Genomic DNA, 46,817 nt, shown 5'->3' on the forward strand with positions numbered 1-46,817 from the left:
TGTCGGCTCAGACGACGCGGATTATCGCGGCGGTGATATCGATGCTAAGAGCTACGGCGCATACGGTACTTACCGTTATCAGTTCCCTAATACTGGCTTATATGCCAAAGGTAAACTAGGGGTCGCTAAAACTGAGATAGAAGGTGACTTCACCCGCAATATCGGCAACACTGAAGTCAGAACTGAGACTTATTCAGAAAGTGATACCAGTCTTGCTGGTGGTGTAGGCCTTGGTTATTCAGTGAATCCTAATTTCAGCGTCGAAGCTGAATACGACAAGCTAGGTAGCGATGCTGATCTTATGACGGTTGGTGCACAGCTAAAGTTCTAAATGATTGCTAGTTAATTATAGAATAAGAAACGATCGCTTCGGCGGTCGTTTTTTTGTACGAAAAAAGCTACGGTTAAAGTCATTAAAAAAGAATGCATTAAAAATAATCTTCTGCTAGAATCTCGAATTCAACAATAGTTCAGCTAACTTATGTGCTCTGCTATGTCCACTCAGGCTACATTTTAGTTTTATTTAATAGGAAGACAGATGAATACTTTACAAAAAGCTTTGATCGCATTATCAGTTGGTTCTCTAATGAGTATTAGTGCGCAAGCAGCAGTTAACTACGCTGGGCAGCCATACGCTGGTGTAAAAGTGGGTCAGTATAGTCCAGATGATGTAGAAGATGATGCAGTATCATACGGTGTCTATGGTGGCTATAAATTCACTCCAGAATTTGGTGTGGAAGCTGAATATTTGACGACTAATGATGCAGATGCGTTTGATGATACTTTTGAAAAGTCAGAATATAGTGCTGATGTATATGGCCTATATGCGACTTATGATTACAATTTTCCAAATACCGGTTTATACGCCAAAGGCCGCCTAGGTGTTGCGAAAAATGAAATTGATGTAGACTATACAGATAAAGTTATTGCTAGCAACAGTGAGAGCTTTAGCGTTTCTGATACAGGTGTCGCTGGTAGCTTAGGATTGGGCTATAACCTCACTCCTATGGCTTCTGTAGAAGCTATGTATAACATCTATCCTGAAGTGGATGATCTCGAGGTAAGTGGCGTTACTTTAGGTGCTCATGTAAAATTCTAAGTTAGCCTGACTGCAAAGAGATTAATAAAAAAACGATCACGGATGTGGTCGTTTTTTTTGGTTGAGGCATTTACAAATACTCATTAGGCTTTTGCCTCCACTCGGCAAAGTCAGCAGTATATTAATGATTTTTAAGGCATTATCGCTCTAAAAATGTGCTACATTGAAAGCTAGAATGACAAAGACAGGGAATATATCAATGATTGAGATGCTCTGGATGATTGAACCGTGGCATTGGCTGGTATTAGGCTTTGTGCTACTGATTGTCGAGATGTTTGTTCCGACGTTTGCCAGCCTTTGGTTTGGTGCTGCTGCTATTATCGTCGCGGCACTGTCTTGGCTATTACCTATCTCGCTCGCCATCCAAATTGTTATTTGGCTGGTACTTTCTGCGGTGTTTCTATTGGCATGGTTTAAGTTTATTAAGCCTCTGTCAGTGGATCGTACCAAGGCAGGGTTAGGCGGCAGCGTCATTATCGGTGAGACTGGTATGATTATCGTACCACCGCAGCCTGAAAGAGCGGGCATGGTACGGTTTAGTGTGCCTATCGTTGGTGCCGCTGAGTGGATGTGCCGCACGCAAGGAGAACAAGTGGCGGTCGGTGATCGGGTAATCGTGACCGATATCGTTGGTAATGAATTGGTCGTCAGTAGTATGAAATCGCAGGCAGCGATAAATAAAAGTGTGCAAATATAATAGGGGTGAAATATGGGAAGTTTCAATATCGTAATGGTGGTCTTGATCGCGCTGGTGGTGTTTACCGTATTTAAAGGTGTTCGGATCGTGCCTCAGGGTTATAAGTGGGTCGTGCAGCGTCTTGGTAAATATAGCCAAACACTAGAACCAGGGTTAAACCTCATTATTCCTTATGTTGATGATGTGTCTTATAAGGTGACGACCAAAGACATCGTGCTCGATATTCCTTCTCAAGAAGTCATCACGAGAGATAACGTCGTTATTATCGCGAACGCCGTCGCTTATATTAATATCGTTCGTCCTGATAAGGCGGTATATGGTATCGAAGATTATGAATACGGTATTCGTAATCTGGTACAAACATCGCTACGTTCAATCATCGGTGAGATGGATCTGGATAGCGCATTATCTAGCCGCGACGAGATCAAGGCCAAACTCAAGCATGCCATCTCAGAAGATATTTCTGATTGGGGTATCACGCTAAAAACAGTAGAAATTCAAGATATCAACCCGTCAGCGACTATGCAGACAGCGATGGAAGAGCAGGCAGCTGCTGAACGTCAACGCCGTGCAACAGTGACGCGTGCTGATGGTCAAAAGCAAGCCGCTATCTTAGAGGCAGATGGGCGTCTGGAAGCCTCACGTCGTGATGCAGAGGCACAAGTAGTGCTTGCCAAAGGGTCAGAAGAGTCTATTCGTTTGATTACCAATGCCATGGGCACTGAAGAGATGCCGATTGTTTACTTACTGGGTGAGCAATATATCAAGGCGATTCGTGAGCTGGCTGAGTCTGATAACGCAAAAATGGTGGTATTACCTGCTGATATCCTCAGTACAGTGAAAGGTATGGTGGGTGATAAACTGAAGGTTTAAGCAATGGTGCTTTGATTACATGTACTTTGATCACATGTACTTTGATCACATAGCTACAACTTATAAAAATAGCCAGTGAGTATGCGAAGCACTGGCTATTTTTTTGACTTAAATTTGATCATACTATTTTTGCTGGTTTTTCAGGCGCGAAAAATGAAACATAAAACACCTTTTCTCAAATAATAAAAATACTGATACAAGGAAAAAACAATGACCAAGCAAAATCCAGATATTAAAATAATCTCAATAGAGAATTTCCCTCAAGGCAGCCCATTACCTTATACCGTGCTTGATGCGACACATATTAATGCCGCCTATCCTGAGCGAAAATTAGACATTCGTGGTGGTGGCTACGGCTCAGACGCAGCGGCACATCCAACCAATGCCAATCAGTTTTATGTACTTACTGATCGAGGTCCCAATGCTGATTTTGATGGGATTGCGGGTAAAGGTAAGCAGTTTTTAGTGCCGAATTATACACCGTCAATCGGGCTATTTGAGTTACATGAGGACGGCAAAATTATCAAGATAAAAGAGATAGTGCTAAGAGACAGCAATGGCAATCCTATCTCTGGGCTACCAAATCCAAAAGCATTGGGCGGGACCAATGAAGTGCCCTATGATATCGATGGTCAGCCGATGACCGTAAATCCTAACCTGCCTTTTGATAAAGTGACGAATCCTATCAAGACTGATATCAATGGTTTAGACCCCGAAGGACTCGCTGCACTTACAGACGGAAGTTTTTGGATTAGTGATGAGTATGGTCCACATCTCGTCCACTATGACGCGGATGGGTTAGAGATTGAGCGTATTAACCCATTTGCTAGTGATGAGCGTAACAATGTGATGATTGATGGCACGCCAATTTTATTACCGATGGAGTTTACCAAGCGCCGCGCCAATCGTGGCATGGAAGCATTAACGATTACGCCAAATCAAACCACGCTGGTAGGCATTATAGAATCGTCAATGGACAATCCTGACAAATCAGGGCGCGGTTCTAGCGTGACACGGGTTATTACCATTAACCTAAAATCTGGCCAGATCGCTCAATACTTATATCGTCTTGATGTAGCGGAGCATGTGGTGTCAGGGTTAGTCGCGCTCAGCGATCATGAATTTTATCTCATTGAACATGATCGCAAATTTCCACTCCAAGATGAGTCGGCAAAAAAATATATTTATAAAATTAACCTCTCTCAGGCAACAGACATAGAAACCATTAGTACTGCCAACCACCTAAAGGCGATTAAACAAGATGAGCATGTTGGTTTAACCATCGAAGGAAAAACACTCGAGCAGCTTATTGCAGCCGATGAAGATAACTGGCAGGTACTTGAAAACATCAATATTATGCCCGTTAAGAAAACCTCAGTCGTCGATGTACTTGCTACTCTAGAGTATCCACATGACAAGCTTGAAGGTCTGTGGCTACGCCAAGATGGCTCACTTGGGTTGTTAAACGATGATGACTTTTCTATCACAGATTCAGCGATGACAGATACTGAGATAGTAGGGCGGGATAATAAAAAACCAAAAAGCACCGTTGAACATAAATATCTCGATAAAGAAAAAACCATCATAGATGCCAATAGGCTGTACATCGTCATGCCTATTGAGTAGTGATAGGTGACGAATGGTAAGCCGTCGCATTTATGATAAAAAAGACCTCGCTTGAGGTCTTTTTTATTGCTAATAATTAACTCAAAAGCCAGTCTATAGTCAGTAAAAAGTAATATCTATACATGATGCACTGCTGATATCAATTTTCCTTGCTTGCTGTGCCTGCGCAGACAGAGGCTACAAAAAACTGATATCAGCAATACCGTCGCGTCTTTAGGATATTTTGACTATAGTCAGATAACTTTAGAAAAGCGATTTTGATGCTTCTTTGCCAAGTACTCATCAAATACCATGGCGACGTTGCGACCGAGTAGGCGACCTTTTGGTAAGACCCGAATTCCAGCGGCATCCATATCGATGAGCTTGTCATCTTGCATCTTGCCCAATTGCTGAATCTCATCAATGAAGTAAGTAATGGCGTCGACACCGAATTTCTGATTCACATCTTTAAAGTCGATATAGTCGTGGCAGAGTAGCTTCATAATCACATATTCACGTAAGCGATCTTTAATCGACGTTTTAATTACTTTTACCGCTGGCATGATAGTAGGGTTGTTTTTCGACGCAGCGATATTGGCCTGATACGCTTGTAAATCAGTATCATTCTGCAAAATATAACGGGTATTGGCATTGGCAATTTGACTGATAGAGGAGACACCAAAGCCTAGCAAGTCGCAGTCACCCATAATGGTGTAACCTTGGAAATTACGATGCAGTTTGCCCTCGCGCTGCGCCACCGCTAGCTCGTCATCAGGCTTGGCAAAGTGATCAATACCAATATATTGATAGCCCGCTTCGGTCAGTGTGTTGATGGTATTGCCGAGCATGGCAAGCTTAGCCGCTGGGTCTGGCAGGTCTGCTTCTTTTATTTGACGCTGGGCTTTAAAGCGTTCTGGCAAGTGCGCGTAGTTAAATACCGACAGACGATCTGGTGACATCTCAATGATGCGGCGTACGGTTTTATCCAAGGTTGCAGGTGTTTGATGCGGCAGACCATAAATCAGGTCAATATTGATAGAACGGAAACCAAGCTCGCGTGCCTCAGTGAGCACATTCTCGATCATTTCTGCTGAATGCACACGATTGACAGCGATTTGTACCGTTTCGTCCAAGTCTTGCACACCTAAGCTGACGCGATTAAAACCAAGATTGCGTAGCGTTTTTAACGTCTCGTCACCCAGCTCACGGGGATCAATCTCAATAGAGTAGTCGCCTTCACCTTCGGGTAAAAATTCAAATTGGGTCTGCAAAAAATCCCACAGTTGACCCATCTCTTCATCACTTAAAAACGTCGGCGTGCCTCCACCTAAATGGAGCTGCTTAACGAGTGGTTTACTGCTGCCCTCTGGTGCAGATAATAAACGGCGCTTGTGGCTAATTTCAGTGATTAAGTACTGCAAATAATCGCCTGAGTCGCTATTTTTTTTGGTGATGATTTTATTGCAGGCACAGTAATAGCAGAGATGACGACAGAATGGGATATGGAAATAGAGCGATAATGGCGCACGGGCTTCGCGATTTTGGAGAATGGTTGTTTCAATGCCATCAGCGATTGGTGAGAACTCTAATGCCGTTGGATAAGAGGTATAGCGTGGCCCTGAACGATTGTATTTATTGATAATCGATTCATCAAATGTAGGTAGCTGCTTGGTCATAATACTGCCGCGCGTACTGGCGTAAGGGTTGTCCGGCTGCATGACAGGGCGTACCGTGGTGGGTTGCTCTCCTGCACGATTATAAGGCTGCTGGGTGTTTGTTTCAGAGTGTTCTGTCATGTGGCATTCCTTTTTGATGCTGTTTGCGCCTATTAAAGCAACCTTATCTACTAATGATAATAGATAACGTATCAGCGTCTTTTAGCGATAGTAGTGACTTGGTTTGCAAAGGATAGTATAGCAAATCCTTGCTTATAATAGGGTGATTGGTAAGTTCTCTTAGCCTATGGATTTACTTTGTTTTAAAAATAGAAAAACCCCCAGAGTCTATCTGAGGGCTTTTGCTTTTATTAAAATAACGAAGAATTTTATTCTCTTAACTCAATTTTAGCACCAACTGCTTGTTTAGATACTTCACCAGCACTAAAAGGCAGACGTATCCAGTCTTTGTCTGCATAACGACGGGTTTGATCACGATGGAAAGGACGTGTGGTATCACCAGCTTGCGAGAAAGCTAACAGCGCTTCCACGACCGGACCTTTGCTATCAAACGTTACCGATTGCATATAAGTTGGACCATTAGTAATTGGACCATAAGTGCCATCGCTGTTTTGACTTGAGCTGGCAACGTTGAAGATGCCCTCACCACCGAAGCCACCATGCATAGGGATTTTTTCACCGTTTTTGTCCGCATCAATAACGAATTGTAAGCTACCTAACGGTGCGTCAAGCGCAATATTTTTACTATTGTAATAGCTAATAGAGTCGCCCAAAGCTTTACGTGTTTTATCATTGATGATTAAGTCACGAGGCGTGTTAACAGGGTCAGCCTTATCGAAGGGAACACTAAATCCTGCATAACTACTAAACCCAAAATTGGTCCAGAATTTTCTAAAGACATGAGCACCTTTACTATCAAGATTGTTACGACGATCCCAGTTACTCAAGACAGTACAAGCTTGAGTGGCATCGATAGTCCCACCGTCAGTCAAAGGTAATGTCGGATTAGCTTGGCAATCTGCCAACACATCATCAAGCACTAATTCAGCGCCATAACTGCGATTTCCGTAGACGACTTGTTGCATATTATCAAGGTTAAAGGTATTTCCGCCTAAACCATCTTTATTACTTAATCGATCAAATATTTGAGTAAAGGCCATACGAGTACGTGGAGATAATGGCGCGGCATCTTCAGAAAGAGGTAATAACCCACGTCTCAATAATGGTGAGAATCCTGTCAACGGCTGTTCTGCATTACTAAACCAATAAGAGTCATTCGAGTTTAGAGCGTAGTCATCACGAATTAAGAATGGTAAGTTTGAACCGCCAAAAATACCTGCTTGTGGTGAGTCGGCATCATTGTCCCATTCACAGGCAGCTTTACTGCCATCTAGTGCGGGCAAGTCAGATGCAATCAGAGCATTCAGGAAAATCCCCGCATTAGTACCACAACTTTCTAGCTTTTCTCTAGTGACATTAGGCACGGTAGAGATATCAGCATAGAGCGCCTTGCCATTACGATCGGTGGCGATGGTATTAACAAAGCCTAGGCCTAAAGTAGTCTGCATTCTATCGACGAGATCTTCAACGCTAGTGGCCATGTTCATACTACGCCACTGATTAAGTGCTCTTGGATTTTCAGAGGCAGCATCACGAATCGTATAAGCCAGATTGTTCGCACCCCACGTTGGCAAAAGACCATTAAGCAAGTTAGCCGCGAGCATAGGCCCATATTGAGACAAATAGATAGGTTGAACCAACGTTTGATTGTCTGGCAATTGAACCGTCACATCGACTTTTTCGATATCACGTTCCTCAACCACACCCGCGCTATTTGTGTATTTGTATTTCAAAGGGTTGCCATCTACTAGATTAAGCTGGTAAAGCGTAAAGCGTTTGGCAGTTGATACGGTATGACTCCAAGCAACGTCTTTATTAAAGCCAATATTGATAAAAGGTTGACCTTGTTGGGCGGCGCCCATTACGTCAAGCTCACCTGGTATCGTTGTATGAAACTCATAAAAACGCTGGACACCGTTCCATGGCTCATGTGGGTTACCATATAGGACACCACTATCTGTTCCTGTCACCTCACTACCAAAGGCATAAGCGTTACTACCGCCATTCAGTACATTGATAGTCGTCATGTCAAACTCTTCATCTGACTCTACTGTAGGCTCGACGCTACTCATTCTAGAGCTACCTTGAATGCCAGTAGTTGCAGGAGGAGCTGCCGCTACAATACGGCTGACAAAGTTAGAGAGCCCACCGCGTAGATTGGCTTTACCATAAACTGTCAGTAGGTCATCAATAGTAATCTCTCGAACCCACTCAGCGTTAGCACAAGCAGGATCAATATTCGCCACACCTTTATCTCGCAGATAACGACTAAAGCCTGCTGCATAGCCTGTGACCGCATCAATAGTTTCAGGATCTTGAGCCGCTAAGAATTCAGCTTTTCTCTCTGGAGAGTTGTACCAAGTATAAAATACATCGCTATCAACATTACCTTCATCGCCTAGATACAGCATGCTCTGACCGCTAGCGACCACAACTTCTTTGGCCAGCGAGCAGAAGTTATCTTCAGCAAACGCATAGCCGACACCGTAGCCCAGCCCTTTATAATCCTTTGCGGTAATATGAGGTATACCAAACTCGGTACGTTGAATGTCAGCTTCATACGTCGATGCAGGGGTAGGGGTATCAGTATCGTCATCGTTAAAGCTATTATCACTATCAGAACAGCCGAATAATGCTAAAGAAACAGCCATTGTGAGTAGGGTGAGCGTGGGCACTCGCCGATTTTTAATCAATATATTCATTGTATTTACCATCCATGGTTAATTTTTACGATTTAAAGCACTGATAATCCTCTTATCTGTCGCGCTCTAAATAGTCAATAAATTGCTATTGTTGCTTTCAGTGTACAAACACTCACCAATCATATACCTAAAAGAAATAACTTTACCAGTAATTTAATAAAATTATTTTTCTTATAAAAATAAAAGGTAGGAGCGCTTTTTATTCTTTGAAATCATAGCTCGGCATTCAAAAAACCCATAGATAATGGTTCGTTAAAATGTTGAGAAAGTGAGGTTTAGCAGTAGCTAAACCATTTTTATTATAAAATACACGACATTTGCGCACTGATACATAATACTTTATGATCAAAAGCTCCCTTTATTAGGAAACGCTGATGTCGTTTGCTCAAGTCTATACCCGTTCAGTCGTCGGTTTGCATGCACCCAAGGTCATTATTGAGGTGCATTTATCGCAAGGCTTGCCAGCATTGACCATCGTCGGTCTACCAGAAGCTGCTGTGCGCGAGAGTAAAGACCGCGTGCGCTCAGCCATTCTGAATTCTGGCTTTCAGTTCCCCAATCGTCGCCTGACGATTAATTTAGCGCCAGCAGATTTGCCAAAAGATGGCGCGCGGCTAGATTTGCCCATTGCCATTGGCATCTTGGCAGCCAGCGATCAGTTAGATCCAGAGGTACTATCAGGGTTTGAGTTTATCGGTGAGTTAGCACTCAATGGGAATTTACGGCAAGTCACTGGTAGCTTGGCAGTAGCACGAGCGATAAAGGCGGAAGTGTTGGCGTCCAAAGTATTACAGACAGCAGATAATGATGAACTAGAATTGACGGAGCAGGGTCAAGAGCCACAAACGCCGCAGTTAATCGTCCCGATCGATAACGGTGCGGAAGCTAGCCGTGTCGAGGGTGTAGAGATATTGGCGGCGGATAGTCTAAAAGCCGTTTGCGATCATTTGCAATCTTTGACCAATCCAAATGCCACTTACGAGCGCTTAGAGATTGTACCGCCCGCTGCGATAGAAAAACACACCGGTTATAAAGTAGACTTGGCTGATGTCAAAGGCCAACATCATGCTAGGCGTGCGCTAGAGATTGCCGCCGCTGGTGGTCATTCGCTGTTATTCACAGGGCCTCCCGGCTCGGGCAAGACATTGATGGCCTCGCGGCTACCGACTATCTTGCCAGATTTGAGTGCTGAGGATGCGTTAGAAGTTGCCAGTACTTATTCGGTGGCAGACAGTGATTATGATTATGGGACAAGGCCATTTCGCCAAGTTCATCATACCATATCAGCCGTGGCTTTGGTCGGTGGCGGCTCACGTCCCAAACCGGGCGAGATTACCCTTGCCAATAAAGGCGTGTTATTCCTTGATGAATTACCAGAGTTTGATCGTACGGTGTTAGAGGTGCTGCGCCAACCATTAGAGGCGAAGCAAATTACCATCAGCCGTGCTAATTCACAAATGACCTTCCCAGCCAACTTTCAACTAGTAGCGGCGATGAACCCGTGTCCGTGTGGCTATGATGGTGACGGCTCGGCAAGATGTCGTTGTCGTCCCGAGCAGATTAAGCGCTATCAAGATAAGCTGTCGGGCCCACTGCTTGATCGCATTGATTTGCATATTACCGTGCCAGCGTTACCGATTGCCGACTTGCAAAATGCTCAAGCTGGTGAAACCTCCGAGCAAGTGCGGATTCGGGTCGCTGCCGCGCACAAGCATCAATTAAAACGGCAAAAAAAGGTCAATAATGAGCTTAGCCCGAGCGAGATTGATAAATATATTCAGCTAGGCGCGGGCGAGCAGCAGCTATTACAGCTTGCTCAGCAACGTCTGAATCTATCGGCACGCGGCTATCATCGAGTCTTGCGCGTTGCACGTACCATCGCAGACCTTGCCGACAGTACCGATATCACGAGTGCCCACGTGTCAGAGGCATTGAGCTATCGAAGTAAGTAGCTGACGTGATGTTCAGCTATTTGTCATTTATCCTTATAAAAGATAATCAACCAAGGCGGCAAAGTCATCAAATGCTTCGGTAGGATTCAGCTCACGAATGTCTTGCCCGTAGTTATAACCATAGGACAGTCCAAGGGTATCCATATTGGCGTTTTGTCCTGCCAAGATATCGTTTCTAGAATCACCAATCATGATTGCTTGTGCTGGGTCAATATTCAACGCCTCACAGACATGTAGTAGCGGCGCAGGGTCTGGTTTCTTAACAGCTAGACTATCACCGCCCAGCACTTCGGCAAACAAGTCCTGCCAGCCAAATGACCGTAATATCTTCGGTACAAAACGAATGGGTTTATTGGTCACCAAGGCGAGCGTATAACCTGCATCTTTCAGCTTCTTTAATCCGTTATCGACATCTGGGTAAGCGACGGTTTTGCTACCGCTGATATTGTTGTAAGCCTCAAAAAACACCTGCTCGGCATGATCAGCTTCCTCGACCGTCAACTCACCTTCTAACACTTCTACCTTACCCACCAATGCGCGCTCGACCAGCATTCTTGAGCCATTGCCGACCCAATTACGTATGCTGTCAATAGGGTAAGTCTCTTTGCCAAGCGTGGTTAGCATCGCATTGGTCGCATCAGCCAAATCTGGCACGCTATCGATCAGTGTGCCATCAAAATCAAAAATTAAAAGTTGCTTATCCATTGTTCCTCACTATTAAAAGTCGTTATATTTATTATGTTTGGTATATCGTGCCATACCTTAGCACAGTAGTGTTTTGAGACCAGTCAATTTAGTGTTCTACTGTTCTTAATATTATGAGCAATAGCAATTTACTCGCTATCTTTGTAACGTTCACGATGCTCTTTTTTCATTTTTAGATAATCTTTGTTCTCACGGCACTCATCCCATTTTTGTTTAAAAATCCGCGCCGATTCTGCTTTGACTGGGTCTTCCTCTTGTCGTGGTAACTCTGCGCGACCATGTGCACCGCTTTGGCCTTTTTTATCATTGGGCACTGGCCCTTTATACTTCTTGCCGCCTTTGTGATTGGCATAGCGACGGGCGCGGGTATAACCCATTTGAATAAATTTGCGCGCCATATCCGCACCGACAAAGTCATCAGCTGCCAGATAATCTAAAAACATTTGATAAATTGCCTCGCTACTTTCAGTCGCAATATCAGGCGTGGCAAAGCGCCAGTGCGGCAGTATCTCAGACTTATAAGGCTCTACCAATAATACGCCTTGCTCACCGCGACCGACGCGATACAGCTCAGGCTGCGCGCGCAAGTCTAGGTTTTTATAATCCAAATCATAATCAAACTCTCTCATCGCTTATCCCTATTAGCATTTATCTGTCTTATTTATCATTATCATTGCTATCGAGTATACTGAGCACTGCCGTCTAAAAAACAGCACAGAAATGTTATGCAACCGTGACAGTAAGCGTTTAGCATAAGAAGCGTAGCGAACAGAATCAATCATTGGGCAGGTCTGAGTAGGTTAAGGTCATGACAGTTAATAAAAATATCCTAAATAAAATCAGCTTAGCTGGCGCGACTGTTACGATGTCGTTAAAAAGTACCTTTATGATATCAGCGCTGCTGCTCATAAGTGTGCTAAGCACTAATGCCGCCCATAGCGCATGGTTTGAGCGTTTGATTCCGCAAGGTGAGACCTATACGGTACGCGAGATAGATCGTGATTTGGCATTCGTCATTGATGGTTTTATCTATGATGCGCGTACTTCTTGTTTCTTAGCAGTGGGTGATCGGGTGGTGTTTTTTGAAGGCCGTCACGGTATTGATTACCGTGCGACCATTTATGACTTGGATTCACGCGAGCGTTGTAATTTATTATTACGTGGTCGGCTATACGAATAAGAGAAACGCATGAATAAAATGAATGCTAAAGAATACGATAAAATTTACACATAAAAAAAGCCCCAAACATTAAATGTCTGGGGCTTTTTAGAATTCTTAAACGAATGGTGGCTCGAGGCAGGTTCGAACTGCCGACACACGGATTTTCAATCCGTTGCTCTACCGACTGAGCTATCGAGCCGTCTTCGTTGAGGCGCTATTAAACTAAATATAGGCGTTACTGTCAAGTAGTTTTTGCATCATAAGCGATAAAAAATTAAAAAAATGACTTATTTATCAAAATATCGCTTTTTAACGCTAAAACTAATCTTTGACACGCAGAAGCTCATACTCGCTCATGATACGGTGAATATCCGCATCAGCAGGGACAAACTCACGCACGCCTTTTTTCACTTCGGCATCATAAACCAGTTTAATAAACTTGGCATCGATAGCACGACCACGATTTTGGGTATGAACAGTAAGATACTGTAAGCGCTTGGCATTGGTCTGCCCATCATCAAAACAGGCAATGGCAGCGATAGGCTTGTCATTGAACATACCGACATATAGGTATTGCCCACGCTTAAAGCCCTGCTCAACGATATTTAATACCTCGAGACCATCAGGCTGCGCGTCATCGCTATCGTACAATGCCTGCAAGCGCTCTGCTAGCTCATTGTCGCGAGCAGGTTTTTTGATAAGTGGGGCATCCAAGCTATTAATGGCGATCGCTTCTAAAGGCATGGCAGTTCCTATAAACAAAGGGTTTTTATAGTATAAAGTAGCAGTATGACACAGCACTATGCCATAGAGAGTAGGCTATAGAATATGATGTCGCACAGTCAGTGCGAGTCATGATTGATAATACTGAATACACTATTTTAGCAGAATGCGGTAATTTTGTGCGTGGTTTACCGCTTGACCGTGGCGGTAAATGTTAGGGTTTGCTATGATGAGGCTATATAATATTTAGTACGTATAAACCCTAATGCCTTGATATCTTTTGTATATATCATTTTCTAATACATTTTTTGCTAGTGCTGATTCAGGTACTAGCAACAATGAAATAGGCGCTTTTTTGCCCTATTTATTGACCGCTTTTCACTGATAAAAAACTGATAGAGAGTAGCCATGACCGCCAATATAACGACGACCGCTGACACACCTGAGCAAACTGCACCAAAAAACCTAAATCTACATGGTCGCCCTGAACGTATCGCGACCGTTGAACGCATCACTGCTGAAACGCAAATCACTTGTACCGTCAACCTTGATGGGACTGGTCAAGGCACTGTGGATACTGGTGTGCCGTTTTTGGACCATATGATTGATCAAATCAAGCGTCACGGTTTGTTTGACTTAGATATTAAATGCAACGGTGATACCTTTATCGATGACCACCATAGCGTCGAAGACACGGGTATCACGCTTGGGCAAGCTTTTAATAAAGCATTGGGCGACAAAAAAGGCATCCGTCGTTACGGGCACTTTTATGCACCGCTAGATGAAGCGTTGACGCGTGCGGTTGTCGATCTATCAGGTCGTCCGGGTTTGCATATGGACATTCCATTTACCCGCTCGCACGTGGGTCGTTTCGATGTTGATTTGTTTAGTGAGTTTTTCTACGGCTTCGTTAACCATTCTTGGATGACGGTGCATTTAGACAATCTAAAAGGCAAAAACAGTCATCACCAAATCGAATCAACTTTCAAAGCCTTTGCTCGTGCGCTACGTATGGCTTGTGAATATGATGAGCGTGCGTTAAATACGCTACCATCGACCAAAGAGGCATTTTAATGGCTAAAGTGACCAAAATTGCACTACTAGATTATGGTATGGGTAATTTACATTCCGCCAGTAAAGCGTTGTCAGTGGTAGGAGCGGAAGTCTCTATCACCAACGATCCCAAAGTGGTGGCGGCAGCAGATAAGATTGTCTTCCCAGGTGTCGGTGCTATGCGTGACTGTATCGCTGGTATGCACGAGGCAGGGATTGATGACGTCATACGCCATGCAGTGTTTAACAAGCCCGTTATGGCCATCTGTGTGGGCATGCAGGCGTTGTTTGAGCAGTCATCTGAAAATGGCGGTACAGACTGTCTTAGTATCTTGAACGGCACGGTAGAAGCATTTAACCCTACGTGGAAAGACAAACAAGGTGCTACGATTAAAGTACCACACATGGGCTGGAATACGATCAGTGGTATGGACTTTGAGCATCCATTGTGGACGGGTATCGAGGACAATGCGCACTTTTACTTTGTGCATAGCTACTACTGTGAGCCTGCCGATAGCGCTCAAGTTGCTGCTGTCTGTGACTATGGTCAGCCGTTTTGTGCTAGCGTCATCCAAGACAATTTATTTGCCACCCAGTTCCATCCAGAAAAGAGCCATACCGCTGGCTTGCAACTGCTCAAGAACTTTGTAGAGTGGAATGTGTAAGTAGTTGATAAACGTGAAGTGAATATTTAATTTAGCAGAAGGTAGGTTATCAATTATATAATCTACCTTTTTTATGCTCAGCCATTACTTTTTAGCTGTCATTATTTCGTGATACGCTCAGCTATTTTCTACTCGCTTATATTTGGAATATCTCAGTGGATTTTACTGCCTTTAAAATGAATGTTGTGGAAACAACTGGCCTTGCCAAAGATGCCTTACATATCTATGTCGGTGTCGGTGTTTATCTGCTGTGTCTGGTTGCGCTGCGTCCTATTATCAAAAGCCAAGGTATTCGATCATTTATCGCTTTGATCGTCGTGACTTGCATTGCGCTGTTGGGTGAGTACTTGGACAATCGAGAGACGATTGAATCGCTAGGCATGGCTGGTTTGAGCCGTGATCAGATTACTGCCAGTATCCGTGATTTGATCAATACCTGCATGCTGTCTTATGTGTTTTATGGGCTTATGACGTGGACGAAAATATTTCATGCGTCCAACCCCTCAACTAAGCTACTAAAGCAACGCTAATATTCCGAAGTAATTTTATTTCAGATATTAATAAAGTGAACTTAAGTAGGATTTTATGGTGTAAAATTCATAATATAAAATATATAGCAGACCATATTATGCCTTCATTTAAAATACCTACTTACATTTTTTCTTCTATCATTCTATGCCTAACGACGTTTAGCTATCATTCAGCAATGGCAAGTCAAAACGGCATCATTGACCTAAATAAACCCATATCGGCAGCACTTTTAGCACAGTACAATCGTGATGGTATCGAGATTGACTACGATGATACGACTGTATTGAAGCAAGTTTACGTGACGGCAAAAGATGGGTTAATCGCGCGTCAGTTACCAAGCGGTGCTGCTCGAAAGGTGAAAAGCTATGCCTTTGGTGAGAAGTTAGACGTCATTGAAGATAGAAAGGATTGGTATGCGGTGCAAGACAGAATTCGTAGAGAATATGATGAGGACAATGACGGCGTTGTAGAGACTGATACTATCAAATGGGAAAAGGTCTTTGTGAAAAAAGCGCAAACAGGCCCTATCAACACAACAGCATTGACTGCTGAAGACTTAAACATAATGTCGTACTTATCAGTAGCTGGAGATAGTGCACACTTTGAAAATGGTGAGGCGCTCAACGACTACCTGCAATTTGAATTGATCGATAAAGCTTTGTTTGAGCGTAAACGTCCACTTGCCGTTAACTTCTTATCTACTGATAAAACGATTAAAAAGAAAAATGGGGTGCTATCGATCCAATTGGCCAAAGATTCTGTAAAGTTTGTAGACAGTGATATAGAAGGTGATACTGAGGATTACCGCTATCTCGGTAAGTTTGACTTTTTAGATCAGCATTTAATTGAGGTGCAGTACTGGGAAGGCCATGGTTATAAAATGGTTGATGCAGTTGAAGGGTATTTGAAGCAAGAATTTTCTGACTATCCTTATATTTCACCAAACAAACAATATATTATTTCTACCTATGCCAATCCCTACGAGCTAAATACCGATCTGGAACTGTACAAAATCGAAGGCAATGACATTACTCCTATTATACTGGCTGGCTTTAAAAATTGGATGCCGTCTACTGAAAAAGAAGACATATTTTGGGCGAGAGACGGATATCTGTATTTAGCGGTCAATCATATTGCTACTTATTGGACAGCGGATGGCAATATTAACGACCAATTTCAGTATGTTAGGATAAAGGTAAATCTATAATTGTTAGGCTAAATACTAGCGAGTAGCATCGTAAATGCGCTCAAAGTTTTTTTCAGTAAACTCAAAACAGAAGTATCCACTATCCTCATCACGATAAGCAGAGATATCTCCCTCTATACAGAATTCGTTAGAATCTTTAGAAAAAATTAGTTTTTTATAATTAACTAAGTATCCAAAAGGATAAGCTATTTGAGTTTCTGGGTTTATAACAACTAAATAACCAAAGTTATCTTCCGGAAATACTAAAACTTTATCTTTATCAAAATTGATAGTCTTGTCAGTATTTTTATAGGATATTTGATTATATTCGTCGCAAAAGTCTTCTACACCATAGTCATAGTTGCATTCCTCATTGCCATGAATCAAAACTTTATAGTTGGCGTCATCGGAATGCACAGAGCTACAACCAGACATTAGAAGTAAGACTATAGCTGACATAAGTCTCATTTAATTATTCCTAAAATAATGTGATGGCTGTAACTGGCGTAGAGACTTTCGAATACTTTTACACTAGATCTAACTATAATTCTCAGCTCACTTGCAAAGCCTACCGACCATCATACAACTCACGCACCACATCCCCAATCACTTTGATACCATCAGTCAGCGTCTGCTCATCCGCCGCGATACTCATACGAATACACTCATGTGCATGCTGATAATCGCTGACATCGACACCGGGGAAGAAATACTGACTCGGCACAATGAGCGTGCCTTTTTCTTTTAAAATCTCGTACAGCTCAACCGTGGTAATCGGCAAATCTTTAAACCACAACCATAAGAAAATCGCGCCTTCAGGCTTATGAATCATCAATGGATAATCACCCAATGCTTCTTTTAACAGCTTCACGGCAAGGGTCGCCTGCTTTTGATAAAACGGCTTAATCTCATTATCGGCTAATTGCTTGATACGATCGTTTTCTACCAATGGCGTCGCAATCGCTGCACCAAAACGCGTAGGCGCTAGATTCACTACGGCATTCATCGCGCTGACCGCTTCAATTACCTTCGCATCGGCAACGATAATACCCGTACGCATACCGGGTAGGCCAATTTTAGATAGGCTAAAGCACAGAATCGTATTGTCATCCCACGTCAAATGCGCGTCTGAATAGATGATGTTAGGGAAGGGCATACCGTAGGCATTATCGATGATAAGGGGTATGTTATAACGTTTGGCAATCTCGGCCAAATGCGACATTTCGTCATCGGTCAGCACGTTGCCAGTCGGATTGGTCGGGCGTGAGCAGCAAATCGCGCCGATACGACCTTCCTTTAGCGCTGGCAAGTTTTCTAATGCGTCAAAATCGACACGATATTTAAAGAAACCTTCCTCGCCATCATGAGTCACTTCATCGATATGTGGCAATACCGCTGCGAAATGCTGACCTTCGACATGCACATCGCTATAGCCGATATACTCAGGGGTCAATGGCAGTAGAATGGATTTGTCGATAGACTCGCTATTCTCATCAGCGAAAGCGCCGCCAAACAGATTAAACAGATAGAAAAAAGCATTCTGTGAGCCATTGGTCAAAGCAATATTTTCTGAGGTAAGGTTCCAATCATAATGGCGGTTAAAGAAGCCAACCAAGGCATCAATAAAGGCCGAATCACCTTGCGGATTAGAGTAATTCGCCATGCTAATAATCGCGCTACTATTGGGTACGCCTGCGTCGTTATCCGTACCAAGCGCTTTATACGTCTCCAAAAACAGCTCATTGACGGCATCAATTTTGGCAGGGTTACCACCGCCCAGCATATTAACTGGCTGATCGCTTTTTAGCGCATCGCCCAGATCATCCATCAATTGTGAGATGCCAGTGGGCTGGGTAAATTTTTGACCGAACTTTGAGAATTTCATAAGGCTACCATGCTGTTTGGGAGGGTGTTATAAGTGGGTATTTAACCGATAAAGTTGGGTTAGTATAGCAAATGAGGGCTGGGTAATCCCCCCAATAAATAAGCAAACTACATGGCTGATATTGGTTTATATTCTGAGACATTTGATTAAGCAAAAAACGCCCTCTAATTGAATAGAAGGCGTTCTGTCTGAAGGGTTTGTTAGCTAACCTTACCGATGATTTAAAGAGCAAAAGTGGAATTTACAATGAGCAAGTCAGATTTATTTGATACCAAAGAAAAACATTCTCTTATTTGCTGAGCCGATATTTTCAAAATCTATATTTAGATTATCGGTAATCAGTTTTTTTCTGACATCTTTAGATGCTTTTATTAAATCTTTGTTGAATTCCTTGCCATTAATAGCTAAATCTTCGCTATAAAAGTTTGTATACCCTGAAATAAGCATTTTGAGATATAAACTAAAATCAACATAATTACCGCATTCGCGTTTAACCTTAGTCATCGATTGAAAACTATTTATTCGTCCTATAGCCTTATAAAAAACTGGCTCAGGAATGCGTCGTTGATAAGATTGTAGTCTAGAGTTATAAACTATATCAAAGCCTAGGTATGTAAACTTGCATTTAGCACCACATATTTCGGTTTTCGGTTTTCCAACTTCCTTTTCAATATCTAAACCAATATTTTTAAGGTTTTCTTGAACGTGATCTTTTAGTTTTTTAGCTCTGTCATAAGAGTTGCTAAAGATTAGAAAGTCATCTGCATAACGTATATACGGTATGCTGTTCTTAATCATTAAATTGTCAAACTCGTATAAATACATTGAAGAGCATAATGATGCTATAGGCATACCTTGACGAACACCTTTGCCTTTGAGTTCTTCTAGATATTTTTCTATGAGTTTTTTATACTTTAGATCGCCATAATCCAACTTAGCATCGCAGTAAACAAAACTTTTAAAAATGGCAATCAGCTCTTTATCTTCATTTAATCCAATAAACTCTTTTTCAAATTTCTTTACAGCAATTTCTCTATTTATATTGTCAAAAAATTTGACAATATCTGCTTTGATAACGTATTTATACTTGCCCCGATACTCTATAACGTCATCTAAAGCTTTGCGAATACCATGTATGGTTTTCTTGTTTGGTGTTCCTTTATCATCAATATATTCTACTTCTTTGTCGTTATAACCTTTATTCAAGGCATGATCATACTTACAAAATACTTTGTATATTTCTTCATAATGGTCTTTTAAGTATTTAATAAATAGCTTTTGAAGGATTCTATCTTGTACTGAGGGAACACAGACCAGACGAGTATTGTCTAACGTCATTACATCGCGTTTAAGACAGTTTGTTTTAGGCAGAATAATAGGGGTTAAATGATCACAGTTATATTTAAGCTTTGATATTCTATTACAAATATCAGTTAAAGCTTGTTCATTAAAGCTATTTAGATAGTCATTAACTGTTATGTATTCAGTATGGTAGGAGTTGTCGGCTTTCGACTTGTTTTTAGCGAGTTGATTAAGAGTGGATTTAAAATTCTTATTTATATAGGATGAGAATTTAACCTTATCTGTCATGACTATCTCCCTTGCTTCTATTCAACAAACCTTTTGCAAAAATTCATATATCAAGTTTTACTAACGAAATAAAGAATTTATGCAAAAGGTCTATTCACTAGATAGTCACGACGAAGGTGGAGTGCTACACGCAATCTATGAGCAAGCTTTCTCAAGCGTTGAACAATGTCGCCACTTAAATATAGCGCACGTTTGACACGGTACGTCATATAGCTGTCATATGGAATGATAAGCTCATATATAACAAGCTTACAATTTGTTAAATTGTTTGCGTTATTTAGAGCTAAATAGATAATAGCATTAATATTTATATTAATGAATTAGAAAACACTTGTTAATTAAAAAGATTCTAGTGTGGTTTAGTCTATACGGCTATAGAAATTTATTAGAGGTTTTTTCACATTAAACCATCGCCCTTACCCTAGCCATAATACCGCGTCCAATCACCAGTCTCACATAGATAATAGCAATGGCAAACAGCAAGGCAACTAACGCAATACCGCCGAGTCCTAAGTTTGCCCACGGCACACTAAATTGTAGATTAAACCATTGAGTGATAGCCGCCCATGCGCCAACGCTAGCGATGACAACGGCAAAGGTCGCCGCGCTAATACCAAGCACACCCAACTCTAAAATATTGAGCATATATAAGTCGCGCTTTTGCATACCCAGCAGTCTAAAGGACGCGCTGTCCTTCATACGATCTTGCGAGGTAGACAGTAGCGAGCTGATCAGCACCATGACCCCAGTGAGTAGGGCAAGCAAGGTGAACACATAGACCAAGCGGCTCATTTGTACTACTAGCTCTTGGATTTGCTTCGCGATAGCAGTGCCATCGATCGTGGTGACAGCAGGGAACTCGCGTACCAGTTTGCCTTGTAGCTCTGGAATGGCACTCTCTGGTACGTGCGCAGTAGCAAACTGAATCTGCGGGGCAGCGGACAGCACGGACGGCTCAAATAAGAAATAGAAATATGGACTTGGGCCACGCTCATAGCGCGTACGAATACTGGTGATTTGCCCGACAATTTCGATCCCTTGAATATTAAAGCGCACCTGATCACCCATACCGACATTGAGCATACTGGCGGCAGTGTCCAAAATAGATAAAGGCTTGATTTGCTCATCTGTCGCATCGATAGGGGTATATAGCGCGTCATCTGTGAGTGATTCAGTGATGTATTCGGTCTCCATGACCGTATCTGCGTAGCTCAAGTTAAAGACACGCGTAGGATCATCAAACCCATCTGCAGGCACGATATCTTTTGCCACCACATCATTGGCCGTCTCCACACGCGCACGAATGACCGGATAATAAGTGACGGGCGCCTCAATGATCGCATCAATATCGTCGTGTTGATCGCTCTGCACATCGAGCAAAAATAAGTTAGGCGCGTCTTCAGGATAGGCATTGATAAACTGCGCATTGATACTGTGATTGAGTGTGGTAATGAGCGTCAGCACCGCCACCGATAGTGATAAGGTGACAAAGAACAACGCTGATTGATTGCCTTTACGCGCAAGGTTATGAATGGCAATACGCTGCATCCAACTGATCTTGGTTTTCGTCGCCACCTTGGCAAGCAACCACAGCCACCCACGAGCCAGTAGCCAAAATATCGCCACAAAGCCAATCAAGCCGCCCAATAGCTGTGCGCCTAATGACAGTGAGCCAACTTCATAAGCAAAGAAGGCATACAGCCCTGCCAGCATCAGCCCATACCATAGTAATGGCACGCGTCGATACCAATGCAGATTTTGCGTCTGCGTGCTCGCACCTTGACTCAGGAGGGTCGCGGGCTTGGTGGTGCTCAGCGTACTCAAACCACGCTGAGTGATCAGTAGTGTCAGGACTAAGGCAATCACAATGGTCTTGATGGCGCTGATTGGATTGATGGCTAGACCAACGTCAGCAGGCAAGATAGCCACCATATAGGGTTGACCGATTTTGAGTAAGCCCAAACTAAGCGTAATCGCTGCGATACAAGCGATAGCGGTCGTGATGATGAGCAATTGATAATAGCTACGTTTGAGTGAACCAAGCGGCTCGCCTAGCGCCAAACGAATGGCATTATTGGACTGCTGCTTACTGACAAATGCACTAATGACACCATACATGGCGACCGCAGATAGTAGTAATACCGCGATGACCAGCAGTTTTAAAAACATCAGGACATTGTCAGAGATACGCGAGACCGAAGTATCTGCAGACTCTGCGTCAGATAGCTCGATATCGGGATAATTGGTTAGTATGTCTGTGAGCTTGTTACGCTGCGTGGTTATCAGTTCTGGATCGCCTGCCATCTCGATACGATAGTTTATTCGGCTGCGTTGACCCAATAGGTTGGTCGCTGCAAGCGAGTCTTGATGCATTAAGACTCGCCCACCGAAACCAAATGTGGTCAGCGGTCTATCAGGTTCTTTTGTCAGTACATCACCGATCGTGAATTGCGCATCGCCAATGGTGATACGGTCGCCGACATCGGCCTGTAGACTACTGAGCACTTCTGGCGCGACGATCACACTGTCGGATGTTAGCTGATCCCATAGCGGCTGTCCTGAGGCAAGCTCCGCTGTACCGTATAAGGGATACGACGGCGAGACGGCTTTGACGCTGGCAAGCAAGGTTTGCTCATCATTGACCAGCATGGCGCTAAACTGATAGTCATACACCGTCTGGGTATCAGCGAGAGTGTCTACTTGCGTCAATACCTCGCTTGGCCAGTCTTGCTTACTGTTTAGGATTAGATCCCCACCAACGAGCGCGCGCTGATTGTCATTGATATAGCGATCGACAGACTGCTGCACGGAATCGAGGGTCAGGTAGGTCGCAAGTGACAAGGTCAAGGTCAGTAGAAACAACACAGGATATACCCAGCGTTGCCACCAGCTACGGCTGAGTGCTTGCGAGCCTAGTGTTTGGGTAAATAGTTGATTAAGGATGCCGCTAGGATAACTGGACTCTTGACGCATACTGGTATCAGTCTTTTTTGTATCAGTCGATTTATTGTCTGTGGGCTTACTATTCATTAAGATACAATCCAGTTATTCATGTAGGTACAATGTGGCCGTCATGCATGGTGATGACGCGATCTGCCATCTCGGCAAGCGCAGGATCATGGGTCACGACCACTAGTGCCGAACCGACTTGCTGTCTTAAGTCTAATAACAGTTGCATAACTTGATCGGCATTTTGCTCATCTAAGTTGCCCGTCGGCTCATCCGCAAACACAATCTTTGGGTGCGATACCAGTGCTCGTGCCACCGCTGTACGTTGCTGCTCACCGCCTGATAATTGATTGGGTAAGCTGTTACGTCTATGACCTAAGTCGACCGCATCTATCAGCTCGTCTACTCTCGCTTGATTTGGACGCCTTGCAATATCGAGTGGAAAGGCGATGTTTTCGGCAACGGTCAGTGTTGGCAGTAGATGAAATGATTGAAAGACAAAACCCATGTCCTGTTGACGAATGACTGCCAGAGCATCTTCGTCAAGACTGCTGAGCATTTGACCTGCCAGCGACACCGTACCGCTATCGGGATAGTCTAATGCTGCGAGTAACCCTAGCAGAGTAGATTTACCCGAGCCTGATTTGCCCATGATGACCACAAACTCGCCAGCATTAACATACATATCTACGTCTTTAATGATGGACAGCTTTTGCTCACCGACTTGCACGGTTTTATTGAGTTTATTAGCGGTGAGTAGGGCTTCTTTTTTAGAATCTGCTTGTGGTATTGACGTGGCAATCGAAGGTGATGATGTCATTACAGTGTCTCGTTAAGTAGTCTCATTTGTCGTATTTTTTGTCATAAGTCAGGTCAATATGAAAAGAGTCAGCGTGACTGATATAAATTTTTTGTCGCCTCTGTCTGCACAGCAAGCAAGAAAAATTTGTACCAGTCACGCCTCATAATGTCGTATATCTATTTTATTTCGTATCGACTATATCGTTTTGAACCGTCTCAGTTGTACTGTCTGCATTGGCTGTTTTTAGTGCTTCCAGTTTAGGCGCTAAGATAGGCAAAATATTGTCATTGACGATAATTTTGTAGCCATCTTTAGTCGGATGAATCGCATCCGCTTGATTGAGCTCAGGATCACCGCCTACACCCTCTAAGAAGAACGGAATAAGCGTCAGGTTCATATCTTTAGCAATACGAGGATAAATGGCTGAAAACGAGGCGACGTAGTCACTGCCTAGGTTGTCATAGATCGACATGCCGCCCAAGATGACGACACTGCCATTGTCTTGTAAGTGCTTAACCGCAGTACGAATGTTGGCTTCAATTGTCGCCACATCGATACCACGTATGGCGTCGTTAGCACCGATGGTCAATATCGTAATATCGGGTTTAGTTTGCGATACCCAGTCCAATCGATTGACTAACCCCGTACTGGTTTCACCGCTCAATCCTGAGTTGATAACTTTGGCGTTATCGTAACCCATCGCTTGCAGACGATCTTCCAACTGAGCAGGGTAGTTGTCATTTTTATCCACCCCAAGACCTTCCGTCAGGGAGTCGCCAAGAGCTAAAATAGTCAGTGAGGACGAATTGACTTGTTGTGCGGCAGCACTAGCACTGGTGGTTTCTTCAACCGCTACAGGCGCATTTATAGTTGCCGTTTCAGTGGTTTGTGGCTCGTTAGTCGTTTCTGTGTCAGGAGATTTTTGACAGCCACTTAGCATCAAGCCTACTGTCAATATGCCGATACTCATCTTGTAAATAGTTGTGCTATAAACAGGTCGTTTAAGTAGGCCGAAGTTGTTATTTTTCATCATAGATACATCTCTTAATCAATCGAACCAGTGTAGCAAAATAAGAGGATAATCAATATTAGCTTAAAGTTACGGCAAGTATAGTCAAGGAATTTTAGAATCGCTACAAGGCGACCGACCGCAGATAGTACACTGAGTACATCTAGGCCGGGTAACACCGTATCGGTTTAAAAGTACTCTGACTATAGATTCATTCTATCTTAAAGTTTCTTGCCATCAACCATCGCTGGGCGACTCACCAGCCAAGCAATCACAACGTTGATAATCATTAAAATGAGCATGATGAATAGCGGTAAATCCCAGCTGCCAGTCGCCTCATGTAGCCAGCCTGTCCCTAATGGGCCAAAAAACGCAATCAAATAACCGACGAATTGCGCCATACCAGACAGCTCACTAGATTGGTTGGTCGTATAAGTACGTAAGGAGAACAGCATCATACTCAACGTAAAAATAGCGGAGCAGCCAATGCCCATCAGGCCTGACCACAGCCAAGCGAGTTCAGTAGATAAATAACTAATGCCTAAAATACCAATGACATTTAAAACCGCTGCAAACACCGCCAGTGCCTGAATAGGGCGACCACGGTTTACTAGCCATGTTAGGCTCAAGATGGCGATCGGTGCCATAAACTGGAATACCGAAGCCATTTGTCCTGCTTGGACTGCGGATAGCCCTTTACTCACCCAAATAGATGGCAAGAAACTGGCAACGGTGTAAAATAATAGTGATTGCAGCCCCATAAAGACCGCAATCTGCCAAGCAAAAGGGGTGCGCCACATGGATATTTCTGAATACTCAGACGTAGGTAGCACAACCGTTTGATGACTAGACGAGCCTAGACGCAAGCGTAAAAATATCCAAATAACGATGGCAAAAATACCCAATAGCGACCATCCACCCAGTGCCCATTGCCAGCCCACTTGCTCAGATAATGGCAGTACCACTCCTGCGACGATGCCCGCCGTTACTGTCATTGTTAGACTAAATAGTCCTGTTATCAATGGAATATGCTTGGGTGTGCGCTGTTTAATAACAGGAGCCGCCAAAGTATTCGCAAAACCGATAGCCAAGGTCAGCAATAATGTACCAATTAAAAACCCAGACCAAGTCGGGATAACGGTACGGACAATCATCCCTACCGTTAATAACCCAATCATCGCAATGAGCGTATTCTCAAGCCCGAAACGCTTACCAATGGATGGCGCGATAAGTGCGCCCATCGCAAAGCTCAGCATGGGCACTGCCCCTAGCCAACCAATCTGCGTCTCAGAAATATTGAGCGCCTCTTGCACCACTGGCGCAATAGAGCCAAGAGCAACGATCGGTGCACGCATATTGGTGGCGAGCAAAATCATGGCGCATAAGACGAGCCAAAAAGTGAAGCGTGAGGAGGGTAGGTTGGATGAAGAGGGTAGATTGGACGAGATAGACATAGCAGCACAACGATGACAATGAAAAAGAACACGTTATAAAACAGCGCCGAAACATCGTCGCTTGTAAAATAACACCAAAGAGCATTTATCCAGACACGTACCTAGACGGCAATCGACAGCATAAATCAGAATGAGAGATCGTTGTATAGTCAGGTCAATATAAAAAAGAGACAGCGTGACTGATATAAATTTTTCGTAGCCTCTGTCTGCGTAGGCACAGCAAGCAAGAAAAATTTGTACCAGTCACGCATCATAATGTCGTGTACCCATTTTATTTAGTATCGACTATAGAGCGTAAAACATACGAGTTTTCTAGACTGACTTTGCTAAATCGGCAGGCAGGTTAATAAGTTGTATGTACGGTTGCTTCGAAACTTTATTTGAGACATTGTTTTGAAGCGTTATTTCGAGTTGCTGCTTTAGAACAGTGATAACAAGGGATGGCGATAATAAAAGATGGCATCGCACAATAAAAATAGCGCCAAGTCGCTTTTAAGGGACTTGACGCTATTATAAGAATAGAGGCGACACAAATACTACCAGCGTATGGTAACAAACATGGCTGTTAGACTGATTTGCCTAATTGAGCCGCTCTGAGCGCGTTCTCTTGGTGCTCTGCGATGATTGAGTCGCATTTATTGGGATCATTGCCACAAAACGAGCAATTTTCATCACCCATCAGTTTAGCAACACCGCCGCAAGATCCTCTAAGCGGCTTTTTTTTGACCATATAACCGATGCCCATAAACAGAAAGAACAGGACGAATACGGTAAAGGTAATAGCAAGCATGGGAAGCAATTGGCTAAGCATAGAGGAGACCTCGTTTTAAAAATGGGGCAGTTATCCATAGGGATAACCTATTAATAGTATAGCAAATTTTTACGCCGCTCGTTGATGCTTATGGTGTGCTTTATAGCATCACACTAGGGCGTGTCCTCATTTTTAAAATGAGGACACGCCCTAGAAATTTACGGTTGTTTATCTGCCCGCAAGTTTTTCATTGCCGATGTCTGTACTATTTGCCAATCATCAATACTGTCCAAAGAATCACTAGGTTTGATACCATCAGCTAATACGACAAACAGTGCGGCTAGATTTTGTTCGTTAGCGACTCTCAGTGCCTTTTTATAAGGCATCGCAGTCAGTGCTGTTGCCCATGCATCTGCCAATGCGACCGAGTCTGCAGCAACCGTGACCGAAGGAGCGCCGCCCACGATAGGCTCGCCAGTGGTGGGGTCGATCGTGTGACTATAGTGCTTACCATCAAAGACTATCGAGTTTCGATAGTTTCCTGAAGTTGCTAGATGCATTTGAGTGGTAGTGTTTATAGGTTGACGAATGGCAGATATCGTTTGGCGTTCGCTGACGGTGCTGCCTTCAATAGGGGCATCAATCGCGATTTGCCACGGTTGCTGCTGGTTATTCACGCCAGAGGTTGCAATTTCGCCGCCGATCTCAACCATATAGTTACGAATCTGATAATCGTCTCTAAGCACATCAGCGATGACATCGACCCCATAACCCTTGGCAACGGCAGAAAAATCTAGACCAACACCATCTTTGCTTTTATAGATCGATTTATCTTTTTTTATGATGCTTTCAAAGTCTACCAATGCTTTTGCTTGGGCAATCTCAAGTGCTGTTGGCGGGCTTTGTAGACGCTCGACAGTCATAGTGCTACCGAATCCCCAGGTATCGACCAATGGCATGACAGTAGGATCAAAAGCACCGCCAGATTGTTCATAAACGATTTGTGAGACATTGAGCACGCGACTAAAATCAGCGTCGATAATAATAGGGATATCTCTACCCAATTGATTAAACTTAGATATCGTTGAATCACTCTGGTAAGTCGACATGCTGTCGTTAATCTGCTGCAAACGCTTATCAATCGCTGCTTGTATGTTAGCTTCATCTGCATCATCGGGCAGTTGATAGCTTATATGATAGCTTGTGCCCATCGTCTCACCACTCAGATAATTATAGTCTGGTGTTTGCTGGCAGGCACTAATACTTAAAGTGCCGACAAGACCAATGATGCCAAATAGGGCAAGATTCATAGTTTTTTTAGAAGATGAGCTGTATTCGGTATTATTCATAATATTTTCGGTATGGCGCAAAAATGAGTAGGGTGTAAAACAAGCCATGCTTATTTTACACCCCTTGAGCTCAAAAATACCAATGAAGGCACTATTCAATGACAATTCGTTCGGTTGAGCAGCTTATTTTACTTGTGACTCACGGATAAGTTTATAAAGTTTTGGCGGTGATACCCGATTGACCCTAGTGGCCAGTTTTTCTTGTTTGCCACCAACGATGATATATTCTTTATTATTACCAAGCGCCTTCACGACCTGTTTAGCAAACTCAGTTGCAATCAGCCCTTTACTGGTCGCCTCATCCATCGTGCCTTGGGCACTACCATCTCCTGTGAGCGCGTTAATAGAAACGTTGGTTTGGATAAATCCTGGAAATATCGTCGCAACTTCTATGCCTTGGTCATGCAATTCAGCACGTAAACTGTTTGCCCACATATGCAAGGCTGCTTTGGCTGCCCCATAAGCGCCGCGATATTGCGTACCGAGTAAGCCTGCCACACTTGATATCATCACTATCTTGCCGCCACCTTGAGCGATCATGTCAGGCAATACCAATCTGGTTAGACGGGTTTGCGCAAAGTAATCTATCTCCATAATTTGCCGTTCGACATCTTCACTGGTCTCCATAATAAGCGAGCGTTGACTGACACCAGCATTATTAATCAGCCAGTCGATTTTTCCTGTCTGTGCGATAGCCGCGTCATAGGCTTCTTTCGCTTGCTCGGCATCACTAATATCAAAAGGCATGATAATGTGTTTTTTGCTGTGCTTGCAAATTTTTTTGACCGCTGCTAATTTTGCCTCATCACGACCACTCAAAATAATTCGAGCACCACGTTTGGCAAAAGCGATGGCTAAGGCTTCGCCAATACCGCTAGAAGCACCGGTTATCCAAATGGTTAGTTCTTTCACTTTGGTTTTCATAAGAATCCTTTCTTAAAGCAATAAATAATCAATCATATAGGAGAGGGCAGGTAATCTGCTATTTAGATTTGTAGTCTTATTATTTAAACTTGGCACTTAATCGAAGCCAAAAAAAGAGCCTCAATTGAGACTCTCTTTTATAGTATTAATTTAATCGTGTTTGTCTAACCAGTCGGCTTAACCACCAAAGTCATCAAGCATGATGTTTTCGTCTTCCACACCAAGGCTATGCAACATGTCGATTACCGCCGCGTTCATCATCGGTGGCCCGCACATGTAATATTCACAGTCTTCTGGGTTTGGATGATCTTTTAGATACTCTTCTAGTAAGACATTATGGATAAAGCCGGTATAGCCATCCCAATTGTCTTCAGGAAGTGGATCAGATAGGGCAACATGCCACTCAAAGTTCGCAAACTCTGCTTCTAGTTGATCATAATCTTCAACATAGAACATCTCACGAATTGAGCGCGCACCGTACCAAAAGCTAATCTTACGATCAGAGTTCAAACGTTTTAGCTGATCAAAGATGTGTGAGCGCATTGGTGCCATACCTGCACCGCCACCGACGAAAATCATCTCAGTTTCGGTATCTTTGGCAAAGAACTCACCATAAGGACCTGAAACCGTCACTTTATCGCCAGGCTTTAAGCTAAATGTCCAAGAAGACATCTTACCTGGTGGGATACCGTCAGGACCACGTGGCGGTGGACTGGCGATACGAATATTAAACTTAATCAGGCCTTTTTCTTCTGGGTAGTTGGCCATTGAGTACGCACGGATAACCGGCTCATCAACTTTTGAGACATAGTTGAAAATGCCAAATTTTTCCCAGTCTTCTCTATATTCTTCAGCCACATCGAAGTCTTTATAATGTACTTCATGCGGTGGCGCTTCTAATTGTACATAACCACCAGCGCGGAAGTTAACTTCTTCGCCTTCTGGAATTTTGAGTACCAGCTCTTTAATAAAGGTAGCAACGTTATCGTTAGAGACAACCTCGCATTCCCATTTTTGCACATCAAAGAATTCAGGATCGATCTCAATTTTCATGTCTTGCTTGACGGCTACCTGACAAGCTAAGCGCATGTGATTGCGGATTTCGCCTTGAGTGAAATAGCCTTCTTCAGTCGGCAAGATAGAACCGCCGCCTTCGATAACGCGGCAACGACACTGCGCACAAGTACCACCGCCACCACAGGCTGAAGATAAGAAAATACCTTCGCTCGCCAGTGTTTGCAGCAGTTTACCACCTGCGGGTGTCACGACGTCATTATCGGGATTATCATTGATATGGATGGTAACATCGCCTGAACTGACCAGTCTTGAGCGTGCCGCCAAAATAATGGCGACAAGGCCCATGATGATCAAGGTAAACATAGCAACGCCACCAATCGCCGTAGCGTAATCCATGGTAGGTATCCTTAATCTATGGAGTAGGGGTGCGAAAAGACGTCATTGCGTTTTTCCTGAACCCCTACCGAATAAATGAATTAAATAGGTCAAATCGCTAAATAGGCTTCTAAGCTTAGCGGTCTAGATTGACATACCGCCGAAAGACATAAAGCCAAGTGACATCAGACCAACTGTGATAAAGGTAATACCAAGACCACGCAGCGGTGCTGGAATGTCTGAGTATTTTAGCTTTTCACGGATACCGGCCAATGCGGTAATCGCCAATGCCCAACCGAAACCTGCGCCTACGCCATATACCATCGATTCGCCAAAGTTATAGTCACGCTCAACCATAAATAGTACACCACCTAAGATGGCACAGTTGACAGTGATGAGCGGTAAGAATACCCCAAGGGCGTTATACAGACTCGGAACGAACTTATCCAAGAACATCTCTAAAATCTGTACGGTCGCAGCAATTAGACCAATATAACTGAGCAAGCCCAAAAAGCTTAAGTCAATATCTGGAAAACCTGCCCATGCCAGCGCACCGTCTTTTAGGATGAACTGAAATAGTAAGTTGTTTAATGGCACAGTGATGGCCATTACGACGACAACTGCAACACCTAAGCCGATAGCAGTTGAAACCTTCTTTGATACTGCCAAGAAAGTACACATACCTAAGAAGTAGGCAAGCGCCATATTCTCAATAAAGACTGAGGTTATAAATAAACTAACATAATGTCCCATTAGTGACCGCCTCCATGTGCCATGCCTTTAGACTGCGGCTTCATTACAAACTCGGCTTCTTCAACCTGCTCTGGTTTCCAAATACGAACAATGGCAATGAATAATCCAATGATAAAGAATGCTGACGGTGGCAACAGTAATAGACCGTTTGGAATGTACCAACCGCCATCAGTGACAGGCTGTAGGATAGTGATACCAAACCATGTACCTGAGCCAAGTAGCTCACGGATGGTCGCGACAAACAACAGTACCGCAGAGTAACCAAGACCATTACCAATACCGTCTAAAAAGCTGGGTACGGGTGGATTGCTCATCGCAAATGCTTCAGCACGGCCCATCACGATACAGTTGGTGATAATCAAACCAACGAAGACTGACAAGCCCTTGCTGACATCATAAGCCACGGCTTTTAGCACCTGATCGACCAAGATAACCAGTGAGGCAATGATGGTCATCTGGACAATAATACGAATACTTGATGGGATTTGCTTACGAATAATAGAGATAAAGAAGCTCGAAAACGCCGTTACCAGTGTCAACGCCACACACATCACCAACGCATTGGCCATGCTGGTCGTCACCGCCAATGCCGAACAGATACCTAAGATCTGTAGGGCAATGGGGTTATTATCAAAGATAGGCGAGGTTAAAATACTTTTAGTGTCAGCCATGTTATGCCTCCTTGCCGTTTGCTACTGGTAGGGTCGCTGCCAGTTCGGTTGTCGGTTGAGCGCTCTTATTGTCTGGTTGTGTCGACTGGCTCGCTTGGGCATCAACGCTATCAAGCGTTTTACCGTTCTGTTCACGTAGCAAATCTAGGTAAGGCTTATAACCTTGCTCACCCAACCAAAACTGAATCATGTTGCTCACACCGCGACTGGTTAGCGTCGCACCGCTGATACCATCAACCCAGTTATCTTTTGGATTGCCAGCTTTGGTCACGCCAGTTGCCACGTCACCGTTTTCGTCATATGAGTGGATACCAGTCCACATCGCGCGCCATTTTGGCTCTTCGATGCGAGCACCAAGACCTGGGGTTTCTTTATGCTCATAAAAGCTGATACCTTTGATGGTATTCATGTCACTTTCGAGCGTTAAAAAACCATAAATCGTACCCCATAGGCCATAGCCTTGAATCGGTAGTACCACCATCTCAGGCTTACCCGCGTCATCGTTTTTGACATAGACTTTGGCGTATTTAGGTTTACGACCAATACTGGCTGGATCGTTATCACCTAGATCATCGCTTAGGGCTTTGTTTTTGGTGGCTTGACTGGCGTCATAAGCATTACGATCAGGGATGCCTGCCGCTTTTAGTGCGGCGTCATCTACATAATTGCCTTTATTCAAATCAATGATTTTTACTTCAAAATCTTTGAATCGCTCAGCAACGTCGTCAGCAGTATCAGATTCAGCATCATACATATCGGCTGCGACTAAAATGTTTTTGTTGCGGTCTAAGCGCGCATTTTCGACTTGCGCTGGTTTTAGACCCACCGCGACTGCTGAGACCAATACGGAACACACCAAACATAGCGTCAACGCTACGCTGATGGTTTTCGCGTTGTTACTTTTGGGCTTGGACATAGCGAACCCTCCGAGCGGTTTGGCGTTTGATGTTTGCTTGAGTCACAAAATAATCAAACAATGGAGCAAATAAGTTGGCAAATAGAATGGCCAGCATGATGCCTTCTGGGAAAGCTGGGTTGATGACACGAATCAATACCGTCATAAAACCAATCAAAATACCATAAGCCCAGCGGCCTTTATTGGTATGTGCAGCTGAGACTGGATCGGTCGCCATAAAGACTGCACCGAATGCAAAGCCACCAATGACTAGATGCCAGTAAAAAGGCAAGCTCATCATCATATTGTCTTTAGAGCCAATCATATTGAATACAAGAGACGTAGCAATCAAACCGACCACACAACCTGCCATGATGCGCCAAGATGCAATACGCGTCCATAGTAGAACTGCGGCACCCATTAGGATAGCGAGCGTCGATACCTCACCGATACTGCCTTGCATGTTGCCTAAGAACGCATCACTCCAAGTGATCGCATTACCATAGACATCGACGAAATCCTGAGGTACTACACCAAGTGCCGCTAGGCCAAGTGGTGTCGCTCCTGAGAATCCATCAACCGCTGTCCATACTGAGTCGCCTGACATGTAAGCAGGATACGCAAAGTATAAGAATGCGCGACCCGATAGGGCAGGGTTCAAGAAGTTTTTGCCTGTACCACCGAATACTTCTTTGGCTACGACCACACCAAAGATAATACCTAGGGCTACTTGCCATAAAGGAATATCTGGTGGTAGACATAGTGCAAATAGTACCGAGGTCACAAAGAAGCCTTCATTGACTTCATGCCCGCGCACGACGGCAAAGATAATCTCACAGAGAATACCAACGCCAAAGGTCACAAGGTAGATTGGCAAAAACTGCATCGCGCCATAGACGAAGCTTGCCCAGATACTGTCTGGGTTATAGCCTGCCATGCTGGTAATGATGGTACGCCAGCCTTCAGGTTGTAAGCCAAGCTGAGTGATAGCAGTTAGTGCTTGATGACCGATGTTGTACATACCCCAAAACATTGCTGGGAACGTACATAGCCATACGGTAATCATAATGCGTTTTAGATCAATACCGTCACGCACGTGTGAGGACGCGTATGCCGTTGAGCTTGGTTGACGCAAAAAAGTATCAAACATCTCAAAGATGGCATAGTATTTTTCATGTTTGCCACCTTTGGTGAAAGACGGCTCCATACGATCGAACATATTGTGTAAAAATTTCATCGTGGTTAGCCCTCCAGTTCAATGCGCGTCAAGTTATCACGCAAAATATCACCGAATTCATATTTGCCAGGAGAAACGAAGGTGCATAATGCTAAATCTTCTTCGTCCAATTCAAGTACGCCCAAGTCTACTGCCGTGATAATGTCTTCAACGATTAACGCGCGCAATAGTTGCGTTGGCAGATAGTCTTGTGGCATGACCTCTTCGTAAACCCCGATAGGCACCATCGCTCGCGGTGAGCCGTTACTCGTGGTGGTAAAGTTATACTTTTTGCCACCAAAAAACTGCGAAATATAGATAGGCAGTTTTGAGAAACGGTTTGCACCTGGACTAAAGAAGTGAAATGCTGGACGCTCATGACCTTCAGGTAAAACGCTGATCTGATCATGGAAACGACCAACATAGGCACTATTCGAGAATGACTGGCGACCCGATAGCACTGAACCTGAAATAATACGGTTCTCGCCATCGATCAGCTGACCTTTCGTCAAGGCTGTGATATCAGCACCACGTTCGGTTGCGATTAGGTGCGGATTTTTGACCGCAGGGCCTGCTAAGCTAAGCATACGACGTGTATATAAGCGACCAGTGGTAAATAATTTACCAATCGCAATCACGTCTTGATAGCCAATCGTCCAGACGCTCACGCCGCGCATGATTGGATGCAAGAAGTGAATGTGCGTGCCAGCCAGACCTGCTGGATGTTTGCCAGCAAAGCTATGATACTCAGTGACATTATTAGCCGCGGTTTTCGCAACTGGCGTCAACTGGGCATCACCATGATGGCAGACAAAGGTCTTTGGGCTGAGCGTCGATAGTACCGCAAGTCCGTCATTGAATGCTTGCAGTTGCTCATTAATCAGCAGCATCGGGTCAAACGCTAATGGATTGGTATCCATCGCGGTGACAAAGATGGCATGCGGACGAGCACCGATTTCGGGAGCGCGGCTATAGGGACGCGTACGAAACGCCGTCCATTCGCCAGAGGCGAGCAGTTGGGTTTCAACGGTTTCTGAGTCTAGGTCAGCCAGTTGCTGGGAGTCATAGCGCTGAAAGTCTATTTCCTCACCATTGGGATCGACCGCAATGACAAGACTCTCGAACACACGACGCTCACCGCGTTTGATCGCGATAACTTTACCCGCAGCAGGTGCCGTATAGATAACGCCAACCCGTTTTTTATCTTCAAAAACGGGCTGACCTTTTGCTACGGTGTCACCTTCTTTGACATTCATTGTGGGCTTCATACCCACATAATCATAGCCAACGAGTGCCACATGGGCAGGTCTGTGCTCAGATATCTCGCGGGAGGGTTCACCAGTGATGGGCAAATCCAAACCTTTTTTGATGGTAATCATAAGCGAAAACTTAGTCCATAGTCTAAAACGATACCAGACGTCCTGTTTGGTATATCGGTAGCATGAACATCTGCGTCATTTAATAAAGCCCTCATGTATCTCTTCCCATAGCAAGGCGAAGACAAAGTGCTCAAATATAACGCTTGATCATAACTACTAGTAAGAGTATTAACGCTGACCTTAGACTCCTTAACAACACGTTAATGTCTTATTCGAATTACCAAAGTGGCGACTGGCTACCAAGGTGTATGGCAAAATCATCCAATCAAAATCAATCATTAAAGCTGGTTGCTAAAAGCAATTGCTTTAAAAAAGACAGTTTTGCCATACGATTTATTAAAATCTTAAAATTTGTACATCCAGAGTGATGGGCTTAGAAACAAGAGTGAATCAAATAAATAACCGATGAATGCAAAGTATGATTCAAGCGAGATAGTCATTTAGAGCGTAATGGCACAGATCAACCTATCGCAGATTGCCTGTTTAGAGTTCTAATATCATCCGTTCAACAATATATCAGCCAATTATCTACAAACACAATTGGCTGTTGTTCGATTCATCCTGACCGCCATGCAGCATTGGCTCACTTATGAGTGAATAAAAATGCACAGTACATGGTTGCTATCACTTAGAAACAAATACAAATTTACCTAGGATTATACGCTAAATTGACCTAAAATTGCCAGTTAGTAATTGAATTTACCTAATGTTGCTAGTACCTTCGAGTGCTCAAACTTATGGTTATGGTTGTCGATGTTTTTATTTATTCATACTATACGATCATAAAGTTTTTAAGATAATCGTGAGTCGATTTGGAGAGCCAATTTCTATCAGATCATCTGTTGAATTAGACTTGCTTATCACTGTTTAACTGATTTATTGTTTTACTTTGCCGTTTATTCTTATTTTTTAATATTACGTTTTATAAGGAATGCTATATGTGTGCTGTCCCTGTCATTATCCCCGCTATTGATTTAAAAGATGGTAAATGTGTGCGCTTAAAACAAGGCCGTATGGAAGATGATACGGTGTTTTCAGATGACCCTGTCGCTGTAGCAGCACGTTGGGTAAATGAGGGCGCGCGCCGGTTACATCTGGTCGATTTGAACGGCGCATTTGATGGTGTGCCAGTACATAAGCAAGTCGTCAACGACATCGCCAAAGCTTTTCCGCAGCTGCCTATTCAATTGGGCGGCGGTGTGCGTAATATGAATACCATTGAGCAGTACATCACTGCCGGATTGACCTATATTATTATTGGCACCAAAGCGGTTGAAGATCCTGATTTTGTGACCGAGGCTTGCCGCGAGTTTGCTGGACATATTATCGTAGGTATCGATGCCAAAGACGGCATGGTGGCGACTCATGGCTGGGCGAATGTGACAGACACCAAAGCCACCGAGCTTGCCAAACGCTTTGCCGATGTGGGCGTGTCTTCAATCGTTTATACTGATATTGCCCGTGACGGCATGATGCAGGGTGTCAACGTCGAGCAGACAGTCAATTTGGCGCGCGAAGGTGGCTTGCCAGTGATTGCTTCGGGCGGTGTGACCAATATGCAAGATATCGAATTGCTTAAGCCTTATGGTGATTGTATTGAAGGCATTATTACTGGCCGCGCTATCTATGAAGGCACGTTGGACTTAGCGGAAGCACAACGTTATTTAGATAGCTAATTGATTTAGACAATTAATGGGTTTAAATGGTTAATAATGGGCTATATTAATTTTTAGCCCATTTAGTTGCTCCCATTAAGTTCTGCACGTTTAGACTGAGGACACTTGCTAGTTTTTAATCGTAATATTACCCAGCAAAAACACTGAGCAAAGGATGCTTATGGCCGCTTATCTTGACCGCCTAATGACACGCAAGTTTTTAACGGTATGGGGTCAGCTGCTGTTACTACTAAGCCTCGTTTTTACTTTACCCGCTTACGCTGCTGGTGAAGATATAGCAAGTGTCACGACGGCCTTGGGTATAGAGAGTACGCTAGAAGAAGTGCCTAATCCTGTTGCCACAGAAGGCGAGACCTCTGTAGAAGCCGACTCACAAAGTTTGCCACCTCCTGCCGATCCACCTGTGATTAGTGGCGAGAGTACCAACAATGCTCAAATCGAAACCACACCTACCCCTCTAAAAGACAATGACATTCGTCAACGTATCAACGGTATTTTTTCTGAAATAGAAGGGCTGCAGGCGGTCAGTGTCAGCGTTACTCAAGGCGTTGTGACGTTAGCAGGAGAAACTCCCAACGAAAAAAAGGCGCAACAAGCCATTAATTTGACCAATCGTTTGACGGATGTGGTCACCGTCGAGGACAATATCAATCGAACGCTGGATGTTCAGGATAATGTCACGACGGTTTATCAAGGTCTTAAAGCACAAGTTAAAAACCTAGTCAAAGCCGTGCCCTTACTGTTGGTTGGTATTGTTATCTTTGGCTTGGTCACATGGTTTGGTAGTTGGTTTTCGAATCGAAAAAAAATGTGGCAACGGCTCACGCCCAATCCTTTCGTCGCTGAACTGTTGGCACAAACCGTCAAAGTAATCTTTATTATTTTTGGTTTAATTTTGGCGCTGAGTTTGATAGGGGCAGAGACGATATTAGGCACGTTACTTGGCGGTGCTGGTGTCATTGGTATCGCGGTTGGTTTTGCGGTCAAAGATACCATTGAGAACTATATTGCCTCTTTGATGCTGAGTATTCGTCAGCCGTTTCGCGCTCGTGATCAGATTGTCATCAACGGGCAAGAAGGCATTGTGGTGCGTTTGACGTCACGTGCGACGATTTTGATGACTTTAGATGGCAATCAGCTACGTATCCCAAATGCCGAAGTCTTTAAAGGCACTATTCTAAATTACACCAAAAACCCTGAACGGCGCTTTACCTTTGAGTTGGGTGTCGATGCCAATGACGACCCACTTGCGGCCATTAAAGTTGGTATCGATGCGATATGTCAGCTGGATTTTGTCTTAGATGAACCCAAAGCCATTGCGGTCATTACCAATGTTGGCGACTCCAATATTATTCTAGAGTTTCAGATCTGGGTGGATCAATCAGAAACTGATTTTGCCAAAGCACGCAGTATTGCTATACGCGAAACCAAGCACGCCTTAGAAAACGAAGGATTTAGTCTCCCTGAACCCATCTATCGTCTACGTTTTAATGATGAGTTAGAAAAAGCCTTGGAGCATCTGCAAGGCAATAACCGCTCTAACCAAGCTAATGGGACTAATGCTGATATGACGATTACACCGACGACACCAGGATCTATAGATATCAATGAAGTCGATAATAGCAGTGCTGATGACAAAGACAAAAAACAAGCCAAAGCCCGCGCTAAATATATCCTACAAGGACGTAATGCTGAAGAGGTGTTGAGCGCCCGTCCTGACGAAAAGTTAATGGAAAAAGTCGAACAAGAAATTGCTGAAAATTCAGATGAGACTGATTTATTGAGTAATAATAGTCCGCAAGAGTAAATATCTGAGCAATCTCAAAACTAGGCATAAAAAATGCAGTGAAACGTATAAGACCGTTATCATATAAAATATACGAGACATTTTTATGCAAATGAAGCATCTGATTATATTCGCCCTAGCTGGTATTGTTCTCTTAATTGGTTTTAACATGTTTAATAGCAATCGCCACGAGAGTCGGATAGCGGCGGCGACCAGTAGCACCACATCGCCGGCTACTGCTATCAGCTCTGAAGATACCGTGAACACCAACACCGATATCGCAAGCCAGCCTCTTGGTAAGCAGCCTAAAGCCATTCTCGATAATGCCACTGCCCAAATAGAGCAAGCAGAGCAGCTCAATCAAGAGCGCGTAGAGCAGATGAGCGACGCGCAGTAGTTGACCAGTTATCACTTATTCATCGCGCACAAAAAAAGGCTAAAGATAAACTTTAGCCTTTTTTATTACGATCAGTTCTTATTGAGAGTTAGCTTTTTTTGCTTGCGCCTTTATTGTTTCGGCTACTGCTTTTTCTAGCGGGGCTCTTCTTTGGCTGATCTTTTTTCGTTTGATTCATCTCGCTAGATTGCAACTTCGCTTTAAGATCAAAGTCGATTTGTAGCAGATCCATATTGACTCCAGCTACTTTTACTTTGACCAAATCGCCCAAGCCAAATAACGTGCCTTTATCTTTACCAATGAGTTGCTGTTGCTGCTCATCATAGACAAAGAAGTCATCGCCGACATTAGAGATATGAACCAAGCCATCGATATATAGGTCGGTTAAGGTCACAAATAGACCGAAGCTAGTAACCGTCGTCACCACACCGTCGAACTCTTCACCGACGTGATCTTTCATATAATGACACTTGAGCCAAGACTCTACGTAGCGCGATGCTTTCTCAGCACGGCGTTCAGTATCTGACGTCTGTGTGCCAGCACCTTCTAAAGAGAATTCCATCACTGGCTGCTGACTTTTAGTCACTTTTGCTTTAATCGCGCGATGCAGCATGAGGTCAGGATAACGGCGAATCGGCGAGGTAAAGTGGCTATACTCGTCATAAGCCAAACCAAAGTGACCAATATTGTCAGGCGAATAATTCGCTTGCATCATTGAGCGCAATAGCATGCTGTGAATACTAATCGCATCGGGTCTCTCTTTGGTGGCTTCGATAATCCGCTGGTAATCCGCTTGCGTTGGGTTTTCTTCTGGGAAGCTTAAACCAAAGTTTTTCGCATATTCATGGACACGTAACGATTTTTCGCCATCAGGTTTATCATGGTTACGATATAAGACCGGTAGCTCATTTTTTAGCGCAAAATTGGCGGCACAGGTATTGGCGAGCAGCATACACTCTTCAATAAGCTTATGCGCATCACCACGAGTACGCGGTAAGATGGCTGCGATACCACCTTTTTCATTGAACTTGATATAAGTTTCAACCGTCTCAAACTCCATTGCATGACGCTCTTCACGCTTTTGCAGTAGTAGCTCATACAATTGATGCAGGGTATCGACAGATTTTTTGACTGCCTTATTGCCTGTTAATGAATCAGGGATACTAGGATCTTTTGGATTCTCAAGATAGGCATTCACTTGGTTATAAGTCAAGCGTGCTTGTGAATGAATCACCCCAGGATAAAAATCATAACCGGTGACCTTGCCTGCGCGAGATATCTTGATATCAGCAACCATACACAGACGATCAAGGTCTGGGTTCAATGAGCATAGACCGTTAGACAGTACTTCAGGAAGCATCGGGATCACGCGATGTGGGAAATATACTGACGTCCCACGCTCGTAAGCATCTTGATCAAGTGGCGAATTTGGGGTGACGTAATGACTCACATCAGCAATCGCTACCAAGACACGGTAGTTACCACCAGAGCGCTTTTCAGCGAATACCGCATCATCAAAGTCACGCGCATCTTCACCATCGATAGTAATGAGGGGCAAATCACGCAAGTCCGTACGACCTTTTATATCTTTTTCAGTCGGCTCTTTATAGTCATTGGCCTGTTTAAGCGTCGCTTCACTGAAATCAGACGGAATGTCGTAGTTGAGCAGGGTAGTCTCGATGATTAATTCACGATCGTTATCATCAGATAAGACTTCAGTGATTTTACCAGTAGCAAACTCATGCTGATTTGGCCAGTCGATGATATCTACTTTGACTGGTGCGCCTTGCTTAACTTCGAGAGCTTGCACATTTTCTTCAGTCACTGTAATCGGCTGATGGTTATTGGGACTGCCAAGCTCGACACAGTAGCCATCTTCATCACGCGCAAGCGTACCGATGAAATTATTTTGACGACGTTCGACGACATCGACGATACGCCCTTCGGTACGACCACGGTTATCCGTTGAGGTGCCAACCGCTTCAACGGTATCGCCATTAAAGACCCAGCGCATTTGTTTTTCGTGCAAGAATAGGTCAGGCATGTCGCTTAGTAACACGAAACCAAAACCTTTTGGATGCGCGGATACTGTACCCGTTACGATATCTTGCTTGGTCACTGTGCGGTAGCGATAAGGACGACCTTCTCGGTTTACTTGTCCATCGCGTGCCATTGCTTTTAGGCGATTGCCTAAAGCGTCAAACTGATCAGGATCATCAATATTAAAGGCTTTTGCCAATTGTTGATGCGTGACTTCGCCATGCTCATTAATCGTGCCGAGTATCAGCTCACGACTAGGAATGGGATTGTCATATTTTTTTGCCTCACTTGAGGCGTTTGGATCGTTCCAACTCATAAATTACCGTATCTATTTTTAAAATTATTAATAATGGCTATCTTAACACGAACGACATGGCAATATCTTGCGTCAATTGTCTTAAGTGTATTCGGTAGCAGGAAGTTGTCATCTTTAATCGGCAACAACTATCAAAAAATCAAATGTCGATATCGACTGTACTTGATTTATTGGTTATTTTTTTACTATCTATCTCTTTCGATACTTCTAATACCGTCGTTTGATTAGACTTATCCAAATATTTTTGGGCTTTATCGACTTCAGTGGTCAAGGTATTGACCGTCTGCTTCATATTTTCTAGCGCTTCAATTTTGTAATTACTGATCATATCCATCGTATCATAGACATTATTAAAGGCATTTTGTAGTTTATCAAGCTCAATAGTGCTACTGGTTGCTTGCTCATGAATTTCACCAGACTGGCGTTTGAGCATGGCTGATGTTGACTCAATTAAGCTGCTTGTCGTTTTGTTTAAAGCAGTAATTTGATCAAGTACTAGTTTCTGATTGGTCATCGCTTGTGCAACGACGACAGCCGTACGTAGCGCAGATACGGTGGTTGTGGTTGCTCGATCCACCCCTTTAATCAACTCTAGATTGTTTCTACGAATGGTATCAAGCGCCAGATAACCTTGGACATTAACCGCCAACTGGGTTAAAAAGTCCGTATTTTTTTGACGTACATAAAACAGCATCTCTTCTTTAATAATACGAGCTTTTTCAGGATCAGTTGCTTCGATTGCATAGACTTTTTGCTCTAGTTGCTCATCGATTTTTTTGCCGACGTAGACATACTGGCGAATAGATTGCATCAATTCCCACATATTGACTTTTTCTTGCTCAATCATCGCATTGTCTTTGAGTAGCTCATCTTTACCATTATAGAGGCTGGTAACAACCGCATTGATATGCGATTGTGCTGATTCATATTGGCGGAAGTAATCTTGTACTTTATTGCCAAATGGAATGAGACCGAATAATTTACGTGAGCTGGTCAGCTCTTTTTTGCTCGGATCCAAATCTTCGACGATACCGCGTAACTCAGTCAATGATTTTGCAATAGGGGAGTTATCGAACAAGCTGTCATTGAGGCTTTTCGCAGGCAACTCCAACATACGGTTGGATATTTGTGCTGATTCGCGGATTTCTTTATTGCCTAAATTATGAATAGATTGCACGTTTTGTTGAAACTCAGCGCTACGTACAGAGTTATTCAGTACATGATCGACGAACGCATCGACCTTGGCATCAAGTTCTGGGATTTGGTTTTCATCCAACTTGACCATCTGATCAGCTTCACTTTTTTGTATTTCTTTAACCGGTTCAGGTGGTGTTAGAGAGATACTTGGCGTAGAGGCGTTTTCGGGTGGGGTCAATTCTTGCATGAAGTTTCCTATAATATCTGAGAGAGGCAGTGTTTTTTGCCAACAACGTTAATAGTCGTGGTACACGGTATCTTTATACATTTGATAATTTTTATTTGCACAGGGTTTTTTGCATAGGAAGAAATGGATATACAACAGACCTTTAGACTACCTTGTAATTAAAAGACTGAGAAGACAGATTTTGTAAATCACGGTCAGTTTAATATATCTATGAAACCATCTATGACACTATTATTTGTAAGGTTAAATAGTAAAAAACCACCAATATCCCGCAGCATATTGATGGTTAAGATTATAAATATCTACGTCGACTTACAACTATGTCAACTCACAGCCACCACTAACAGTCATCTAACGAATAGATTACTTTTTCTTAGTTGGTCCAAGCAGCATACCCATTTGACGACCTTCCATCTTAGGGTACTGCTCGACGTTTGAGATATCAGCGGTATCTTCAATGATACGATCAAGTTGTTTGCGACCAATATCTTGGTGCGCCATTTCACGTCCGCGGAAACGGATGCTAATTTTAACTTTGTCTTGATCTTCCAAAAAGCTAACGATTTTTCTCAGTTTAACCTGATAATCGGCTTCTTCGGTACTTGGACGTAGCTTCATCTCTTTGAGCTGAGTCTGCTTCTGGTTTTTCTTGGCTTCTTTTGCCTTTTGCTTTTGATCATAGAGGAAATGCTTATAATCCATGATTTTACATACTGGCGGCTTAGCTTCAGGAACCAATTCAACCAAATCTAGACTGTCTTCACGTGCCGCTTTCATCGCGGTGTCGATATCGACCACGCCCATTTGTTCACCGTCTTCTTTGACCAGACGGACTTCTTTGGCACTGATATCTTCGTTGATGTTCAAACGGTTGGACTGTTTAATAGGTATTACTCCTCATCTGTTTTTGGGTTCTGTCGGCCTTTCTCAGCGACAGCTGTCTGTACTAATGCAATAAATTCAGGAACGCTCATCACGCCAAGGTTTTCACCTTCGCGAGTACGGACATTAACACTGCCCGATTCGACTTCTTTATCCCCTAATACTAGCATATAGGGAATACGTTCTAATGTTTTCTCTCGTATCTTAAATCCAATCTTTTCGTTACGCAAGTCACTAATGGCGCGCAAACCTGCATTTTTTAGTTCACTGACGACGTTTTCACAAGCTTCGCCTTGTTTATCGGTTATATTCATGACGACTACTTGCTGTGGTGCTAGCCATACTGGCATCCAACCAGCATAATTCTCAATCAGGATACCGATAAAACGCTCGAACGAACCCAAGATTGCACGGTGTAGCATAATAGGTACTTCGCGCTCATTTTGCTCGTTAACAAATTCCGCATCGAGGCGCTCTGGCATATTCGGATCAACCTGAATGGTACCGCACTGCCACACGCGACCTAACGAGTCTTTTAGACTGAATTCAATCTTCGGACCATAAAACGCGCCTTCACCTGGCAGATAATCCCAATCAAGCCCTGAATTATCAAGTGCATCGGCCAAAGCTTTTTCGGCAAAGTCCCAAGACTCATCGCTACCGACGCGTTTTTCAGGACGTGTCGAGAGTTTCATAATAATGTTATCGAAGCCGAAATCTTCATAGACAGCAAGCGTTAGCTTAATGAAATCAGCGACTTCTTGCTGAATCTGCGCTTGCGTACAGAAGATATGCGCGTCATCTTGAGTGAAACCACGAACACGCATCAAACCATGCAATGAGCCTGATGGCTCGTTGCGGTGACATGAGCCAAACTCTGCCATACGTAAAGGCAAATCACGGTAAGACTTGAGACCTTGATTAAAGACTTGTACGTGGCAAGGGCAGTTCATCGGTTTTACCGCATAATCACGGTTTTCACTCGATGTTGTAAACATGTTGGTGGCATAGTTGCCCCAATGTCCAGAACGCTCCCACAAGCTACGATCAACAATTTGTGGCGTTTTGATTTCTTCATAGCCATTATCGTATTGTACTTTGCGCATATATTGCTCAAGTACTTGATAGATCGTCCAGCCATTGGCATGCCAGAACACCATGCCGGGTGCTTGCTCTTGCATATGAAACAAATTAAGCGCTTTACCAATCTTACGATGGTCACGTTTTTCAGCTTCTTCAATACGCTGGATATACGCTTTTAGATCTTTCTTATCCGCCCATGCTGTACCATAGATACGTTGCAGCTGCTCATTCTTAGCATCACCGCGCCAATAAGCACCAGACATTTTCGTCAATTTAAATACTTTCAAGAATCGCGTGTTTGGCACATGCGGGCCACGGCACATATCGACGTATTCTTGATGATGATATAGACCGAAAGCTTCTTCACCGGGCATATCATTAATCAGCTTGAGCTTATAGTCTTCGCCGCGCTCTTCAAAAATATTAATCACTTCAGCACGTGGCGTTATCTTCTTTATGACGTCATAGTCCTGCTTTATCAACTGCACCATGCGTTTTTCTATGGCTTCCATATTTTCAGGTGTGAATGGCGTCTCACTATAAATGTCATAATAAAAGCCGTCTTCGATTACTGGACCGATGACCATTTTTACATCAGGATAGAGCTGCTTGACTGCGTGCCCTAATAGATGGGCCGCCGAGTGACGAATGATATCGACACCATCAGCATCTTTTGGGGTAACGATTTCCACCTTGGCATCACGGGTGATTGGATCAGAGGCATCAACCAACTGACCATCTACACGTCCCGCAACCGTCGCTTTGGCAAGTCCTGCACCAATACTTTGTGCCACTTCCATGACAGTCGTGTTGCCTTCAAACTGTTTTACGCTACCATCGGGTAAAGTAATCGCTACCATAATCTATTCACCTTTTTGCGTCCGTTGGCAGTGATGATTGCAACAATCAATCATGTAACCGTAAGACTGCGTCAATTATATCCAACCACTGTGATATGTTGTAAGAGATAGGCATTACTTAAAAGCGCAGACATATAATCGCGTCACGATAATAGAAAACAAGCTGCCTTCTATATTAAGGTTAAGCAGAACTGCTCTTAAGCAATGTTATAAAAGCGGCTATTATAGCAAAAACCGTCTATAAACACTAGATAGCAAGGGATTAGGTCACCTTCTATATATAGGTGTGCTTTGATCAATATCAAGAGTGATGAATGTAGGGGTGATCCGTAGCTACAGATGAACTGTATATTTCATAGCGTAATAAAATGATTCACAGTTTTTGAGGGGCAGACTGAGCTTATTTATAAGTAGGCTGAGCTTATCTATAATAGATAGGAGCTAAACGCCAAAGACTATGTTTAGAATCTAACTTCAACTTTTAATAATTTGTAGCTAAATAATTGAAATATATAAAGTATTATAAGTATCGCAAAATTAATCTAAAAACCTTCAGTAAAATGGTTGACACGAGATTTAAAGCGTCTATAATACGCCCTCATCAAGACGAGCTGGAAGTAACGAG

At 43.5% G+C, this 46,817-nt stretch carries 39 protein-coding genes and 1 tRNA gene (1 of these 40 only partly in view); 14 read left to right on the forward strand and 26 right to left on the reverse strand.

What is annotated here, in order from left to right:
- The 5 genes from IE130_RS07435 to IE130_RS07455 all read left to right on the forward strand — a co-directional run.
- Window positions 1-331, forward strand: partial view of a porin family protein gene (locus IE130_RS07435; protein ID WP_189583977.1) — the 3' portion only. 224 nt of this gene lie to the left of the window's left edge; the window shows 331 of its 555 coding nt (coding positions 225-555); its start codon lies off the left edge, out of view; it ends in the stop codon at window positions 329-331.
- 207 nt (window positions 332-538) lie between these two features.
- Window positions 539-1,099, forward strand: a complete 561-nt coding sequence (locus IE130_RS07440) for a porin family protein (protein WP_010197230.1) — start codon at window positions 539-541, stop codon at window positions 1,097-1,099.
- Window positions 1,100-1,298: 199 nt separating this feature from the next.
- Window positions 1,299-1,796 (forward strand): NfeD family protein, encoded by a 498-nt coding sequence (locus IE130_RS07445; protein ID WP_189583980.1) that lies wholly within the window; start codon window positions 1,299-1,301, stop codon window positions 1,794-1,796.
- Window positions 1,797-1,808: 12 nt separating this feature from the next.
- Complete coding sequence (locus IE130_RS07450) at window positions 1,809-2,669, forward strand: SPFH domain-containing protein (protein WP_189583983.1); 861 nt, start codon at window positions 1,809-1,811, stop codon at window positions 2,667-2,669.
- A 210-nt stretch (window positions 2,670-2,879) separates the two neighbouring features.
- A complete protein-coding gene (locus IE130_RS07455) occupies window positions 2,880-4,295 on the forward strand; it encodes an esterase-like activity of phytase family protein (RefSeq protein WP_189583986.1) in 1,416 nt (471 codons plus the stop codon).
- Window positions 4,296-4,528: 233 nt separating this feature from the next.
- Here IE130_RS07455 and hemN read toward each other — a convergent pair whose 3' ends face one another.
- Together hemN and IE130_RS07465 are read right to left on the reverse strand one after the other, a co-directional pair.
- Window positions 4,529-6,070 (reverse strand): oxygen-independent coproporphyrinogen III oxidase, encoded by a 1,542-nt coding sequence (gene hemN / locus IE130_RS07460; RefSeq protein ID WP_189583989.1) that lies wholly within the window; start codon window positions 6,068-6,070, stop codon window positions 4,529-4,531.
- A 248-nt stretch (window positions 6,071-6,318) separates the two neighbouring features.
- The gene (locus IE130_RS07465; protein WP_189583992.1) at window positions 6,319-8,772 is read right to left on the reverse strand and encodes a penicillin acylase family protein; all 2,454 of its coding nucleotides are present in this window, start codon (window positions 8,770-8,772) and stop codon (window positions 6,319-6,321) included.
- A 374-nt stretch (window positions 8,773-9,146) separates the two neighbouring features.
- Here IE130_RS07465 and IE130_RS07470 point away from each other — a divergent pair, with 374 nt between their 5' ends.
- The gene (locus IE130_RS07470; protein ID WP_189583995.1) at window positions 9,147-10,724 is read left to right on the forward strand and encodes a YifB family Mg chelatase-like AAA ATPase; all 1,578 of its coding nucleotides are present in this window, start codon (window positions 9,147-9,149) and stop codon (window positions 10,722-10,724) included.
- A gap of 33 nt (window positions 10,725-10,757) precedes the next feature.
- Here the strand turns inward: IE130_RS07470 and IE130_RS07475 are convergent, their stop codons facing one another.
- Together IE130_RS07475 and IE130_RS07480 are read right to left on the reverse strand one after the other, a co-directional pair.
- Entirely contained in the window at window positions 10,758-11,429 is a 672-nt protein-coding gene (locus tag IE130_RS07475; RefSeq protein ID WP_189583998.1) for a phosphoglycolate phosphatase, read from the reverse strand.
- 128 nt (window positions 11,430-11,557) lie between these two features.
- On the reverse strand, window positions 11,558-12,058 hold the full coding sequence (locus tag IE130_RS07480) for a DUF4385 domain-containing protein (RefSeq protein WP_189584001.1): 501 nt from the start codon (window positions 12,056-12,058) through the stop codon (window positions 11,558-11,560).
- A gap of 179 nt (window positions 12,059-12,237) precedes the next feature.
- Here IE130_RS07480 and IE130_RS07485 point away from each other — a divergent pair, with 179 nt between their 5' ends.
- Window positions 12,238-12,609 carry a hypothetical protein gene (locus IE130_RS07485; protein WP_189584004.1) on the forward strand — a complete coding sequence of 124 codons (372 nt, stop codon included), beginning with the start codon at window positions 12,238-12,240 and terminating at the stop codon, window positions 12,607-12,609.
- Between the two features lie 105 nt (window positions 12,610-12,714).
- Here the strand turns inward: IE130_RS07485 and IE130_RS07490 are convergent.
- Window positions 12,715-12,790, reverse strand: a tRNA-Phe gene (locus tag IE130_RS07490).
- A gap of 122 nt (window positions 12,791-12,912) precedes the next feature.
- Window positions 12,913-13,335, reverse strand: a complete 423-nt coding sequence (locus tag IE130_RS07495) for a hypothetical protein (protein ID WP_189584007.1) — start codon at window positions 13,333-13,335, stop codon at window positions 12,913-12,915.
- A 387-nt stretch (window positions 13,336-13,722) separates the two neighbouring features.
- Here IE130_RS07495 and hisB point away from each other — a divergent pair, with 387 nt between their 5' ends.
- The 4 genes from hisB to IE130_RS07515 all read left to right on the forward strand — a co-directional run bounded on the left by hisB (window position 13,723) and on the right by IE130_RS07515 (window position 16,770).
- On the forward strand, window positions 13,723-14,388 hold the full coding sequence (gene hisB, locus IE130_RS07500; protein ID WP_227676158.1) for an imidazoleglycerol-phosphate dehydratase HisB: 666 nt from the start codon (window positions 13,723-13,725) through the stop codon (window positions 14,386-14,388).
- Window positions 14,388-15,032 carry an imidazole glycerol phosphate synthase subunit HisH gene (gene hisH / locus IE130_RS07505; protein WP_189584010.1) on the forward strand — a complete coding sequence of 215 codons (645 nt, stop codon included), beginning with the start codon at window positions 14,388-14,390 and terminating at the stop codon, window positions 15,030-15,032. Before hisB ends, hisH begins: the two co-directional genes overlap by 1 nt.
- Window positions 15,033-15,208: 176 nt before the next feature.
- Window positions 15,209-15,562 carry a hypothetical protein gene (locus IE130_RS07510; RefSeq protein ID WP_227676165.1) on the forward strand — a complete coding sequence of 118 codons (354 nt, stop codon included), beginning with the start codon at window positions 15,209-15,211 and terminating at the stop codon, window positions 15,560-15,562.
- A gap of 98 nt (window positions 15,563-15,660) precedes the next feature.
- Window positions 15,661-16,770: an SH3 domain-containing protein gene (locus IE130_RS07515; RefSeq protein WP_189584016.1), complete on the forward strand. Its 1,110-nt coding sequence runs from the start codon at window positions 15,661-15,663 to the stop codon at window positions 16,768-16,770.
- Window positions 16,771-16,785: 15 nt separating this feature from the next.
- Here IE130_RS07515 and IE130_RS07520 read toward each other — a convergent pair whose 3' ends face one another.
- From IE130_RS07520 to IE130_RS07595, 16 genes are all read right to left on the reverse strand, one after another.
- Entirely contained in the window at window positions 16,786-17,208 is a 423-nt protein-coding gene (locus tag IE130_RS07520) for a hypothetical protein (RefSeq protein WP_189584018.1), read from the reverse strand.
- A 109-nt stretch (window positions 17,209-17,317) separates the two neighbouring features.
- Window positions 17,318-18,634 carry a valine--pyruvate transaminase gene (locus tag IE130_RS07525; RefSeq protein ID WP_189584021.1) on the reverse strand — a complete coding sequence of 439 codons (1,317 nt, stop codon included), beginning with the start codon at window positions 18,632-18,634 and terminating at the stop codon, window positions 17,318-17,320.
- 261 nt (window positions 18,635-18,895) lie between these two features.
- Window positions 18,896-20,224, reverse strand: a complete 1,329-nt coding sequence (locus IE130_RS07530) for a reverse transcriptase domain-containing protein (RefSeq protein ID WP_189584024.1) — start codon at window positions 20,222-20,224, stop codon at window positions 18,896-18,898.
- 402 nt (window positions 20,225-20,626) lie between these two features.
- Window positions 20,627-23,254, reverse strand: coding sequence for an ABC transporter permease (locus IE130_RS07535; protein WP_227676159.1), 2,628 nt, complete (start codon window positions 23,252-23,254; stop codon window positions 20,627-20,629).
- A gap of 19 nt (window positions 23,255-23,273) precedes the next feature.
- Complete coding sequence (locus tag IE130_RS07540) at window positions 23,274-23,993, reverse strand: ABC transporter ATP-binding protein (protein ID WP_189584027.1); 720 nt, start codon at window positions 23,991-23,993, stop codon at window positions 23,274-23,276.
- A 163-nt stretch (window positions 23,994-24,156) separates the two neighbouring features.
- Complete coding sequence (locus IE130_RS07545) at window positions 24,157-25,008, reverse strand: arylesterase (protein WP_373299634.1); 852 nt, start codon at window positions 25,006-25,008, stop codon at window positions 24,157-24,159.
- Between the two features lie 197 nt (window positions 25,009-25,205).
- Complete coding sequence (locus tag IE130_RS07550) at window positions 25,206-26,438, reverse strand: MFS transporter (RefSeq protein WP_227676160.1); 1,233 nt, start codon at window positions 26,436-26,438, stop codon at window positions 25,206-25,208.
- 565 nt (window positions 26,439-27,003) lie between these two features.
- Window positions 27,004-27,249, reverse strand: coding sequence for a (Na+)-NQR maturation NqrM (gene nqrM / locus IE130_RS07555; protein WP_010197291.1), 246 nt, complete (start codon window positions 27,247-27,249; stop codon window positions 27,004-27,006).
- A 158-nt stretch (window positions 27,250-27,407) separates the two neighbouring features.
- Window positions 27,408-28,499, reverse strand: a complete 1,092-nt coding sequence (locus IE130_RS07560) for an FAD:protein FMN transferase (protein WP_373299640.1) — start codon at window positions 28,497-28,499, stop codon at window positions 27,408-27,410.
- 162 nt (window positions 28,500-28,661) lie between these two features.
- Window positions 28,662-29,462: an SDR family NAD(P)-dependent oxidoreductase gene (locus IE130_RS07565; RefSeq protein ID WP_189584030.1), complete on the reverse strand. Its 801-nt coding sequence runs from the start codon at window positions 29,460-29,462 to the stop codon at window positions 28,662-28,664.
- A 177-nt stretch (window positions 29,463-29,639) separates the two neighbouring features.
- A complete protein-coding gene (gene nqrF / locus IE130_RS07570; protein WP_010197298.1) occupies window positions 29,640-30,875 on the reverse strand; it encodes an NADH:ubiquinone reductase (Na(+)-transporting) subunit F in 1,236 nt (411 codons plus the stop codon).
- Window positions 30,876-30,998: 123 nt separating this feature from the next.
- Window positions 30,999-31,607 (reverse strand): NADH:ubiquinone reductase (Na(+)-transporting) subunit E, encoded by a 609-nt coding sequence (nqrE, locus tag IE130_RS07575; RefSeq protein ID WP_010197300.1) that lies wholly within the window; start codon window positions 31,605-31,607, stop codon window positions 30,999-31,001.
- Window positions 31,607-32,278: an NADH:ubiquinone reductase (Na(+)-transporting) subunit D gene (locus IE130_RS07580; RefSeq protein WP_010197301.1), complete on the reverse strand. Its 672-nt coding sequence runs from the start codon at window positions 32,276-32,278 to the stop codon at window positions 31,607-31,609. Before IE130_RS07580 ends, nqrE begins: the two co-directional genes overlap by 1 nt.
- 1 nt (window position 32,279) lies before the next feature.
- On the reverse strand, window positions 32,280-33,194 hold the full coding sequence (locus IE130_RS07585) for a Na(+)-translocating NADH-quinone reductase subunit C (protein ID WP_010197302.1): 915 nt from the start codon (window positions 33,192-33,194) through the stop codon (window positions 32,280-32,282).
- A complete protein-coding gene (locus IE130_RS07590) occupies window positions 33,175-34,410 on the reverse strand; it encodes an NADH:ubiquinone reductase (Na(+)-transporting) subunit B (RefSeq protein WP_010197303.1) in 1,236 nt (411 codons plus the stop codon). Before IE130_RS07590 ends, IE130_RS07585 begins: the two co-directional genes overlap by 20 nt.
- 5 nt (window positions 34,411-34,415) lie before the next feature.
- The gene (locus IE130_RS07595) at window positions 34,416-35,768 is read right to left on the reverse strand and encodes a Na(+)-translocating NADH-quinone reductase subunit A (protein ID WP_010197304.1); all 1,353 of its coding nucleotides are present in this window, start codon (window positions 35,766-35,768) and stop codon (window positions 34,416-34,418) included.
- A gap of 938 nt (window positions 35,769-36,706) precedes the next feature.
- On the opposite strand from IE130_RS07595, the gene hisA reads away from it, so the two are divergent.
- From hisA to IE130_RS07610, 3 genes are all read left to right on the forward strand, one after another.
- The gene (hisA, locus tag IE130_RS07600; RefSeq protein ID WP_010197307.1) at window positions 36,707-37,444 is read left to right on the forward strand and encodes a 1-(5-phosphoribosyl)-5-[(5-phosphoribosylamino)methylideneamino]imidazole-4-carboxamide isomerase; all 738 of its coding nucleotides are present in this window, start codon (window positions 36,707-36,709) and stop codon (window positions 37,442-37,444) included.
- A 160-nt stretch (window positions 37,445-37,604) separates the two neighbouring features.
- On the forward strand, window positions 37,605-39,251 hold the full coding sequence (locus IE130_RS07605) for a mechanosensitive ion channel family protein (RefSeq protein WP_189584033.1): 1,647 nt from the start codon (window positions 37,605-37,607) through the stop codon (window positions 39,249-39,251).
- An 85-nt stretch (window positions 39,252-39,336) separates the two neighbouring features.
- Complete coding sequence (locus tag IE130_RS07610) at window positions 39,337-39,627, forward strand: hypothetical protein (RefSeq protein ID WP_189584036.1); 291 nt, start codon at window positions 39,337-39,339, stop codon at window positions 39,625-39,627.
- An 88-nt stretch (window positions 39,628-39,715) separates the two neighbouring features.
- Here the strand turns inward: IE130_RS07610 and rnr are convergent, their stop codons facing one another.
- The 4 genes from rnr to thrS form a co-directional block, all read right to left on the reverse strand.
- Window positions 39,716-41,983 (reverse strand): ribonuclease R, encoded by a 2,268-nt coding sequence (gene rnr / locus IE130_RS07615; protein ID WP_189584038.1) that lies wholly within the window; start codon window positions 41,981-41,983, stop codon window positions 39,716-39,718.
- Between the two features lie 139 nt (window positions 41,984-42,122).
- Window positions 42,123-43,367, reverse strand: coding sequence for a toxic anion resistance protein (locus IE130_RS07620; protein WP_189584042.1), 1,245 nt, complete (start codon window positions 43,365-43,367; stop codon window positions 42,123-42,125).
- A 363-nt stretch (window positions 43,368-43,730) separates the two neighbouring features.
- Window positions 43,731-44,234 carry a translation initiation factor IF-3 gene (infC, locus tag IE130_RS07625; RefSeq protein WP_010197324.1) on the reverse strand — a complete coding sequence of 168 codons (504 nt, stop codon included), beginning with the start codon at window positions 44,232-44,234 and terminating at the stop codon, window positions 43,731-43,733.
- Between the two features lie 23 nt (window positions 44,235-44,257).
- Entirely contained in the window at window positions 44,258-46,192 is a 1,935-nt protein-coding gene (gene thrS, locus IE130_RS07630) for a threonine--tRNA ligase (RefSeq protein WP_189584045.1), read from the reverse strand.
- Between the last annotated feature and the right edge of the window lie 625 nt (window positions 46,193-46,817).

This window comes from Psychrobacter glaciei, assembly GCF_014652895.1.
GTDB lineage: Bacteria > Pseudomonadota > Gammaproteobacteria > Pseudomonadales > Moraxellaceae > Psychrobacter > Psychrobacter glaciei.

What these genes read in the sequence shown, in the direction of transcription:
- IE130_RS07590 (WP_010197303.1), bottom strand. Translation starts at nt 34,410, where the DNA reads ATGAAATTTTTACACAATATGTTCGATCGTATGGAGCCGTCTTTCACC.
- IE130_RS07560 (WP_373299640.1), bottom strand. Translation starts at nt 28,499, where the DNA reads ATGAATCTTGCCCTATTTGGCATCATTGGTCTTGTCGGCACTTTAAGT.
- IE130_RS07535 (WP_227676159.1), bottom strand. Translation starts at nt 23,254, where the DNA reads ATGAATAGTAAGCCCACAGACAATAAATCGACTGATACAAAAAAGACT.
- IE130_RS07585 (WP_010197302.1), bottom strand. Translation starts at nt 33,194, where the DNA reads ATGTCCAAGCCCAAAAGTAACAACGCGAAAACCATCAGCGTAGCGTTG.
- thrS (WP_189584045.1), bottom strand. Translation starts at nt 46,192, where the DNA reads ATGGTAGCGATTACTTTACCCGATGGTAGCGTAAAACAGTTTGAAGGC.
- IE130_RS07440 (WP_010197230.1), top strand. Translation starts at nt 539, where the DNA reads ATGAATACTTTACAAAAAGCTTTGATCGCATTATCAGTTGGTTCTCTA.
- IE130_RS07525 (WP_189584021.1), bottom strand. Translation starts at nt 18,634, where the DNA reads ATGAAATTCTCAAAGTTCGGTCAAAAATTTACCCAGCCCACTGGCATC.
- IE130_RS07465 (WP_189583992.1), bottom strand. Translation starts at nt 8,772, where the DNA reads ATGAATATATTGATTAAAAATCGGCGAGTGCCCACGCTCACCCTACTC.
- IE130_RS07495 (WP_189584007.1), bottom strand. Translation starts at nt 13,335, where the DNA reads ATGCCTTTAGAAGCGATCGCCATTAATAGCTTGGATGCCCCACTTATC.
- IE130_RS07470 (WP_189583995.1), top strand. Translation starts at nt 9,147, where the DNA reads ATGTCGTTTGCTCAAGTCTATACCCGTTCAGTCGTCGGTTTGCATGCA.
- IE130_RS07520 (WP_189584018.1), bottom strand. Translation starts at nt 17,208, where the DNA reads ATGTCAGCTATAGTCTTACTTCTAATGTCTGGTTGTAGCTCTGTGCAT.
- IE130_RS07475 (WP_189583998.1), bottom strand. Translation starts at nt 11,429, where the DNA reads ATGGATAAGCAACTTTTAATTTTTGATTTTGATGGCACACTGATCGAT.
- IE130_RS07580 (WP_010197301.1), bottom strand. Translation starts at nt 32,278, where the DNA reads ATGGCTGACACTAAAAGTATTTTAACCTCGCCTATCTTTGATAATAAC.
- hemN (WP_189583989.1), bottom strand. Translation starts at nt 6,070, where the DNA reads ATGACAGAACACTCTGAAACAAACACCCAGCAGCCTTATAATCGTGCA.
- rnr (WP_189584038.1), bottom strand. Translation starts at nt 41,983, where the DNA reads ATGAGTTGGAACGATCCAAACGCCTCAAGTGAGGCAAAAAAATATGAC.
- IE130_RS07450 (WP_189583983.1), top strand. Translation starts at nt 1,809, where the DNA reads ATGGGAAGTTTCAATATCGTAATGGTGGTCTTGATCGCGCTGGTGGTG.
- nqrM (WP_010197291.1), bottom strand. Translation starts at nt 27,249, where the DNA reads ATGCTTAGCCAATTGCTTCCCATGCTTGCTATTACCTTTACCGTATTC.
- nqrF (WP_010197298.1), bottom strand. Translation starts at nt 30,875, where the DNA reads ATGGATTACGCTACGGCGATTGGTGGCGTTGCTATGTTTACCTTGATC.
- IE130_RS07605 (WP_189584033.1), top strand. Translation starts at nt 37,605, where the DNA reads ATGGCCGCTTATCTTGACCGCCTAATGACACGCAAGTTTTTAACGGTA.
- IE130_RS07545 (WP_373299634.1), bottom strand. Translation starts at nt 25,008, where the DNA reads ATGATGAAAAATAACAACTTCGGCCTACTTAAACGACCTGTTTATAGC.
- IE130_RS07595 (WP_010197304.1), bottom strand. Translation starts at nt 35,768, where the DNA reads ATGATTACCATCAAAAAAGGTTTGGATTTGCCCATCACTGGTGAACCC.
- IE130_RS07540 (WP_189584027.1), bottom strand. Translation starts at nt 23,993, where the DNA reads ATGACATCATCACCTTCGATTGCCACGTCAATACCACAAGCAGATTCT.
- IE130_RS07510 (WP_227676165.1), top strand. Translation starts at nt 15,209, where the DNA reads ATGAATGTTGTGGAAACAACTGGCCTTGCCAAAGATGCCTTACATATC.
- hisH (WP_189584010.1), top strand. Translation starts at nt 14,388, where the DNA reads ATGGCTAAAGTGACCAAAATTGCACTACTAGATTATGGTATGGGTAAT.
- IE130_RS07485 (WP_189584004.1), top strand. Translation starts at nt 12,238, where the DNA reads ATGACAGTTAATAAAAATATCCTAAATAAAATCAGCTTAGCTGGCGCG.
- IE130_RS07610 (WP_189584036.1), top strand. Translation starts at nt 39,337, where the DNA reads ATGCAAATGAAGCATCTGATTATATTCGCCCTAGCTGGTATTGTTCTC.
- IE130_RS07445 (WP_189583980.1), top strand. Translation starts at nt 1,299, where the DNA reads ATGATTGAGATGCTCTGGATGATTGAACCGTGGCATTGGCTGGTATTA.
- IE130_RS07565 (WP_189584030.1), bottom strand. Translation starts at nt 29,462, where the DNA reads ATGAAAACCAAAGTGAAAGAACTAACCATTTGGATAACCGGTGCTTCT.
- IE130_RS07515 (WP_189584016.1), top strand. Translation starts at nt 15,661, where the DNA reads ATGCCTTCATTTAAAATACCTACTTACATTTTTTCTTCTATCATTCTA.
- nqrE (WP_010197300.1), bottom strand. Translation starts at nt 31,607, where the DNA reads ATGGGACATTATGTTAGTTTATTTATAACCTCAGTCTTTATTGAGAAT.
- IE130_RS07550 (WP_227676160.1), bottom strand. Translation starts at nt 26,438, where the DNA reads ATGTCTATCTCGTCCAATCTACCCTCTTCATCCAACCTACCCTCCTCA.
- IE130_RS07620 (WP_189584042.1), bottom strand. Translation starts at nt 43,367, where the DNA reads ATGCAAGAATTGACCCCACCCGAAAACGCCTCTACGCCAAGTATCTCT.
- IE130_RS07530 (WP_189584024.1), bottom strand. Translation starts at nt 20,224, where the DNA reads ATGACAGATAAGGTTAAATTCTCATCCTATATAAATAAGAATTTTAAA.
- IE130_RS07455 (WP_189583986.1), top strand. Translation starts at nt 2,880, where the DNA reads ATGACCAAGCAAAATCCAGATATTAAAATAATCTCAATAGAGAATTTC.
- hisA (WP_010197307.1), top strand. Translation starts at nt 36,707, where the DNA reads ATGTGTGCTGTCCCTGTCATTATCCCCGCTATTGATTTAAAAGATGGT.
- hisB (WP_227676158.1), top strand. Translation starts at nt 13,723, where the DNA reads ATGACCGCCAATATAACGACGACCGCTGACACACCTGAGCAAACTGCA.
- IE130_RS07480 (WP_189584001.1), bottom strand. Translation starts at nt 12,058, where the DNA reads ATGAGAGAGTTTGATTATGATTTGGATTATAAAAACCTAGACTTGCGC.